Genomic DNA, 43,752 nt, shown 5'->3' with positions numbered 1-43,752 from the left:
AAAAAGAAATACCATTAATAAAATGGAAGAAAAAAACCTCGAAAGTAAGTCCTTCCGAGGCTAATATTAATCAAATTTTATAATCTAATCCTTGTCAACTTTTTTCAGGACTAGACAATATAAACTTGATTATTAAGCTAATTCGGCAATTACTGTTTCTCCTCCTACAGGACGATCATCTAGATTTACTAATATTTTTGCATCTAATGGTAAAAAGATGTCAACACGTGACCCAAATTTAATAAAGCCAAATTCTGAGCCTTGTTCTACTTGCTTTCCTTCTTCTACATACCAGCAAATACGTCTTGCCAAAGCTCCTGCAATCTGACGAAACATTACTTCTGTACCGTTTTCATGACGAACAACAATAGTTGTACGTTCGTTTTCGGTACTCGCTTTTGGATGCCAAGCTACCAAAAATTTTCCAGGATGGTACTTAAAGAAAGAAACAATTCCTGAAAGTGGGTTAAAGTTGATATGTACGTTTACAGGAGACATAAAAATCGAAATCTGACGACGACGACCTTTAAAATATTCTGGTTCTTCTACTTCTTCAATTACCACAACTTTCCCATCTGCTGGTGCGATAATCTTCTTAGGGTTTTTAACGGTCACTCTTTTAGGAACTCTAAAAAACTGCAAGATAATGATTGAGAATAAGATACTGAAAATTACAGTAATCTTACGGATTAAATCATTGTCTGGAAAGAAATGAAAAACAGCTGAATTTAAGGCAACTAAAAAAACAACTGTTACCAAAATGGTACCTGTACCTTCTTTATGAATTGTCATACTTTGCTTTAGGGAAATATGGTTTCTACAAAGGTAAGAATTTTTTTGATTGGTAAAGACCTGTCTTATTAGGAATCAGTGATATTTGTTGTGAGGCGAATGAAGATGAACTTGCTAAATAATATGCACAACCTGTTATTTTCTAAGTTCAAAAAGCAATAAAAGATTACCTATTTTATACTTAAACTTTTTACTAAATAACAAGTTATGCACATTGGAATGATTTAACTACTTAGGGCGAATTGGTAAAGGCTCTGTAACCTTAAGATGTCTAAAAACAATGACATCTATTTTGTGTGGACTATAAATTACTTAATTAGTCACAACATAAACATATTGACTATTAGTCAAATGTTGCAATTTTCAAGAAATCAGCTTGGGAATACAACCCCTGCCTGCGTTTAATAATCAAACTACTTTAAGCACACTAATAACCCTAATGAGAGTTGATTAGATGATTTATAGTAGGAGAATATTCAATATATTTCGACGGCGGTTGTCTTGTAAAGATGGGCGGTAATTAAATAAGACAAATATTATAAATGAGCTCCTAAATAGATTTATGTACTTGTATGAATCTATAGCAAAACTAATCTTTTTTGATTATTAGAAGAAGTTAAGATATGAAAGTTTTACAATCGATGAAAAACCTATCTAAACGCCCATTTTTGCTATTAAAGACTCAACCGTTAATCCTGGCCCAAAAGCACAACTTAAAACTTTACAACCATTATTTTCATCACTTACTAGCTCTAAAACCTTTTTCAACACAAAGATTATTGTCGTAGATGACATATTACCATAATCTCTTAATACCTCGTAAGCATATTGATTATCTGTTGTGCTTATCCCCAACGCTAATTCTACTGACTCTAAAATTGCTCTACCTCCGGGATGAATGGCATAGTATTTTATCTCATCGCGGCGGGTACCGTTGGATTGAAGAAGGTTCTCAACTAATAGATTGATGCCTTTTTTGATTAGCTGTGGAACATAAGATGTCAATGTCATTTCAAACCCAAAATCGGCAATATGCCACGCCATGTCTGATCGCCCTTCGGTAAATAAGTCACAAAAGAAAGATTCTAATTTTAGCACCTTTGAATGAGAAGCATGGGATTCGATGATGACAGCAGCAGCTCCATCCGAAAACAAGGCGTTTGAAAGTAGAAAATCAAGGTCTTTCTTTTTTTGAAAATGCAAGGTACAAAGCTCTACACTAACAAGCAGAACCTTTGCGGTAGGATGTGCCAAGCAAATATCATTTGCTACTTTTAATCCGTTAAAAGCACCATAACAACCCATAAAGTTGATGGCTGTGCGCCGAATATTACCTGATAAATTCAAGGCTTGTACAAGCTCAATGTCTAGTCCTGGAGCATACATACCTGTACAGCTCACCGTAATCAGATGTGTGACTCCATCGAGAGGTAAGCCTTTAACTGCTTCTAGACAAAGAGGCAAAGCAGTTTGTTTGTAGACCTCCATTCGTTGTGCTACAGAAGGAAAAGGCTCTAAATTTTGAGAACGTGGATAAAATTGATAGGCATCAACAGCAAGTCCATAATCTGGCAGAACCGAATGACGATATTGAATTTTAGTGCTTCTATAAAGAGCGATGAGTTTACGTTTTTCACTTTCATCCAATTCTAATGAACGTGCCATAAAATCAGCGATTTCAAGTTGTGTAAAACGATTAGAAGGAACAGCCGTTCCGATTGCTGTGATATAGCTCATAAATTTTTGGTATAATGTGTGAAAGATTAAAGTAGACTCATTTGATACAGTTACTTATATCATTCTATATACGATTATATCAATACAATTGTTCAGATTTGTAAAGAAAAACCTTCTTTCTTTAAATAAACTATGACCTTTTCAATCAATCTACTATGGCCTGTATTTAGTACAATTGTTTGTTGTTTTGGTAAGCCTTTACTCAGTGGTAAAATTTGTTTTGGAGGCAGTAATTGATCATATTTCCCTACAAAAAAAGAAAAATCAGATTTGGACTGTTGAGCAAGGTTTATCAACCTAGGAATATCAAATTGTAATTCTTTAAACCCAATCCAAGCATAATAAATTTGTTTTTGCTTTAAAGGTGTATCAAGCATAAAATTAGCCATGCGTACTGTGCTTTTGGATACAACTCCAAGTTTGTGTAGTATAATTCCTATTTTTAGAAGAGCAGAATGACTTGAAATTACTCGTTTGAATATCCATTTTCCTGCTTTACACCCTGTCGCTAGTTTATACAAAGGATTTATTTTGATACCATCTGGGGCTAATAAAGTTATGTGATTTATTCTGTCAGCAAAAGCCTCAAAAGTAGCTAAGGCAAAACGACCTCCTATACTAAAGCCAATTACATCAAAGTCCTGAATTTTTTCTTTTTCAAAAAATTGAATTAAAATATCTTGCCATAGTTGCTTTGTTATAATAAATGGCTCTTGATGGATATGTGTTCCATGAAAAGGCAAATCAAAAAGAAAGGTTGTGTACCTTTCTGAAAAAGCTTCGGCAAAATTCATGAAACATGAAAAATCCTGCCCGATTCCGTGGAACGCAAGCAGGATTTTAGAGCCATTTCCTATTTTATGATAATTTAGCATCATGAAGAAGGTTTAGGCTATGAGTTAATAAATATAATTCTATGTAACACTTCTATTTAGAACCAAGTTATTTCGCAAAATAATATTTAATAAATTTTAAATGTAAAATACGGATAATTAAAAATTACATTCATAATTCATCACTCACAATTCTGCATTAATACTTAGTGCCCTTTACCCGTATTTTTGACAACTTCTTTATCGAAATCAATATTCTGCTTCCGCAAGACTGCTTGAACACGGATACCAAAGAAGAATAAATATCCAAAACAAGCTACCGCCAACAAATATGACAATTGAATACCAATGCTGTCAGCCAAAATACCCTGAACTACAGGAATCACGGCACCTCCCAAAATCATCATAATCAAGAATGCTGCACCTTGGTTGGTGTATTTACCCAAACCAGCAGTACCTAATGAGAAAATAGATGGCCACAATACTGAGCAAAACAAACCTCCACTAATTAATAAGAATAATGCGATTTTTCCTGTAAAAATTACGCCCAATAAAGAAGTGATGGCACCACAGGCTGTATAAATCAATAAAGTCTTAACAGGCTTTTCTTGACTTGCAAAAAATGCACCAATCATGATGAATATGCACAATCCATAAGGCAATAAATCCTGAACCTCGTTGCCACTCAAGGCATTGACTCCTAATACAACTGCAAATGCAACAAAAGGTACCACAAATTTTAGAATCTGCTTTGTACTTTCTGATAAATTAAAATTACCAATAGAAGCAGTCCAACGACCTACCATCATACTTCCCCAGAAAAGAGAAACGTATTTTGAAATTTGAGATGACTCTAAGTTTTCAGTAACTTTTAGGTATTCACCCAAGTTGCTACCAATTGTTACTTCAACACCTACATATACAAAGATAGCCGACATCCCCAATAATAGTTGTGGGTATTTCAAAGCACCAGTTCCAATTTCTACATCTTCGTCATTGGTAATACGTGGAAGTTTTGATAATTTGAAAAACACGGCAAATAATGCAAATACAACACCCAGAATCAAATAAGGGGCTTTTACAGAGTCAATCGAAGCATTTTTGGCAGCATCAGCCGAAATCGAGCCAAAGATAGCATAGCTTATCAGAGCTGGACCAATTGTTCCTCCCAGGTTATTGACAGCACCTCCCAAGTTGATACGCTGAGCACCCGTTGCAGGGTCGCCCAAGGCAATCATAAAAGGCTGTGTGGCTGTTTGTTGTAGCGAAAAACCAAGACCAACAATAAACAAGGCCGAAAGAAGAATTGGAAATGACTTTAGTTCTGCTGCTGGATAAAAAAGAATAGTACCCACCGCCGAAATAATTAAGCCATAGATAATACCATTTTTATATCCAATTCTGTTGAGTACATCACCTTTGATGATACCCGAAACAACAAAATAAAGGATAGAACCTACAAAATAAGCAGCATAAAAAGCAAAATCGACCAATTGTGCTTGCCATTGTTGTAATTCGAATTTTTCTTTGAATAGTGGGATAAGAATACCGTTTGAAGCAGCTACAAAACTCCAAAAGAACCACACTGTTACCAGCGTGTAGAGCGCAGACTGATTACTTTGCGTTGAGGAATTAGACATAGTTTAGTACTTTTTAAAAAAGAGAATAGACAACTTTAGCTTAAAACTACTACTTTTTCTGGCAAAAATTATCTTTACTTTTTAAAATAACTTAAAAAGTCTAACCTCTACCGTATAATCAGTATTAAAGTGCCGATTGTGTAGATTTATCACAATCGGCAGGAGTAAATAAAAAGCCTTGATGGTCTATTTCTAATATGAATAAACGTAGTGTTAACTTAAAAATATTGTTATAGTACAGCGGAGATAATCGTAAATTGTACCTGTTTTCTTAAGCTACAGTGCTATAGAGTCATACACAACTACTTTTGACCATAGATGTTTGTTATCTTCAATGAATTTTTTGTGGAGTGGATGTACCAAATATTTCTCTTCATCTTCTTTTGAAGCAAACAAAAGTAAAACTGAAAAGGTGTAAGAGGCATCTGTTACGGGCTTATCAAAATCATTAATAGAAGCTTTGCCGATATGCGCTTGCTTGATTTGTTCAATTTTGCCAAGCCCCTTCAAACCAGCAAGTAATTGGTCATGAGCTTTTTTATCCTTGTTATCTTTCAACCAAAAAAATACATGGTGTGAAAAGATTGGAAGGGTTTTCGGTACTGCTGCTTCTGAGCTTGTATGTGTCATAAGGGTAATGGCTGTGCCAGCGGTGGCAGCTTGGAGAGATTTTTCAATAAAACTTCTTCGAGATGTATTTTTCATTATAAATAGAATTTTGTGATTGACAATCAAGATACAAAATGATTTTCAAGAATCTATCTATTTGTATCAGGCATTGATTTTGCCTTAATTTTCAAACAAAAACAGCTTTAAAAAACTTATTGTTACATACTTGAGTTACATACTCAGTGACCAAATTCTCTAAATTAATTTTATTTTAACCAAAAACCACGGTTATTGACTTAATTATACAACCATGAATATTACTATTTTATCGACATCTCCTAGAAAAAACAGTAGTTCTCTTCGTTTTTCAAAATATCTTAAATCGCTCAACCAAGAGGCAGGCTTTGACCAAATCGAAATTATTGACTTTGAGGATTATGATGTTCCTTTTTTTGGACAAGGCTTTATCAACAAAGATAATCTGAGCGCTTTTCAAGAAAAACTGATTAGTGCTTGGACAAAAGCTGATCTAGTTTTTATTGTAATGCCCGAATACAACTGGTTTCCAGATGCAGAACTTATCAATTTATTGAACCAGTTGGGAGGAAAAGATTTTGCGCATCTTTTTGGAGAAAAAACTTTTGCCTTAGCTGGTGTGTCAAGTGGTCGTGGGGGTAAACTTCCTGCCATTGAGATGACTGTTATGTTGGGTAAACTTATTAATTTCCTGAATCAATACTCTGTGATATCTGCGCGTATTTACGAATCTCACGAAACTCATGTCAATCTCGATGAAAATGGAGAACTAGTATCTGAGAATATGATTTATGAAAATTCGGTAAAAGCTTTTGTTGATTATTCGATTAAAATTGCTCAACGTTGGACCAAAGGTAAAGTATAATTTAAGCCAAACATGAGTCATCCCGAATGTTGGGGAAAGTGCTCAAATGCTGGGGGTTTATTTACTGTTTATCAAAAAAGGCGTTCGAAAAAATCATTTCGAACGCCTTTTTAATACTATATTTCAACATGACACCTCTTTAGAAAGCATTGCGTCTCTGCTAAATGTAGATTAAGAATAGTCACTAAATTAGGGATGACTCATGTTTTATGTAACAATTATGTTTTGAAACCTTTCGCTATGAGACGCCCCCTGAGATAAAGTTTTGTAAATGATTAATCGTATTTTTTTGGTCTTCAATAATAAAGCGAACCAAATCTCCCATAGACACTAAGCCAACCACATGTTTATCGGCAATTACTGGCAAATAACGAATATGTTTATCCGACATGATTTCCATACACCGTTCAATACTATCTTCAAATTTTACAGAGGCAGGATTTGACTGCATGATTTCTGCTACTATTGTGTCATGTGAGTTTTTACCCATAATGGCCACTTTACGAGCATAGTCTCGTTCTGTAAGCAACCCTTTATATTCGCCATCTTGATATACGATGAGCGCTCCTATATTTTTGGAAATCATAATTTCTAGAGCCTCAAAAACTGGTTTATGAGCCTCAATGGTGTTGACAGTATTTCCTTTGTGTAAGATAAGATGGGATACTTTTTTCATAATTGTCGGTTTTAAGAATTTGATTACTAATAAATTAACTATCTTCTTTCTTAAAACCAAATTATTCTTTCAAAAATCCATCTTTACTTTTTAAAATAATAGAAACTACCTATTTTTATTTACCACCAACAGCGACCTCGATAAGAGAAGTGGGATCAAGATGCTTCTGAGCTGTTGCTAAAATATCTTCAGAAGTAACTTGTTGAATGTGCTGAAAATATTGCTGATAGAAATCAAGCGGTAGTTGCTCTGACATAATAACTTTGTAACGATCTGCAATTTCGAAAGGTGTATTCAACGAACCTGCAAATGCGCCAGACATATAATTACGAACAGTTGTAAGTTCTTCTTCCGAGACAAGCTCAGTACGGAGTATTTGAATTTCTTTCACAATTTCGTCGATGGTCAGTTGTGTAAATTCTTTTTTTACATCAGTACCAACAATAAAATACCCACTTTTTGAGAAAGGTACTACATTTGAGCCAATACCATAGGTTAACCCTTTTTCTTCACGAATATTCTTCATGAGTCTTGAGCCAAAATATCCTCCAAGTATTTCATTTACCACTAACATATTGAAATAATCAGGATGTGAGCGAGTGAATAGCTGTTTGCCCAGACGAACAGAAGACTGTAATGCATTTTCCTTCTCAATCAAAAAAGCGGTAGTATCAATACCATTATCTGTATAGTCATAATTGATATTATGTGTATTGCCTACAGGAATACTTCCAAGAATATTATTTACTAGTTCTATTTCTTGATCTGTAATTTTGCCAGAAAGAAATACTCTAAAAGGTTGGTTTTGCCAGTGTGATTGATAGTATTTTACTAAGTTTTCTCTGGTAATACTCTCAATTACCTCTTGGGTTAAGTTGATGCCATAGGGGTGATTTTCTCCAAAAATACTATTCCGTATTTTTTGGTTTGCCACAAATGACGTTTTCTCCTTATTAACTTGAATGGTTTGTTGTTGGATTTTTTTAATGGTATCTAGTTCTTTTTGCGGAAAGATAGAATCTTGTAAAATTTCTTGAACCATAGGTAGTAATTGTCCCAAATGTTTGCTCAAGCCATAAAGCACAAAACTAGCTCTATCAACACTGTGTGTAAATTCGGTGAATGCTCCATATTGGTCAAAAAACTGGCTTATACTTGCTGAATTATGTGAAGAGGTACCTTCATTGAGCATTTTAGTAGTAAAGAAAGAAGCTCCTTTATTATCTTCAAACCAGTTTCCTGCATTAAAAATTAGCTCTAACTTAATGATAGGTTGTTCGCCTACATTAATAATATGTAGTGGTAAGCCATTGCTCAACGTAACATTTTTTACAGCAGGAATAAATACCTCTTGAATAGTTTGAAACGCAGGAGTGATAGAACGGTCTAAAATATCTATAGTCATATATTGAGAATGCTTTTGAGTGAATAAAGTGAAAGCTGAAATTAGTCATTGAAGAGTATAAAAACAAAAAAGACATTTCCGAAGAAATGCCTTTTCTATTAATGTTGTATCTAAGAATCTTAGTTAGCTGATACCTTTGATGCTGAGTTTAAATTCGCTTGCAAAGAAACTCTAAGAGTGTTAGCTAATGGGCTTCCGCTTCCTGTTGGAATCAAGTAAGAAAAGTCTAAACTGTATTTTTTCTCAAGTTTGATACCAAAACCAACTGTTGCGTATTTACGATTACCTTTCCAACCATTTTCGTAGAAGTAACCTACACGTCCAGCAAACATATCGTTATATAAATATTCTGTACCAAATGAAACGTTAACTTCTTTCAACTCTTCACTAAATCCACCTGGAGCATCTCCAAATGAACCTAAGATACCACCAATGGCAGTAGAAGGTTGAATTAATTTGCCATTAGAATCATAAGTTGGTGTTGGTACCATCAATTTGTTGATATCCAATGTCAACGTAAGTTTATTACTAGCATCGATAGAATTGATTGCTGCAAAACCTGCTTTTAAATTGGTTGGAATGAAGTTAGATTCATTACCACCGTAAGATACACGACCAGAGATATTTTGAATAGCTACCCCCCAGTTATAGTTCCAAGCTTTATCTGTTTTAGAGGTATGGAAGATACCAATATCTGCAGCTACAGAGTTTACGGGTTGAGCAGTAAATGTACCACCTGATGAATTTGTTACTGTTCCGTTAAACAAAGTAGAGTTAATATATTTGATATTAACACCCAAACCTAGTTTATCTGATAACTTACGAGAATAAGACCCAGTCAAAGCATATTCTTTTGAATTGAAGTTACCTAAAATAGAGCCGTTGTTATCTGTTTGTTGGAATACCCCCATGTCAAAATAATGAAGAGATAATCCAATTACGTCGCCACCTTTTAATTTCTTATATCCACTAACATTTAGGAGAGCCATGTCGTTTACCAATTGGCGAAGCCATGGGGTGTATGATAAAGAAACACCAATATCTTTGTTAGAGAAAGGCATTTTACCTGGATTCCAAAAAATTGCATTGGCATCACCATCAGCGTTTGATGTTGCTACACCAGCGTCACCCATACCGGCAGCACGTGCATCTGGAGTTTGAATTAAAGAAGTAATTACCGGTGACGGTGCATTTCTAACTTGAGCTACAACACTTGCAGCAGACATTGTCAATCCAAGCATCAAAGACGCTCTTAGAGCGTTTGTAACTTTTCTAATCATTGTTTTTAAAGTTAAAGTTGTTCGGATGAGGCACGTTCCAAAAGTAGTATATTTTTATGCTAAACAGAAGCTATGCCCTAAAATCCTTTACTTAAATTATTTAACGGATACCAATTTGCCGTTTGCTGAAGCCTGATATGATATTGTTCGTGACTTTACAAAAATACGATAAAAGTAAACATCTCTTACAATCATACCAGAATCTTCTGATAAATCCCAATAAATTTTATCATAAGGACTCGAAATGTCGTATGCTTGTTGAGAAATTTCTTTGACAAGTACTCCTCTAGAATCAAATATTTGGAGAGTAATATCTACATCATCGCCCTCTCTATTGTGCTCAAAACTGAAATATACTTTATCAATGAATGGGTTAGGAAAGGACTTGATATTTTTTAAGGAAGAGATGTTATCCTGAACAACCTTAAATCGCAACGAGTTTTCTGATGAATTATTGTATGTATCCCAAACTTTTATTAATAATTTATGATCTCCTTCAGTAAGCCCCTTAAAATCATAGATAATATTGCCTTGTTGATAGTTATTAAGCGAACTAGAGTAGTACTGATTTAATATGACTTGGGTAGTGTCATCAAGTATTAATAGTATTTGATGACCTAAGCCATCTGTTGCAATATTGATGCCACTTTCATCTTCTAAGTCTATCAATAGACGGGGATTAGGAGTTGTAATATACGTTTCTTTTTCAATTTTTTCATCCAAATACAAATGAATTTTTGGTCCTTCATTGTCAACTTTCAGAATTTTACCCGAACCACCTATAATTGGTCGCTCAAAACCTATTGCATCCATTAAATTCGTGTTGCTTTGAGCATATAAAGAGAGCTTCCCTTCTCCATATTGATAGTTGATATCTTTGGGAACTAACATATTTATTTCAAATCGCCCTTTATTTACTGTTGCAAGGCCTTTAAATAAAATATTATTATAATCAAGATACACAAAAGGGGAATTGTTTGCCCCTAACGTACTTACTTTTTTAGCTTTATCGTACAAAATTACTTGTACATTTCCACTAAACAGCGTATTTACTGTACCCGAATTATCTCGAATTTTACCAATTACACGTATTTGTTCTAATGCTTTCAATGTGTCTGTCAGACCTCTTCCTTCTGCAATCATACTATCTATGCTAATGTTTTGTTGAGGATATAACAATTGCATAGATGGATCTCCTAAAAGACTAAAATTTCGATTCACAACTCCTACAACACTAGCATTTTTTGTATTTCTGACAATATCTCCTAGGCGTTGCGTAGCCTGTGTTTTGTTAGGAAATACATTTTGATAGAATGCTTCATTGATTAAATAATTTGTACTCTGATAAACAGGTCTAGTTGTTGTTAGTAAGGCAATCGCTCCACCTCTTGTACTTAATACAGCTAACTCTGCTCCTGAAACTTGGTTTGGATCATCATATCGACCAAACTGGCAGGTTGCTGTAAGCATCACTGGTAGATTTTTGAGATTGCTTAATTTATCAATATCATTAATCGTTAAAATTTGTTCTTCTGTCCAACCTGTTTCGGCACCATGCCCATTGTAATTTACAATTAGAGAACCATTTTGTAGTGCTTGAAAAAGAGCATCTTTAGCTTGTGGACTTCTTTGTCCTTCTGCTAGGGCTACCAAAGGATAATTATCTAAATAAATCTTTTGACTTTGATAGGAGGGATAAAGTTTCTCTACTAGCTGAGAAAAATCTTCAGCGTCGCCTTGATGTAGGTTCCCATCGCCGTTATCAGCCACAAAAGTGATTTTTAAACGCCAATCTCCTATCTTACTACTATTGTGATAAGAGATAAGTTTGGTAACTATATCATTTGCTTCTGCCTTGGTTTTAACAGGCAGACGACCTACACCTATGTCGAGAGTATGATTACCATTGGCATTTTCGTCCCAATCACCTTCTTCAGCCTCCATAAATCCAAAGTAATCATCAGAGGCATAACTTAAGATAGGGTGCAAAGATTCTTTACTTTGATAAGCAGGTATATAAATATTTTTAACTTCATCACCAACGACTTGACTTCGTCTTTTGAAATCATAAGATGCATCGCCTAGCAAGAGTAGATATTTTAATTTGGTGGGATTTTGGTTGTAAAGAAATTTGACAAAATCACGTATTGCTGTAATGTCTTGCTTGCCTGAAGAAAATTCATTGTAGATACTCTCTTTGCTTGCAACTACAACATCAAGTTTATCATGACTGCGTCGAAAGCTTGCTAAAGCTTCAGCACTATTTTGAATAGATACTCCACAGACAATTACCAAATCTGGTGTTTTGAGTCCATGTAAATTTTGATTGTCTATTTTAGTACTAGAGGCGGGTTGCAGTGCGCTTGATTCTTTAAAGAGAATATATTCTTGCAAATCGCTTTGTGTGCCTGAAATCGTCCAGCCTTCGCTATTTTGAGAAAGTGTTTGGTTGAGAGGAACAGTCGAGTTGGTAATATTCCAAACAGCAAGCGTATTGTCAGTGTCCGCAATTTGCCATTGAAAATCTTTGTACTGTAGTTGTTCAAATGCCCTAAACCGTAAAGATGTCGCATTGTTGAGCTTGATGTTTCTTCTGAGCTGGATGCTCAAAAAATTTAAAAAAGCACCACCTGATGTAAGGTTTTTTCTGTCAAAAGTCAATCCTACATTAATGACATCTGAATTAACTAATCCACTATTGATACTAAAGATATTTTTTACAGCCTTGCCTTTATAGTCGTAAGTACTTGCAGTGATACCATCCATGTTTTGTATGCCCACAGCTTGATTGTTCATCGTAAGATTAAAAGCTGTTGTACCGTATGAGGTATTGAGTACCGACGATGTTAAGGATATTTCTGAGTTACTTGCTATACCTTGACCTACAAAACTAAATACCTGTTGATTATTGGCGATAAATTCTTCTCCATACCACTCCTGTCCTGAACCTGCAAATGGAGCTTGTGCCAAAATATTACGTTTATCTACTTCATGAAATTGATAATCGTCAAAAATGCGAATAGTGTTAGTAGATTTAACATCTGTTGCTGTTTTGATTCGCTGTCCATTACTGCTTGATACCGTCAGAAAGTAATAAGTTGTGTCAGAATAGATATTGATTTGATGAGAGATTTGTTTTTGAGATTTATTAAAAATCAATTGTTGAGGAGATTCTCCATAAAAAAGAATATAGTCGGTATCATCCCACTTACCGTCTTGCTCTCCTCTTACTAAAATAGCATTTTCAATTAAGTCGCTAGGACGAGAGGTACTATTTTTTTGAGGTAACATTTTACCTCCGTTACCGTATAATTTAAGATTCTGTGGAGTGATTTGATTTAAAGACCATCCCGCTTTGCTTAAAATGTCTTTATCAATTTTATATATGCCACTTTGTGTAATGCCAATTTTTATCCAATTACCTTCTGACAGTATGCTTTTTTGAGCCATGCTTTCATAGGTATAAATCATAAAAACTATACAGATAAGTGCCTTCAACCAGTTTTTCATCTTTTTTGCTATTAGCCTTCCTTTCTATAACAATTTTACTAGTGCATTCGCTGCTACCACATAACGTTTTCCTGTTGTAGTTTCGGTACACAGAAAGCGAGTTCTTCTAAGTTCACCTTTCACAAAGCTTCTTCCATTTACGACAAAGCCTTTGCCTACCTCTACTTGAGTTAGAGGAATATGTTCATCTAGAAAGATTGGAGCATCAAAAGCTCGTAGTGCATTACTCAATGGAACACATCCTTGTGTGCTTGCAGAAGGGTTTTCTAAATAGGTTATCAATGGTAATAAAATGCTGTCGGGAAAAACTTCTGAAGTAAGAATTGGGAGAAATAGCTTTTTAAATATCTTTTTCCATTCTTTACCATGAGGCTCTCTACGTCTTTTATAGTGCATAAAGGTTACAAGATGGGCGACCTCGTGTATGTATGTAATTGTAAAAGCGTATGGATTGAGATTCTGATTAACTGTTATCTGGTGACCGCTCTCGCTACGGAAAGAATAATCACCTAATTTGGAGTTACGAGGACGAGTTATTTTGAAATTAAATTGGTGTTTTTTCCAAAGTTGGAAACAGTAAGGTACAGCCTCAGTGGGAAAATACTGCTGAAAGGTGGCATAATCGTTTTTCATGACCCTAATATACAGAAAAACAGAAGGACTATAAAAGCAAAAAGCCTCATTTAGAATGAGGCTTTTCTTAATTTCTTTCGAAATCGTTCAGGAATACTAGTGAGCAGCAGGAGCAGCAGCAGTATCAACAGCAGCTGAATCAGCAGCAGCAGTATCAACAGCAGCAGTAGTATCTACAGCTGTAGCAGCTGAATCAACAGCAGTAGTTTCAGCTTTCTTCTCTGAACAAGCAGCCAATGACATCATACCAGCTACTAATGCGAATGCGAACAATTTTTTCATTTCTTTTGTGGTGTTTAAGGTTTGAGTTACAAAGTTAAGTACAACTTATATTCCCTCCAAGTTATTGAGCAATATTTTTAATTAATTTTTAATAATTACTGAAAAATTCTTTATTTATTACCTATTTTTATGTAAAAAATTATATTATTTAATGATAACCTTATAGGTAAAACATTAGAAAATTTTAATTTTTGCCTTTTAATACACTAATTATGATCTGTTTACATCTTGATTTTGTGATATTTTAGAGTCTTTAATTTTTTAACACAAATACAGATATGATTTAGATATAGAGTAAAACTAAAAAGTCTCTACTGATAGATACGCAGTAGAGACTTTTTAATAGTAATTATCGAATGAACGCCTTGAGTCTGTTATAAAAACCAGTACTTCTAAAAGTGAAGGTTTTGTGCATGATGTAGTTAAACACAAAACTGAATCCCATACCTACTACTTGGCATCCGAGTTCGTTTGGATTTATACTTTTTTGTAAAATTGGTAGAGTAAAAGTTCGTTCTCCGAGCATTTGATTTACGAATGAAAGCGAAGCTACAGCAAAAAACCAAGTTACGCCCCATGAGCCAGCGGCTACCATCATAAATTTTACCATTTCACGACGTGTTTGATTTGAGTTTCTTGCATCAAATGCAAACATCTTAGTTAACGTGAATCCTACAAAAAAAGAGATAATATATCCATAAGAAACAGAAGCACCATAAGTTAAGTCAAACTGATTTCTTAAAATACTACCTGACACTAATTGAACTACAGCTCCTGTACCTGCTACGAGAAAGTAAGCAATGAAATCTTTCTTGTTAAGCAGTTTTGATTGTTTTTGTTTTGACACTTTTAGAAAATATTTTTAACAAGATCTGGAGCAATACCCAATAGGATTGTCAAGGCTGTTGTTATAATCAATGTTAGTTTATAAATCGGAGATAATTCAATTTTTTCTAAATCACCTTTCTTCAAATAAGCTGCAATGATTGGCTTGAAGTAATAATAAATACCAACCGTAGACATCAAAATAGCAACTACTGCAATTGTTTTGAATAGACTCGATACATTGCTAAAAGCATCAGCGAAGATAAAAAACTTACCGAAGAAACCAGCCGTAAGTGGAATACCTGCCAATGATAACATTGATACTGTCAATACAAATGCTAAGAATGGGTTATTTGTTGCAAGACCATTCAATGCTGTAAAGCTTTCGTCAGGCTTACCTGATTTTGATTGTGCTTCAGATACTACCATTAGTACTGCAAAGGCAGAAATAGTCGCAATTGAATAGGCTAATGAGTAAAATAAAATAGAAGAGTTGGTTGTTGGTGTTTTTGCCAAAACCGTAATCAATAAGTAACCAGCGTGAGAAATACTTGAGTATGCCAACATACGCTTGAAACTTTGTTGATAAACAGCAGTAATATTACCAATAAACAAAGTCAAACAAGTAATATAAACTAATGGATTTCCCCACAAGCCATATACCGCTGGAAATGAAATTGAAAGTAGACGGTAAGTAGCTGCAACACCAGCCGTCTTTACAACTGTCGACATGAATGCTGTGAAGATACTTGGTGCACCATCGTAAACATCAGGAGTCCAGAAGTGGAAAGGTGCCGCTGAGATTTTGAATAGCAAGCCAACAAAAATCAAAATGATTCCACCGTAAAGAATAGGGCCATAAGGATTCAACATGATGTCTTGTAATTTGGCTTGATTTACCATATTACCGATGCCATTGATATCGAAAGATCCTGTTGCTCCATAAACCAGTGCTATACCAAATAACATGATACCCGTAGCAAACGAACCCATCAAGAAGTATTTCAATGCAGCTTCGTTTGAGCGTAAATTACGTTTGTCAGAACCTGTTAATACATACATTGCTACCGAAAGAATTTCGATACCAACGAATAACATAAACAAACTTTGGAAAGTCACCATCATGATAGCACCTACTACCGAAAATAACAGAATACCGTAGTACTCGGCAGGGTGAGTGTGCTCTTCGTCATTGCCAAAGCCTCGTGAAATTGCAACAACTAATGCCGTTGCTACCAAAATTATAGAAGTAAAATTGATAGAAAGGTTATTAGTTTTGAGCATATTGTGGAACCAATAATACTCGTGATTCCAGTCGGCAAGGTTAAGCCCAAAGGCAATCAGAACGAATAGGAGTGTGGCAGGCAATAAGATTTTACGGTTGTTCAAAAAACCTAAAAACAAATTGGTAATACCAAAGAGTGATAAAGCTATAATTGCGTTCATATCTGCTATATCCTAAGTCTGACAGCAAAACCATCAAACTTGATTAAATTTCTTACTTATTTATGATTGATAACAATTGACTTACCGCAGGCTCAGAAGCTTTTAAGATAATATTAGGTGCAATACCTAATACAATCACCAATACAGCAATCGGCAATAAAGTAGCTCTTTCGGTTAAACCAAGGTCTTCAAAACCTTCAGTCAAAGACGTTGTAGTACCAAACATTGATTTTTGCACTAAGCGCAACATATATACAGCACCAAGGATAATTGTAAGTCCTGCAACTGCACCCATCCAAGCATTGTACTCAAATACCCCTTTCAACAACAAGAATTCACCAACGAATCCATTTGTCAATGGTAGAGCTACTGAGCCTAACATAATGATGATAAAGAATACAGTCAATTGTGGAGTAGTTTGGGTAATACCTCCTAAGCTAGATAATTCTCTAGATTTGGTACGTTGCTGAATAATCTCGACGATAAAAAATAAACCAACGACGTTGATACCATGCGCAAGCATTTGAATCAATGAACCTTGAATACCATCTAAGTTACTAGAGAAAATACCTGCTGCCATTAAACCAACGTGAGCAAATGAAGAATAGGCAATCAAACGCTTCATATCTTTTTGCTGAATAGCGATAATCGAACCATATACGATTCCTACAATAGCTAAAACCACAGCAACTGTTCCCCAAGCTTTAACACCTAGTGGAGCAATTGGCAACAACAAACGAATCAAACCATAAGTACCCATTTTCAACATAATACCTGACAATAACATCGTTCCAGCTGTTGGTGCTTCAACGTATGTGTCTGGTTGCCATGTGTGAAATGGAAATAGAGGCATCTTAATCGCAAAGGCAATAAAGAACGCCCAGAAGATAAAGCCTTGTTGTGAAGCGTCAAGTAACCTTGCAGTTTCGTACAATGCTGTAATTTCAGAACTATGTGTTGGAGTTTTGATATATAAATAAACCAAAGCCAACAACATGAACAATGACCCAAAAATAGTATAGACAAAAAACTTGAAAGTTACTTTGATTCTATTTTCACCACCCCAAATTGCAGCAATAAAGTAAATAGGGATAAGGGTTGCTTCGAAGAAGAAATAAAACAAGAACGCGTCTTTTGCAGTAAATACTCCCACTAAACCTGCTTGCATAAACAAGATGAGTGAATAGAAAATAGATGCTTTTTCGTAATTGTTTTGAAAAGTTGATAGAATAATAAAAGGAACTACCAATGTTGTGAGGCTTACCAAAATAAGGCTTATGCCATCGATACCCACCGAGAATTTGATGCCTGCCGATGCAATCCAGTTATACGATACGCCAAATTGGCTAGTAGCGTCTGGTACAAAAGCAAAAAATGTATAAGCTCCTAAAGCTAGCTCGACTAATGCGGCTACCAAAGCTATAACTTTCGCATTTTCTCCTTTAGTGCTAAGGGTCAACAACCCTGCGATAATGGGAAGAAGTATGAGTGTAAGTGTTAACATTATAAAAACGTTATCTGTTAATCATTCTATTTAGAAAAACTGTTCTTTAGACAGTTGGATACCTTCGGGGAAATATTAACCTAAAATGAAGATTCTTAAACCCCAAATCAACATAACAGCAATCGAAATCACCATGGCGAAGATATAGTAGCCTGTTGTACCATTTTGTACCAAACGAGCTTCGCCAGAAATACCTTTCACCAATTTACCAATTCCTTCAACAATTAAGTCGATTACTAAGAATTCAACAAATGAGTAGAATATATTCGAAAGTGCTGTGATTGGTTTTACAAATACAGTATCATATAGTTCGTCGATGTAGTATTTGTTATAAACCACTTTTTGAAGACCTGTTTCTGTACCATCTGCCTCTGGAACAGCTTTTTTGCTAACATACATAACATAAGCAACAGCTGCTGATACAAGCGCAGCTATTACAGAAACAATCATTAACATTTTTTCAGTAGATTCGTTTGGTGCATGAGCCTCGATATGGCTTTGAGCAAACAAAGGTTCCATAAATGTTGCAAGACTTGCATGTCCGCCAAAGATGTGTGGCAAGTTGAAGAAACCTCCTACTGCCGAGAGTACAGCCAAAATCATTAATGGTGCAGTCATGGCAATCGGTGATTCATGCAAATGATGCTCTTGCTCATGTGTTCCTCTGAATTCTCCAAAGAATGTCAAGAACAATAATCTGAACATATAAAATGAAGTCATCATTGAGCCTGCCAATGCCAATACCCACATCAATTTGTTGTGCTCGTACACATGAGCCAAAATTTCATCTTTAGAGAAGAAACCCGCAAATGGTGGAATACCAGAGATAGCAATAGTAGCAATTAAGAAGGTAATGAAGGTAATAGGTAATTTTTTACGCAAACCACCCATAGAACGAATATCTTGTTCATCAGACATAGCGTGGATTACCGAACCTGCACCCAAGAACAACAATGCCTTGAAGAAGGCGTGAGTCATTACGTGGAAGAAAGATGAACTATAAGCCATTACGCCTAAGCCCATAAACATATATCCTAACTGCGAAACAGTTGAATAAGCCAATACTTTTTTGATGTCATTTTGTAACAAGCCAATTGACGCAGCCAACAATGCTGTAGCTGTACCAACCCATCCAATAACCTCAAGTGTTTCTGGAGAAAGGCTATATAGAACATTAGAACGGATAATCATATAAATACCCGCTGTTACCATTGTTGCCGCGTGAATCAAGGCCGATACAGGAGTAGGCCCAGCCATTGCGTCTGGTAACCAAGTGTATAATGGAATTTGGGCTGATTTACCCATTGCACCTACAAATAACAACAACGTGATGTACATCAACGTTTTGTCACCTGACTCATAACCACCTTCAGCTACTTTGCTGAATACATCAGCATATTCAACTGTGCCAAAGTGTGTAATAATAAGGAATATCCCCAACAAAAAGCCTAAGTCACCAATACGGTTCATAATAAAGGCCTTACGTGCGGCATTACCGTAGTTGGTGTTTTTGTTCCAGAAACCAATCAACAAATAAGAACACAAACCTACGCCTTCCCAACCGATAAACATTACCACGTAGTTTGAACCCAACACTAACAAAAGCATGAAGAACAAGAAAAGGTTTAAGAAAGCAAAAAACTTTCCAAAACCTTCATCGTGGTGCATATAACCAATTGAGTATATGTGAATCAAAGAACCAACTCCTGTGATAATCAACAACATCAACAAGGACAATTGGTCGATTTGAAATGACATCGAAATGTTAAAATCTCCGATAGTTATCCAGTCGAAGATATGAACAACTTCTGGTTGTCCAGAGAAGTTGAGGAACAGACTGAGCGCACAGGCAAACGAAGCCAACGCTGCCGCCGAGCCAATTACACCAACTAATGATTTTGGTACACGACGGAACCCAAGTCCGTTGATTAGAAAACCGATTAGTGGAAAAAGGGGGATAAGTACTGCTAATGACATAATTTTTAGAGCTATAAGCAGTGAGCTATGTTGTAGATAAAACACAACAAGGACTCACACCTGATAATTACCACTTTAATTTATTCAAAATACCTACATCAATTGATTGAATATTGCGATAAATCATCACAATAATAGCTAAGCCTACCGCTACTTCGGCAGCAGCCACAGCCATAATAAAGAATACAAAAACTTGCCCAGTTGGGTCAGATTTGTATGAAGAAAAGGCTGCTAAAAGAAGATTGGCTGCATTTAGCATCAATTCGACTGACATAAAAATGATGATTGCATTTCGGCGTGTTAATACTCCAATAATGCCGATACAAAATAGAGCCGTACTGAACCAAACATAGTTGTTCAGAGGAATTTGTCGGATAACGTCAGGTATTTGTTGCATAAGTCTTTAAGTTTGGTGAGTAGATGAAGCCTATTACTTTCTACTTTTTTATCAAATTAAGAAATAATAGTTTCGTCTAAACATTCAACTTTAAATGGTTAACCTCGAAGTGCGAGGCTCATTTATAGTTCTTACAGTTTTCGGAAAATTCGGGGCAAAAATAAGGAATATGTTTGAAAAGTCGCTAAAATATGAACCAAATACAAGCGGTTTTTCATTATAATTATTTTCCCTATTAACGATTATTAAAAGCTCGTAACTTTATCTCGGTAAGTTTTCGCTTGGTATCTAGTGGAAAATCGCCTTTCATCATCCAATCATAATACGATGGTTCGTCCTTAAGTACTTGTACCACAGGCTTTCCAGCGTGTTTTCCAAAGTTGATGACTTCTACGCCTTCACGATTGAACACAATTCTTTGAGCAAAATCTACTAGTTTGGCAGAAGTCAATTCATGAAGCGCATCCATATCGTTTTTGACTGGGACAAAATCTTCGCCTTTTTCATTTTTGATTACTACACCTTCATATCGTTTAACTTGAGCATTCAAAATCTCCAAAGTTGCGATTGTATCAGCTTCGGCTGAGTGAGCATCAATAAGCTCTTTACTACAATAGAACTTGTAAGCTGCCGAAAGGTTTCGTGGTTCCATCATGTGAAAAATTCTTTGAGCATCAATAAGGCGACGATTTTTGACATCGAATTCTACATCATTGCGTAAAAACTCTTCAACTAACATCGGAACATCAAAGCGATTGGAATTAAAGCCCGCTAGGTCACAACCCTCCAAGAATTGAGCCATAGATTTGGCAATTTGTTTGAACGCTGGCTCATTGGCCACATCGTCATCATAAATACCATGAACCATCGATGACTCCACTGGAATAGGTATTCCTGGATTGACACGACGAGTTTTGACCGTCACCGTTCCATCAACATTGGCTTTGGCAATACTGATTTCGACGATACGGTCTTTGATAACATTCACGCCTGTTGTTTCTAAATCGAAAAAGGCGAGTGGCTTGCGAAGGTTTAATTGATGTGTAAGCATAAGGCTAGCCCTCAGGTGAGATGAGGCTTTGCAAAGTTAGAGAAAATATAGTTGATTCCTGTGTTGGGTTTCACTTCTTATTTCTATTTTTGATAAAACATAACAAAAATGAGTATTTTCAGTTATTCTACTGTATTAATTTTGTACAAGCTTTGTAATGAATAGTTGAATCAATAAAACATAAATGGGCTTTTTAAACAAGCGTAAAGGTACTTGTTTAAAGTTAATAGCTAATATATGATAGCCCTCGGTGCTATCATTTGTTTTAATTTAACTTTTACTCATCACTCATTATTTATCACCCTTAGTATCTAACATAGTAGTTGGATTAAAGTATGACCACAAAACAGTTTATCCAAGCTTTAGAAGAAGAATTCCAGCAACAACAATACGGGCAGTCGCCTGTCGAACTCTATGAACCCATTCGTTATTTGATGTCTTTGGGTGGAAAGCGCTTACGCCCACTCATGACTCTTATGTCAACTGCTTTATTTACAGATGAGTGGCAAAAAGCAATAAAACCTGCAACGGCTGTCGAAGTTTTCCACAATTTTACCTTAATGCACGACGATATTATGGACAAAGCTCCCTTGCGTCGTGGAAAACCAACTGTTCATGCCAAATGGAATGACAATACCGCAATCCTCTCGGGCGATGTAATGTTGGTGCAAGCGTATGAGTTGATGCTTTTTGTAGAAGATAAAAACTTGAAAAAAGCATTGCAACGCTTTAATCGTACTGCTGCCGAAGTTTGTGAAGGGCAACAGTATGATATGAATTTTGAGACTCGAGAAAATGTTACCGAGGAAGAATATATCGAAATGATTCGCCTAAAAACAAGTGTTTTATTAGGATTTGCACTCGAATTGGGCGGTATCATTGGTGGTGCAAGCGACAAAACTTGTCAAACATTATATGATTTGGGTATAAATATTGGTTTAGGTTTTCAGTTGAAAGACGATGTATTGGACGTTTATGGTGATCCTATAAAATTTGGTAAGCAGGTGGGAGGCGATATTATTTCTAATAAAAAAACCTATATGCTTATCGAAGCTTTGAGTTTGGCAACTGGCGAAACTAAAACTCAGCTAGAATATTGGTTATCACTAAAAACTTTTGATTCAGCCGAAAAAGTAAACGCTGTGCGTAGGATCTATGACCAATTAGGAATTCGTCAGTTGGCTGAAACTAAAATAAATGAGTACTTTGAAAAAGCTTTTGATTTATTAGATAGCTTGAAAGTTGAAGCAGAGCGAAAAGCTGAGTTGAGAGCCTTCGCTAATATTTTGATTGATAGAGAAGTTTAGGTTAAATTTGTAAAATATGGTGTTTACAATCTAAGTCATTAGCTGTAGACTTTTAACTTAATTGATTGCTAAAGTAAGGTAATTATAATGAACACCTGAGTTTTCATAGAGTCTATACACTCAATATTTAAAAACTTTATGAACAGTCGGCCTTGGTCTGACTGTTTTTATTTTCATTCAATAACAAATGGCAGATTTATCTCTAAATGAAATACTAATTTTAATTACCACCTTGGTTAGTATTTTAGCCTTCCGTAACTATGAGCTTTTGAATAAGCTCTTGATGAACCCTTATCTCATCAATCGTCGACAAGAATATTGGCGTTTTATTACCTCAGGCTTTATACATGCCGACTTTGGACATTTGTTTTTCAATATGTTCACGCTTTATTCATTTGGCAATATGATGGAGTCGGTATATAATCAAATCTCTCCAGTCAATGGTCCTTTGCTCTATTTATTATTGTATATAGGAGGAATCATCGTATCAGACTTGCCTTCTTTTTTCAAGCACAAAAACAACTTTAATTATAATTCCTTAGGTGCATCGGGCGGTGTATCGAGTGTATTGTTTGCTGCAATTTTGTTTGCTCCAACTCAGAGCCTTCATATTTATGGAGTAATTCCAGTGCCAGCTGTACTTTTTGCATTACTTTACACGTGGTATTCGATTTATATGTCACGTCGAAGTATGGATAATATCAATCACGATGCGCATTTATATGGCGCATTGTATGGCGTAATTATTACGATTATTATTTATCCAAAAGTCCTTATGATTTTTACGGAGCAAATTTTGGACTGGCTTCGAGGGTTCTAAGTATTAGTGCTGAATTGTGAATGTAAGATTAAAGCTAAAGCTATCAATATTTTATATTCAAATCTCATTTTACAGATTACTTAAGTTTAATAAAAATATATCAAAGGGTTGAGTGATCTGCTCAAATCCTCCAACTATCTGAGTACAACAAACAGAATAGATTGTTTCATCATTAAGATTTATGCAAAAAAGGAATATTGCCATTTTAGGTTCGACAGGTTCGATTGGCACACAAGCCCTCGAAGTAATTCAGGCGAATCCTACTATTTTTGAAGTAGAAGTATTAACGGCTCAAAGCAACGCCAAGTTGTTGATAGAACAAGCAATTGCTTTTCGCCCCAATTGTGTTGTAATTGGCAACGAGGCACTATATAGCCAAGTTTTTGATGCACTTGATCCACATGGTATTAAAGTGTATGCTGGCGCAAAAGCCCTTGAGTCTGTCGTACAAATGGAGGCTATTGATATAGTGCTGACTTCGATGGTAGGCTACGCAGGATTATTACCGACCATCAAAGCTATTGAAGCAGGCAAACATATTGCTTTGGCCAATAAAGAAACTTTGGTAGTTGCGGGTGAGTTGATTACTGCTTTGGCACAACAAAAAGGCGTTAATATTTATCCTGTCGATTCAGAACATTCTGCTATTTTTCAGTGCTTAGTAGGGGAGTTTCATAATCCTATTGAAAAGATTATTTTGACTGCCTCAGGTGGTCCTTTTAGAGGGAAAAAACGTGAAGAGTTGGCAAACGTAACCAAAGCGCAAGCATTGAAACATCCTAACTGGGTGATGGGAGCCAAGATTACGATTGATTCAGCAAGTTTGATGAATAAAGGCTTGGAAGTAATTGAAGCAAAATGGCTTTTTAATCTCAATGCCTCTCAAATAGATGTGGTGGTACATCCCCAATCTATCATTCACTCGTTGGTGCAGTTTGAGGATGGTTCTATCAAAGCTCAAATGGGTTTACCTGATATGAAATTACCTATTCAGTTTGCATTGGGCTTTCCCAACAGACTAAAATCAGACTTCCCTCGTTTTGACTTCATTAATTATCCAAATCTCACATTTGAGCAACCTGATAAAGAAACATTTCGTAACTTGCAACTAGCATTTGACGCAATGGCTCAAGGTGGAAATATGCCTTGTATCTTGAACGCTGCCAACGAAATTGCCGTGGCTGCTTTTCTGGAAGATAAAATTGGCTTTTTACAAATGTCAGACTTGCTTGAAACTTGTATGGCAAAAGTTCCGTTTATCAAGCATCCAACTTTGGATGACTATATCCAGACTGATGATGCAACCAGAGTATTTGCAAGTGAAAATCTCTAAGAGTTTATCCACAGGAGAAATAGGAATGTAGATAAAAGTATCGAAAACGAACTTTCTCAGCTAAATTATATTTTTTAAAACCTTAATAGAAAACAGTATTGGTCTGACAAGTTCAGACTGGGGCTAAAAGCTAAACAATGGAAGGACTAGTGAAGGTTGGACAACTCATTTTGGGTTTGTCGATTTTAGTAAGTTTACACGAATTTGGGCATTATATCACTGCCAAATGGTTTAAGATGAGAGTAGATAGATTCTACTTATTCTTTGATTTTCTTTTTCCAATACCTACTTTATTGAATTTTGCTTTATTCAAAAAGAAAATAGGTGAGACAGAATACGGTTTAGGCTGGTTTCCACTTGGTGGTTATGTATCAATCGCTGGTATGATTGATGAAACACAAGATGCTTCAAAACTTTCAGCTACTCCTGAACCTTGGGAGTTTCGTGGCAAACCTGCATGGCAACGTCTTATTGTAATGTTAGGGGGGATTATCGTCAATGTGATTTTAGGGGTATTAATCTTCTGGGGCATTAGTTTTAAAGAAGGAAATAACTACATTTCTAAAGCCGAACTAAACAAAGAAGGGTTATATGCTGGAGCACTTGGTAAAGAAGTTGGTTTCCAGTTAGGAGATAAAGTACTAAAAGTAAACGGTGAAGATTTCAATAGTTACACAGATATTGCTGGTGCTATATTAGAAGATAAAACAGTTTATACCGTTGAAAGAAATGGTAAAACAGTAGAGATTGTGATTCCAAGTGACTTCTTAAATAAGCTATCAGACCAAAAAGGAGAGTTTATTCAACCTCTGTATAAATTTAAAATAGGTCGTGTAGCTGAACCCAAAGAAGCCTCTTTCTTAGACAAACTTTTAGGAAAGCCCGCACCAGCCCCTGCACCAGCTTATACAGCAGGTATGAAAAATGGTGACGAAATTGTATCGATTAATGGAACACCCGTGAAATTCTTCCAGACTTTCAAAGAAGAACTTCAAAAGTATAAAAACAAACCAGTAACCTTGGCTATTATGCGTGCTGGTAAAGCCGATACGCTTCGCATGACTACTGCTGAGGATGGTACATTGGGCTTTTTTCCTGAGTATTTGGTTCAAAAATCACACGAAGATTATACATTGGGTCAGGCTTTTGTAGTGGGAGCTAGCAATGCTTTTGATGTAGTGTGGAAAAATATTCAAGGTTTCAAGAAAATTTTTGCAGGTCAGGTTCGTGCTGACAAAGCTTTGAGTGGTCCATTTGAAATTGCTGATATGTACGGCTCGCACTGGGATTGGTTAAACTTCTGGAGTTTGACAGGCTTGCTTTCGATGGCTTTGGCATTTATGAATTTATTACCAATTCCTGCCTTGGATGGTGGTCATGCTTTATTCTTGTTGTTTGAAATTATTACAGGTCGTCCGCCATCAGAAAAATTCATGGAGCGTGCACAACAAGTTGGAACAGTGATTTTACTAGGTTTGATGGTATTCGTTTTAGGAAATGGTCTTTTCAAGAAGCTTTTCTAGAAATACCCAATATATACATTCAACAAACGTATGTTAATAAAATCAAAAAAATATATTCAAAAACCTGTGAGATTCTCTTACAGGTTTTTGCTTTTGGGCGTAATGCTATCGCTTGGATTGATGGCATTTAAGAAACATGCCTTCCATACAAGTATTACCGAAATGCGTTATAACGCCAAGGAAAAAAGCTTTGAAATTAGTCTCCGTGTTTTTAAGGATGATTTAGAAACAGTATTGACCAAAGAAAATCAAGGCAAGAAGATCGTATTAGACAAAACGGAAAAGTTTGACCCACAAATTGATAAATACATACAAAAGCATTTTGTGTGGTTCAATGCCCGCAATCAGCGAGTGGCGTATCACTATTTAGGAAAGGAGCAAGAAGGTGATGCCATGTGGCTATACATCGAAATGCCAGCACAAGAGCCAATCAGTGGTTCAAAACTTCAAAATGATGTATTGATGGACGAGTTTGATGACCAAACTAATGTGGTTAATCTGTTTTATCAGTCCGAAAAGAAATCCTTTATTTTTAATCAAAAGAATAAGGTGTTTGGGATAAGTTTTTAGTTACTATTTCCAATAAATCTTCGTGGATTTTCTCCCAAGATTGAGCCAAATTTATCGTTTCGATTCGGATATGATGCTGTTCTGAAGTATATGATAAGCTTAAAGATTGCTTTACCGTTGGATACAATAAGATACCTTCAGCCTGCTCGTCAGGCTGATTTTTTAGATAGGCAAATAACTGGTAGAGGTTCTCGGTATGTATTTTTTCTGAACTAAAATAGGTATTTAAAGTACGGGTATAATACTTGGTATCAATAATCAACTTTTTGCCGTTGTTCAAAATCAAACTAATATCAGTTTGCATTTTGGGCAAATACTGTGGTTCTGTTCCTGTAAGTTTCCATTGAAGTCTTTCCCTAAAAACCTTAGCACTTTTGAGTTCTATTTTATAAAAATTACGTACAAAAGCTTCAAATAAACCTGACATTTTGCGGTCGTCTTGCTCAAAATCTCTGAATAAAATACTCTCCCCCTGTTCACTTACCATGCTTTGAGAGTAAAGCAATTCACAAATATGTAGTAAAAACGGATAGGTCGTATTTCTATGACAATGGGCAAACGCCTGACGGAACAATGCTTCGTGTAGGGATATTTCTTGAATATGATGCAGTCTTCGTAATTCTGATTGTAAACTTTGGTGAATCTTATCTGAAAGGGTTGATACTTTGAGAAGTCGGACAAGGCTGCTTTTTAAAATCTGATTAGCCAAAATATTATCAGAAAATTCATCAAATTCACAGTATGCCATTCCCTTCTCAAATGCTCCAGTTGCCAAAGAAGGAGAGATATGTACTTTGCCTCTTATGCCTTGGATGTATTGATTTTGTTCTGTGTAGTATTTGAAATATCCTTTCTTCCAAAGCGTAGGTAGCTCTCTAACCAAGATACTCGCTAATAATTCATAGATACTTTTTTGCCCTGATACACCAGCTTTTACCAAGTGGCGTTGCTCAAGTTTATCCCAAGCATAACAAAGCAAAAAGTAGATGTTTTCAATTGGAATCATGTTGGAGCTGAGTAAGAAATAGACTTTAAAGTATCTTTACTAGTTTAAGACTTAGTCTTGGACTTATTTTTTTATACAGTTCATAAGCTGAAACAATAGATAGTCAGAGGCTAAGTCTCGAACTAGACAAGCTAACAGCTACCCAAGTAGTTCCTCAACGCAACTTTGTACCTTTTCGGGCTGGTCGTACCAATATTCTTCAAGCAAAGGAGCTATTTCAAGTTGAATAATACGCTTATACCATTTTTTGGCGTTTTCGCCTGCGGGAAAATGTGTAAAATAACTATGTCCGATTTGAAAGCCTTTTAGTAAATGTCTATCCTGACTGATTTCTTGGTTTAGTACGTTGAATTTTTGAGCAATACTTTCGACAAACTCCTTGTCTAACCCTTGTGCGACTAAGCAATTTACCCACCGTTCATTGAAACAAGGTTGTAAGCTAATAAAGGCAAAGCGACGACGAAGTGCATAGTCAATCATGGTCAGCGAGCGGTCGGCAGTATTCATTGTTCCGATGATATGAAGATTATCGGGAACAGAAAAAGGTTCAGCATCTTTGTCACCATAAGTCAATGGAATTTCGTTGGCTCGTCCACGCTTATCGTTTTCAATAAGTAAGAGTAATTCTCCGAAAATACGACTTAGATTGCCACGATTTATTTCATCAATAATAAAGAAATGGTCAATTCCTGCATTGCGTTGAGCCATTTTACAAAACTCATAAAAAACGCCATTTTTGAGCTTAAAACCACCGTCTCCATCGGGTCTTAGTCCTTGGATAAAATCTTCGTAAGAATAAGACTGATGAAACTGTACCATTTTAATTCTCGATTCATCTTTCGTACCTATGAGTGTGTAGGCAAGCTTTTTTGCCAAGAAGGTTTTGCCAACTCCTGGAGGACCTTGTATAATAATATTCTTTTTATACTGGAGCGTTTCAACGATTTCATCAAATTGCTCGGCTTCGATAAATAAGTCAGCTAAAGCGTCATTTCTTTCAAATGGAATAATGATATTTTCGGCAGCGATAGACTCTTTTTGTAAATCAATCATTGCTTGAATGGCCTCAAATTCGTCTTCGGAGATCTGAAACAAACTTCCTTGATTATTCTTCAGAATATCTGAGTCTTTCAGAAAATGAATTTGCTTAAGCTCTGCCCATTCAATTGGAAAAGGGAGTTTTTCCTTTAAACAAAACGCAATAGATTCACCTGCTACAGGATGAACATGTAGAGATTCGGTAATTTCAAGAATAGCTTTGATTTGTTTAATAGGTGTACTTTCATAGCCAATCACCCAATCGCCTTTTTGTACAGCTTGGAAATGTTGATAAATACGGCGTTTGTTTCCGAATTCGTTATGTGAGGTAAAGAGTTGTGATTGGTGATAGCGAAGCTGTTCAATCGAGCCAGTTTTAGGATTAAGATTGAGCCACCAATAGTTTCTATTTTTTTGAAAAGACATGCAGCAAAGATAAACATTCGGACAGCTCAAGACAAGCGTCAGGTAGGAGTGAAGCTACAATAAAAAACCCATCTACGAAGGATAGATGGGTTTTTATATTCATTAACCATTAAGTTCGATTTCTTCTCCGTGGTTGTTATGAAATTTAAAGTCTGTAATACCAAAAGAGCTATCTTGGATAATATTGACCCAAGTTTTGTATTTGAAATACCATTTCATTCGAAGAGAAGGGAAACCTTTGGTAAAGTATGCATGCAAGAAAGGGTGCAATACGATAGTTGGCTTTTTCTCATTTTGTTTGATAATGATATGCTCAAGATGATGCTCGATTACATCTGAAACAACAATACTCGCTGTAATTTTACCTGTACCGCCACAAGTAGGACAGTTTTCAGACGTTACAACGTTCATCTCTGGGCGCACTCTTTGGCGAGTAATTTGCATTAAGCCAAATTTGGTAAGCGGCAAGATAGTGTATTTTGAGCGATCAGATTTCATTTCCTCCTTCATGATATCATGAATCAGCTTTTTGTGTTCAGCTTTCTTCATATCAATAAAGTCGATAACGATAATGCCACCCATATCGCGAAGACGTAACTGACGAGCAATTTCTTTGGCTGCTTCGATATTTACGCTTACTGCGGTTGCTTCTTGGTCTTCTTCGCTATTTGATTTGTTACCAGAGTTGACGTCGATTACGTGCAAAGCTTCGGTATGTTCGATAATCAAATAACCACCAGCAGGAAGACTTACTGAGCGACCAAAAAGCATTTTTAATTGCTTTTCGATACCATATTGTTCAAATACTTTGGATTTACCCTGGTGTAATTTTACAATACGTTCTTTTTCTGGTGCGATGTGCTGTACATAAGCACGAGCTTCTTGGAATAACTCTGGTGTGTCAACAATAACGCTATCGAAGTTTTCATTCAACAAATCGCGGAGCATAGAGGTTGCACGGCTCATTTCGCCGATGACCTTGTCGCGCGGTTTTGCTGATCTGAGGGCTTTCATGCCAGCGTCCCATTTGGCTAAAGACTCCTTCAAATCTTTATCCAATTCCTCTACATCTTTGCCTTCAGCTACAGTTCGAACGATTACGCCAAAATTGGCAGGCTTGATAGACGACATCAATTTGTGTAATCTTTGGCGTTCGGATTTGGCAGTAATTTTTTTCGAAATGTTTACACCATTCGAAAATGGTACCAAAACTGTGTAGCGACCAGCGATAGAAATATCGCAAGATAAGCGGGGGCCTTTGGTCGAAATAGGTTCTTTTACGACTTGAACAAGGATAGGAGAATTTTTACCTAAAACCTTATCAATTTTGTCGTGTTTGTCTATTTCGGGTTCAAGCTTAAAGTTGTCTAATCTTCCAGAATTGTGTCTTCCAGCGATAACATCTTTGGTGAATTTATTCAGGGAATTGACATTTGGGCCTAAGTCATGGTAATGCAAAAACGCATCTTTTTCATAACCAATATCAATGAAGGCTGCATTCAATCCCGTAACCATTTTCTTGACTGTACCGAGATAAATATCTCCTACAGAAAAGTGTGGTTCGGACTCCTCTAAGTGATACTCCACAATCCTTTTGTCTTGCAAAAGAGCAATGCGGTCACCTTTGGGAGTCGAATTGATGATTAATTCGTTGCTCACAGGTGATTGAAGGATTAGAAGTGAATAGTATATAAGAAAACGAATATATATTGTCGCTGTGAGCGGTTGGTGAATAGAAAATCAAAGCCATCAAACTACATATAGAAAGGTTCGTGCCGAATAGTAAAAAGCAAGTTGTAAGAAATTGATTAAAGCAACTGAATTTTACAATTGGGAAGTCATTCCATCGGAATGAAATAATGTAATAGTGAGTCTATAGTATTTTATTGGTTTTTTGATTTTTAATGTTGCTGACTTATTGCGTGGCTGTGTATTATGACCAATCTATAATACAACGGAATCCATGCTGTCATGAGCAGATAAATTATTGCCAAGAAATAAAGTAAGAAGGCAATGAATTTGGGTTTTACCTAGCAATCTCACAAAAACGACAAAAACAGGCTCTTTTCTACGAGAGAAAATAGCCTGTTTTCTAGTAATTAGCAACTAAGGATTAGCACCAATTCGTACTAATCCTTAGTTACAGATTACTTCTTCTTATGTCTATTCTTTCTAAGACGCTTCTTTCTTTTGTGAGTTGCAATTTTGTGTCTTTTTCTTTTCTTTCCGCAAGGCATGACTTTAAAAGGTTTTAAATGTTACGAAATCTGTTTTAGTTGTTTGTCACAGAAGATTCCTATCCAAGCACAATTTAGTGATAAAGTAGGAACTTACCGAGAACTTATTTTAATTTTGATAAAATTTCATTGGCAGCTGCCTTCTCCTGAGGGTCTTTGCTATTGGCTAAAACTTTCTCTAGAATTGTGCGAGCTTCATCAGTACGGTCGAGTTCTGCCAAACAGTATCCCAAGTTCAATGCTGCTTTAGAATTAGCAGGGTTGATTTTTAGGATTTGTTTAAAACGCTCAACGGCCTTCCCAAACTGATTCGACCGAATTGATAGAATCCCCAAATTGAACAATGCTGGTTCAAATTCAGGCTCTTTTGCAATTACCTCACGAAGCATCAAGATTCCTTGCATAGGAGTTGATGTTGAAACGTAAGTCATTGCCATGTTCGTTTTTGCTAGAAGATTATTAGGATTTTTGGTTAAAATCTCTTGATATAATGTTCTGGCTTTTTCTCCCATATTCTTGGTCTTAGCATCTTCGAGTGCGTAGGTAAAGGCTTCATAATATAAATCTGCTGCCTTCATCAAATTGTGCTCGCTGTTATCAAGTTTTACGACTTCTTCTGCATAATATGCAGCGCTGTCGTATCTTGTAAATGCTGTAAACTTCGAAATAAGAGCATTTGCTGCTTCGATTTTATCTTGCTTGCTTGAACTTCCTAAATATTTCGCTCGTAAACTTTCAACTACCTTGCTCTGTTCGGGGCTAAGGGCTGTGCCATGGCTTTCATTAGCTTCACCTTCGGTGTGCTGATGGGTGTCTTCCGACTCAACGGCTTTATCACGATTGGCTGAGCCAGTCTGTGCTGATTGCTCTAAGGTCTTTTTCTCGTCACTTACCACAACCTTCGGAAGGCTATATAAAGCTCCAACCGTACCCAGTGCAACCACTATTATGAAGATAAAAGACTTTTGCATGTCGTTTACAGATATGTTATCTGTTATGGGTTATCTGCTATGAGTTCATAACCGATAACCTATAACTGACAACTTATTGCGAAAAATTACTTAGCGTTAGTTTTAACTTGCTCGATAAAGATTTTAGCAGGTTTGAAGCTTGGAATAAAGTGCTCGTCAATCACAATAGAAGTGTTTTTCGAGATGTTACGAGCAACCTTCTTAGCTCTTTTCTTGTTCACAAAACTACCGAATCCACGAACGTAGATAGGTTCACCTCCAGCCAAGTTATCTTTAACTACAGTGAAGAATGACTCTAGTGTGCTAGATACATCTGCCTTGTCAATGCCCGTCTTGTCTGCGATTTCTGCGATTACGTCTGCTTTTGTCACTTTTTTAAAAAATTTAGGAGTTAATAAAATATGATAAACAATGGTTGTCGATTGCCATAAGTTTCCAAAAAATTCAGTTGAATTAGCATCGATTAAGATCGATTTCAGTGAATTTTGCTAACTCTCACAGCCTCAAATTATAAGCCCCTGATTATTAAGGGTCACAAAGGTACGACTTTGGTTTCAAATATGAAAGAATCAATAAATAAATGTCTGAACTTTTTTTTCGTAAATGCTTAATTTTTAGCTATTTGAATTCTAATTCTAAAATTAATCTAATGCAGACTTCTTTCTTTTCTCCTATTATTCCTTGGTTTTTGTTGTACTTCTTTCACGAATCATGGATTATTTATAGATTGTTTTATTATAAAACTCTTCGTTTATTTTTATTTAATCTACTAACCTTTTGGACTAGATAAGTTTCTTAAAAGATTATCACTTTTATAAACCTATTCAGTACTTTATAGGTTAAATCAAAACAAGATTTTTTAGTTTTGATTTCTGTTTTGTCGCAAAAATCTAAATCAAACATCTTTTTTAAGCTAAATCCGAAAGTCTACTTTCTTTTTTCATGACTGAATTTTCACAATTCCCTTTTTCTCAAAAACTTGTACAGTGGTACGAAATCCATAAAAGAGATTTGCCTTGGCGTAATACCACTAATCCTTATTATATATGGTTATCAGAAATAATTTTGCAACAAACAAGAGTTGTTCAAGGAATGCCCTACTATTACAAATTCGTAGAGGCTTTTCCGACAGTATTTGATTTGGCAGTCGCCGATGAGGCTGAGGTTTTGCGTTTGTGGCAAGGGTTAGGCTATTATTCTCGTGCTCGTAATTTGCATACAACTGCCAAAATAGTGGTTGACGAATACAAGGGTGTTTTTCCTGATTCTTATCAAGAGCTTCTCAAGCTAAAGGGTGTTGGCTCATATACTGCTGCTGCTATTGCCTCTTTTTCTTATAATGAGCCAGTAGCTGTGTTGGATGGAAATGTGTATAGAGTACTCTCAAGAGTATTTGGGATTGAGACGGACATTGCCTCAAATGAAGCGAAAAAAGTATATTCTGAATATGCACAAATGCTTTTACCCCTCCAAAATGCCGATACTCATAATCAAGCTATCATGGAATTTGGTGCTATTCAGTGTACGCCAGGTACTCCAACTGATTGCATGTTTTGTATTTTTGCTAATGAATGTGTCGCCCATGCACAAGGTCGTCAGGCTGTGTTACCTATAAAAAGTAAAAAGGTCAAAGTAAAAGAGCGATTCTTTCATTATTTCTTAATAGAACAAAATGATAAGTTTGTAATGCGTAAGCGTGTAGGTCGTGATGTTTGGGAAGGTATGTATGATTTTTATTTGATAGAATCTTCACAAGGGTGCTCACTAGAGGTGTTATTAGAACATGATGAGTGGTTGAATAACACTCTCTTGAATGGAATTGTGATGAGTGAGTCTGGAACTTTTACCCATGTCCTGACACATCAAAAGATTCAAACAAAATTCTGGTACATACAAGTTAATCCTGACTTTTCTCTAAATTTGCCAGAAAATCATGCGTTTTATAACCTATCTGAGGTAGACGATTTACCCAAATCTACTTTGGTGAATAATTATTTGACTCAAGAATCTAAAATTTTAACATAGTATTCATACGAATAGATAGTTGGAGATTGGTAGGAATTTTATTAAATTCACTCATGTTTATGTTTGAATTCTCACACCGAACTTAATTTATACCACTTCGATTTTATTTACAACTATCTTAAAAAAAAATAACCCAAATGGCTGGCGTAAACAAAGTTATCTTATTAGGCAATTTAGGCTCTGACCCAGAAGTAAGAGTATTGCCTAGTGGCTCAAAAGTGGCAAATTTTAATATTGCTACCTCCGAATCCTACACAAATCGTGACGGACAACGTGTAGAACAAACAGAATGGCATCGTATCGAATTGTGGGATGGGTTGGCCAACATCGCAGAACAATATCTTCGTAAAGGTAACTCTGTGTATGTAGAGGGGCGTATTCGTACAGAAGAATATGTAGACAAGGATGGTATCACACGTCGTGGTATCCGTATCCGTGGTACATCTATGACATTAGTAGGTGGTGGTAACCGCGACAATGCAGCTAGTAACGAAGGTGCTCCTATGGCATCGACTCCTGCACCCGCTCGTCCTAATCCTGCACCAGTAACACCTCCACCTCCAGCATTTGATGCAGGTGGTGATAGTGATGACTTGCCATTCTAACGAAAGGCTTATCATTTGTTAGACTAGCCATATTTTACCCGTTTTGTGGCTAGTCTAACTTTTGTTTAACTAAACAAACCAAACCTTGGAAACTCGATTATCTGACGATTATCACCCGATTAGGGTGCTTTTGGCCCAAGTTGAAAGCACCTCATCTTACAGCGTATATGGTATTGATGCGCTTATCTTGATTGCCCTGTTGGGTATTTCTGCACTGCTGGCTGGCTCTGAAGTAGCCTTTTTCTCCCTATCTGCTGATGAACGTGTTGCCTGTCGTGAGAGCGATAGCGGAAGTGAGCGTACTGTTGCCAAGTTGCTCGACAAACCTCAACAACTATTAGCAACACTTCTGATTGCTATCAATCTTGTTAACATCACTTTTGTTACCATCTCTACTTATCTTACTGAACAAATTTTAGGCGAAGAGGAAAAAGAGGGGTTAGTTGCTACCTTGATTTTATTAGTGGGGGTAACTTTCATGATTACTTTTTTTGGCGAATTGATACCAAAGGTGTGGGCACAACAAAATAATTTGAAATTTGCCAAACTCACTGCTCCACTTATCGAGGTTGCCAGCATTGTATTCAAGCCGTTGTCTTCTTTACTTTTAGGAATAAGTCATATTATTGAGAAACGTGTAGAGCGAAAAGGATATACTATTACAGCAGATGAGCTAAACCATGCACTTGAAATTACTACTGGACAGGGGACTTCAGCACAAGAAAAAGATATTTTAAAAGGAATTGTCAATTTTGGAAGTACTTCTGCGAAGAGTGCAATGCGTCCCCGTCGTGATGTAACAGCTTTTGATGTTGAATGGGACTTTCATGAGTTGATGGATAAAATAAATAAATCAGGATATTCTCGTGTACCTGTTTATAAAGAAACTATCGACAAAATAGAAGGTGTACTTTATATTAAAGACTTATTGCCACATATTGAAAAAGATGAATATTTTAATTGGCAAGAGTTGATACATCAAGCATTCTTTATCCCAGAAAGTAAAAAGATTGATGACTTGCTCTATGATTTTCAGGAAAAGCGTGTACACATGGCTATTGTAGTAAATGAGTATGGAGAAACTGAAGGTATTATAACGATGGAAGATATCATCGAGGAAATTGTAGGTGATATCAATGATGAATACGATGAAGAGGATTTAGGGTATAAGCGCTTAGAGGATGGTTCGTTTGAGTTTGAAGGCAAAGTTACACTAAACGACGTGTGTCGTGCGTTAGGAATAGATAATGACTATTTTGATAAAGTAAAAGGTGAAAGTGAGTCATTAGCAGGTTTATTAATCGAATTATTTGCTCGATTACCTCATGCGGGCGAAGAAATCGATTATGATAAATTTAGATTTAGGATTGCATCTGTCGATACACGCCGTATCAAAAGAGTAAAAATGACAATCAAGAATGAGGAAACTGACGAAACCAATCGAGAACTTACCTAACAAGTGACATCATTATTCAATGAAATATTACCCATTTTTAACTTTATTAATAGGACTTATTGCTTGTAATAACGACTGTCCAACTCCAATAATTGACGACTTTGAGAAAGGTGTAGGTAGCTTAATAGAAAATAAAAATCTAGATGAAGCTTCTGGATTAGCTTCTAGCTATACCAACGCTGGTATGATATGGTCACATAATGATAGTGGTGATACAAATCGTATTTTCTTAATGGATAGCTTGGGAAAAGGGACAAAGGAGTTTTACTTGGAAGGAGCTGTAAATAGAGACTGGGAAGATATGTCTATTTCGAAGTTTTCGGATGGTAACTATATTTATGTTGGTGATATTGGCGATAATCTAGCTGTGTATCCAAGCTGTACAATCTATCGTGTAAAAGAGCCTAATATAGCTAGCCAAGTAGTACAAGCAAGTAATAGTATTACCTTAAAGGATGTTCAAAAAATTACTTATGTATATCCTGATGGTGCACGTGATGCTGAATGTATGTTTATCGATCATGATACCAAAGATATTTATATTCTCTCAAAAAGAGACTTGAAGCAACGATTGTACAGATTACCATACCCGCAATCTTATACCCAAACCATCACAGCGGAGTTTGTAGAAGAAGTTACCTTTTCTACAGCACTCAATACGATGTTTTATATTACAGCTGGAGATATTTCGCCTGATAATAAAGAAATCCTTATCAGAAACTATGGGCAGATATATCATTGGCGAAGAGCCGACGGTGAATCAATTGCACAAGCTTTGCTACGACCAGCCAAATTGCTCGATTACACTTACTCAGCAAGCGAGGAGCCACAAGGTGAAGGAATAACTTTCTCAAGAACTGGAACAGATTATTATACTATCGGAGAAGCGACAGATTATAAACTTCCTGTAAAGCTTTTTAGATATGCTAGAAAAAAATAGGCAAGCTTAGCTTGCCTATTTTTTATTTAAAACGAAATTTTATCTCCTTGCTTAATACCATTTCGCTGACAAAATCCTGCATTGACTTCCAACACATACTGAGCTGGCTTGTAAGAAGGAATTGCTTCTTCTGAGAAAGGTGGGCGATTTGGTTGTATAGTGATGACTTCCTTATTAGAATTGATAAACAAAAGGTCTAAAGGAATGTAGGTATTTTTCATCCAAAAGCTTCTTTCTTGACTATCTGGAAAAACAAACAACATTCCACATGTATCTGGCATACTTTTACGATACATCAAGCCTTGGGTGGTTTCGGCATCGTTATCAGCAATTTCGATACTAATTTTCTTCTGAATTTTCGGAAATGTTAAATCTCCTTCTTTTTTAAAGGTAGGTTCGTTTGAAACAACACCAGATGGAGCAGGTGTCGAAATAGAGCTTACAGTTCCAGCTTCGCTATCTTCTGAACGAAAAACAGCAATCAGCTTTGGAACCATACTTCCAAACAATAACAAACCTACAAATAATAGAACTACAACTTTTTTCATTTTCAAGAGTATTTTTAATGAATGAAGAAACCTCAATAATGAGATTTTATGATAAAATTCTCAATTTTGCGAAACTGAGTAAAAGCGTTTTTTCACCAACACCTCCTTCAAACTCAATGGTTGCTTTACGGTCATTTCCGTTCACATCCATTTTTTTGACCTTACCATAACCAAATTTCAAATGCTCCACTCGATCACCTTCTTGTAAGTTTTTGGTATCACTTGGCGCAAAATCTGGAGAAGGCACATACGTTGCTGGTGCCGAATTCACTACAGGCTTTTTCTGAATCAAATTAGAGGTCGTTGTGGATATGCCAGTTTTGTTGCTGAGAGGCAAATTATTAGATACAACACCAGATTGATTATCGACTCTTCTGACAAATCCTTGTGGAATGCGTTGAGTTTCTTCGACAGCACGACGAATATTTCTGGCAAACTGTAAATATTTCGGGTCTATTTCATCCAAAAATCTACTTGGCTCACAAGGCTTCAATCGTCCGTATTGGTATCTACTTTCGGCATAAGACATCACAAGTTTTTTCTCAGCACGAGTAATAGCCACGTAAAATAAACGACGTTCTTCTTCCAAATCCGCACGACTTTGAAGCATCATTTGACTAGGGAAAAGGTCTTCTTCCATCCCTGCCACATACACATGGTTAAACTCCAAACCTTTGGCACCGTGAATCGTCATCATGGTTACACGGTCGTTGTCGCCATCAGGGTCATCCTCATCAGCGGTCGTTAACAAAGATACGGTCTGAAGAAAACTTGCTAGAGAGTGATCTTCAGTATCTGGGTTATCTACAAATTGTTTGATAGAGTTCAATAATTCCTGAACGTTTTCATAACGAGAAAGTCCCTCAACGGTTTTATCCTCATGAAGTTCCTTTAACAAACCCGAAGCTTTAGCTACATGACTGGCAATTTCGTAAGCATCTTTGTTGGGTACTTGAGTCATGAGAATAAACGACTTTATCAAATCTGCAAACCCTTCGATCGTCTCAGCAAAGCGTCCAGCTTGATATTGACGGATATTACTCACGATTTCCCAAACAGGTTTTTGTTGTTCGGCTGCTGTAATTTCAATACGTGCGATAGTAGTATCCCCAATTCCTCTTTTGGGTAAATTAATAATACGCTTAAATGCCTCAATATCTCGCTGATTTATCACAAAACGTAAATAAGATAGAAGGTCTTTGATTTCACGTCTTTGATAAAAAGATAAGCCCCCAACAATACGATACTTGATATTTAGCCTACGAAGAGCTTCTTCAAAGGCACGTGATTGGGCATTGGTACGATACAAAATGGCAAAATCTGTATTGCGCAAACCCAAAGCCATTTTGGCTTCGAAAATATTAGTCGCAATCAAACGCCCTTCTTCATTGTCTGAAGCCGCCTTGATTAGTTCGATAAGCGAACCTTCTTCGTTTTCGGTAAAAATATTTTTCTTTAACTGATTTTTATTTTTAGCGATAACCGAATTTGCTGCTTGTACAATACTATTAGTTGAGCGATAATTTTGCTCCAACTTAATGGTTACGAGATTCGGGTAGTCTTTTTCTAAATTAAGAATATTGTCAATATTAGCTCCACGGAACGCATAAATAGACTGTGCATCGTCGCCCACTACCGCCAGATTGTTGTGCATGGCAGCGAGTTTCTTAATAATCAAATATTGTGAAACGTTGGTATCCTGAAACTCATCGACCATGATGTATTGAAACTTCCTCTGATATTTGTCTAATACGACAGGATGGTCTCTAAACAATATATTAGTATTGAAAAGCAAGTCATCAAAGTCCATTGCATTTGCTTGAAAACAACGCAACGTGTATAATTTATAAAGTCTGCCTATTTCAGGAAGCTTTGCTGCTGCATCATCTGCCTGAATAATGGGATTGTTGAGATATTCATCTGGGCCAATCAAACGGTTTTTAGCCCCCGAGATTCTGTTGAAAACCACATTGGGTTTATAAACCTTATCGTCGAGTCCTCTTTCTTTGATGATACTTTTTAGTAAAGATTTAGAATCGTCAGTATCATAAATAGAAAAGTCGGGAGTGTAGCCCAAGTGTTTGCCTTCAAAACGTAATATTTTGGCAAATACTGAGTGAAATGTACCCATCCAAATATTTTTGGCATCATTACCTACTGCTTTTTCTACCCTTGCTCGCATTTCACCTGCCGCTTTATTGGTAAAGGTCAATAGCAAAATCTGAAAAGGATCTACGCCTTTATCTAATAAATAAGCTGTTCGAAAGGTAAGAACTCTCGTTTTGCCAGAGCCTGCTCCTGCAATAATCATGAGAGGACCTGTGATATGTTGTACTGCCGCCTGTTGCGGTTCGTTAAGACCTGCTAAATAATCCATATTTCAAAAACTCAATACTATTACAAGACACAAGCCATCAACCTTTATTAGTGAAAAGATTGATGGCTTGTAAGTCAAACCATTCGCCAAAATTACGAAGAAAAACTATGGTAATCAGCTTATATCGAATATCCTTTACTAAGTTTGAATAACACCTACTTTAAATTCTTTATCGATAGGGGCATGATTAGCGGCTGCAATACCTTCCGAGATGACTCTTCGTGTATGAAGTGGATCGATGATTTCATCTACCCAAAGTCGTGCAGCTGCATAATAAGGTGTTGTTTGTGTGTTATATCTTTCGATAATTTCTTTGAGTAATAGCTCTTCTTCTTCCTTCGAAACCTCTTTGCCCTGCGACTGCATCGATGCAATTTGCGTTTGTAATAAGGTCTTGGCGGCTTGTTCACCACCCATTACAGCGATTTTAGCGCTTGGCCAGGCATAAATAAAACGAGGGTCATAAGCCTTTCCACACATCGCATAATTACCCGCTCCATAAGAATTACCAATGACAATCGTAATCTTAGGAACAACCGAATTAGCTACAGCATTTACCATTTTAGCACCATCCTTAATAATACCCGAATGCTCCGAGCGACTTCCAACCATAAATCCCGTAACATCTTGTAAGAATACCAACGGAATTTTCTTCTGATTACAATTCATAATGAATCGAGCAGCTTTGTCGGCTCCATCATTATATATAACACCTCCAATCTGAACTTCGCCTTTGCCACTTTTAGTAATCAAGCGCTGATTAGCCACAATGCCCACAGCCCAGCCATCAATACGAGCATATCCACAAAGAATAGTTTTTCCGTAATCTTTCTTAAACTCATCAAACTCCGAATTATCAACTAAGCGCTCAATAATATCTATCATATTATAAGGCTTGGTTCTGAGTTCGGGTAAAATATCATAAATCTCTTCCTGATTTTTGATAGGCAAACTAGGGGTTGTTCTATTAAAACCAGCTTTGGTATCCTCTCCAAGTTTTCCAATAATTCTTTTTACCTGATCCAAGCACTCTTGTTCGGTTGAAAATTTATAATCAGCATTTCCAGAAAGTTCAGTATGTGTCACAGCGCCACCCAATGTTTCGGCGTCAATGTTTTCTCCAATGGCCGCCTTCACCAAATAGGGCCCCGCCAAAAAAATAGAACTTTGCCCTTCAACCATCAACGTTTCGTCTGACATAATAGGAAGATAAGCTCCTCCAGCAACACAACTTCCCAACACAGCTGAGATTTGAGTAATGCCCATCGCACTCATAATTGAGTTATTGTAAAAAACTCGACCAAAATGTTCTTTGTCAGGAAAAATCTCATCTTGCATTGGCAGAAAAACTCCTGCACTATCTACCAAATAAATAATAGGAAGCCTATTTTGTAAAGCTATTTCCTGCAAACGAAGATTCTTTTTTCCAGTAATGGGAAAATACGCTCCAGCTTTAACAGTTTGGTCGTTGGCAACAATCATACATTGTTTGCCCGAAACATAGCCAATACCTCCAACAGTACCTCCAGCAGGGCATCCACCATACTCTTTGTACATTTCAAAACCTACAAAAGCACCCAATTCTAAAAATTCTGTATCAGGGTCGATTAAGTAGGCAATGCGTTCTCGTGCAGTGAGTTTTCCTCTATCGTGTTGTTTGGCAATATTTTTGAGCCCACCTCCTAGTTTTATCGTCTCTAGGTAATTTGTCATTTGCTCCACCAATTGCTGGTTAGAGGATTGATTCATAGTTGACATGAGTTTTAGATAATAAATTGTTGATGAATGTGTTTATATAGAATAGCACTACACTCTGTAGTGTATATAACCTTGTCAAGTTATATAAATTATGCAAATATTAATAAATTGGATAATTTGACCAAATAGGCTACATTAGCAAATACTTAAATTTTCTAAATAGGGAACAATCCTAATAAATTGTCTTATCATAAACTAACTATATACATATTTATATAATGACCAGAATTCTGCTCGTCGAAGATGATGAAAGCCTAGGGTTTGTAGTAAAAGATAATCTTGAACAAGAAGGATATCAAATCGATTTACAAGTAGATGGTAAAGCGGGACAAAGAGCTTTCCAACAAAATGAATATGATTTGTGTATTTTTGATGTAATGCTTCCAGAAATGGATGGGTTTACGCTGGCCGAAACCATTAGAAAAGCAGGAAGTGAAATTCCTATTATATTCCTAACGGCAAAATCTCTGAAAGAAGATCGTATCAAAGGCCTTAAATTAGGAGCGGATGATTATTTGACAAAACCTTTCAGTATAGAGGAACTTGTTTTACGGATTGAAGCTATTCTAAAGAGAACAGGCAAAAAAACTACAGTCCCAAATGGTGTGCTTCAAATAGGACGTTATATACACGATAGTAAAAACCTTAAATTGACTATCGATGATTTTCAACAAGAACTTACCCATCGAGAATCAGATTTATTAGCCTTTTTGATTCAACATAAAAACGAAACACTCTCTCGTGATAAAATTTTAATCACTATTTGGGGAGATGATGACTATTTTAAAGGAAGAAGTCTCGATGTTTTTATCACTCGCTTACGGAAATACCTCAATAAAGACACTAATATCAAGCTCAGTAATGTACATGGAGTAGGTTTTCGTTTAGAAGTAAGCTAAAGTTTAAAATAATATTTATAAATATTCGAAGTATTAATTGTATTTGTGAGCTTGTAGATATGACATCAATTGAATAATATCAATTTGATGTCATTTTTTTTGACTGTTATGCATTCTGATGTTCAACGACTTATAAAAAACTTTTAAAAATAGTGTCAAAAAGATTTGGAAGGTTGGGAATAAAGTGGGAATTTTGCACTCCCAAACGACGGGAACGGAGTTGTAGCGAAGAAAAGAAGTTGAGAGTTGCGAAAATAAATTTCAAAAAATATTTTCAAAAACATTTGGAATTTAAAAATAAAGCTACTAATTTTGCACTCCCAAACAACGGGAAGCGGTTAAATCGAAAGAGGTTTAGCGACAATTTTTGAGATAAGTTACTGACGATAAGTTGGTTACTTGTTTTGGAGAAAAG

36 protein-coding genes are annotated in these 43,752 nt (G+C 36.2%); 11 read left to right on the top strand and 25 right to left on the bottom strand.

Annotated elements, in window-relative coordinates:
• Positions 1 to 132: 132 nt before the first annotated feature.
• The 5 genes from QM491_RS24440 to QM491_RS24420 form a co-directional block, all read right to left on the bottom strand.
• On the bottom strand, positions 133 to 792 hold the full coding sequence (locus QM491_RS24440) for a phosphatidylserine decarboxylase family protein (RefSeq protein ID WP_283330182.1): 660 nt from the start codon (positions 790 to 792) through the stop codon (positions 133 to 135).
• A gap of 654 nt (positions 793 to 1,446) precedes the next feature.
• Complete coding sequence (locus QM491_RS24435) at positions 1,447 to 2,529, bottom strand: type III polyketide synthase (RefSeq protein WP_283330181.1); 1,083 nt, start codon at positions 2,527 to 2,529, stop codon at positions 1,447 to 1,449.
• 92 nt (positions 2,530 to 2,621) lie between these two features.
• Entirely contained in the window at positions 2,622 to 3,407 is a 786-nt protein-coding gene (locus QM491_RS24430; protein ID WP_283330180.1) for an alpha/beta hydrolase, read from the bottom strand.
• A 161-nt stretch (positions 3,408 to 3,568) separates the two neighbouring features.
• A complete protein-coding gene (locus QM491_RS24425) occupies positions 3,569 to 5,002 on the bottom strand; it encodes an MFS transporter (RefSeq protein WP_283330179.1) in 1,434 nt (477 codons plus the stop codon).
• A gap of 276 nt (positions 5,003 to 5,278) precedes the next feature.
• Positions 5,279 to 5,707, bottom strand: coding sequence for a Dabb family protein (locus tag QM491_RS24420; RefSeq protein WP_283330178.1), 429 nt, complete (start codon positions 5,705 to 5,707; stop codon positions 5,279 to 5,281).
• Between the two features lie 214 nt (positions 5,708 to 5,921).
• On the opposite strand from QM491_RS24420, the gene QM491_RS24415 reads away from it, so the two are divergent.
• A complete protein-coding gene (locus tag QM491_RS24415) occupies positions 5,922 to 6,512 on the top strand; it encodes an NADPH-dependent FMN reductase (RefSeq protein ID WP_283330177.1) in 591 nt (196 codons plus the stop codon).
• Positions 6,513 to 6,750: 238 nt separating this feature from the next.
• Here QM491_RS24415 and QM491_RS24410 read toward each other — a convergent pair whose 3' ends face one another.
• From QM491_RS24410 to QM491_RS24355, 12 genes are all read right to left on the bottom strand, one after another.
• Complete coding sequence (locus tag QM491_RS24410) at positions 6,751 to 7,188, bottom strand: CBS domain-containing protein (RefSeq protein ID WP_283330176.1); 438 nt, start codon at positions 7,186 to 7,188, stop codon at positions 6,751 to 6,753.
• 115 nt (positions 7,189 to 7,303) lie between these two features.
• Positions 7,304 to 8,593, bottom strand: a complete 1,290-nt coding sequence (locus QM491_RS24405) for a M16 family metallopeptidase (RefSeq protein WP_283330175.1) — start codon at positions 8,591 to 8,593, stop codon at positions 7,304 to 7,306.
• Between the two features lie 119 nt (positions 8,594 to 8,712).
• On the bottom strand, positions 8,713 to 9,873 hold the full coding sequence (porV, locus tag QM491_RS24400; RefSeq protein WP_283330173.1) for a type IX secretion system outer membrane channel protein PorV: 1,161 nt from the start codon (positions 9,871 to 9,873) through the stop codon (positions 8,713 to 8,715).
• A 96-nt stretch (positions 9,874 to 9,969) separates the two neighbouring features.
• A complete protein-coding gene (gene porU, locus QM491_RS24395) occupies positions 9,970 to 13,383 on the bottom strand; it encodes a type IX secretion system sortase PorU (RefSeq protein WP_283330171.1) in 3,414 nt (1,137 codons plus the stop codon).
• 24 nt (positions 13,384 to 13,407) lie between these two features.
• Entirely contained in the window at positions 13,408 to 14,016 is a 609-nt protein-coding gene (locus tag QM491_RS24390; protein WP_283330170.1) for a SprT-like domain-containing protein, read from the bottom strand.
• Positions 14,017 to 14,112: 96 nt separating this feature from the next.
• On the bottom strand, positions 14,113 to 14,298 hold the full coding sequence (locus QM491_RS24385) for a hypothetical protein (RefSeq protein WP_166552293.1): 186 nt from the start codon (positions 14,296 to 14,298) through the stop codon (positions 14,113 to 14,115).
• Between the two features lie 349 nt (positions 14,299 to 14,647).
• The gene (locus QM491_RS24380; protein ID WP_283330169.1) at positions 14,648 to 15,145 is read right to left on the bottom strand and encodes a GtrA family protein; all 498 of its coding nucleotides are present in this window, start codon (positions 15,143 to 15,145) and stop codon (positions 14,648 to 14,650) included.
• Between the two features lie 2 nt (positions 15,146 to 15,147).
• Positions 15,148 to 16,569: an NADH-quinone oxidoreductase subunit N gene (locus tag QM491_RS24375; protein WP_283330168.1), complete on the bottom strand. Its 1,422-nt coding sequence runs from the start codon at positions 16,567 to 16,569 to the stop codon at positions 15,148 to 15,150.
• Between the two features lie 52 nt (positions 16,570 to 16,621).
• On the bottom strand, positions 16,622 to 18,073 hold the full coding sequence (locus tag QM491_RS24370; protein ID WP_283330167.1) for a complex I subunit 4 family protein: 1,452 nt from the start codon (positions 18,071 to 18,073) through the stop codon (positions 16,622 to 16,624).
• 75 nt (positions 18,074 to 18,148) lie between these two features.
• Positions 18,149 to 20,050 (bottom strand): NADH-quinone oxidoreductase subunit L, encoded by a 1,902-nt coding sequence (nuoL, locus tag QM491_RS24365; protein ID WP_283330165.1) that lies wholly within the window; start codon positions 20,048 to 20,050, stop codon positions 18,149 to 18,151.
• Positions 20,051 to 20,117: 67 nt separating this feature from the next.
• Complete coding sequence (gene nuoK, locus QM491_RS24360) at positions 20,118 to 20,447, bottom strand: NADH-quinone oxidoreductase subunit NuoK (RefSeq protein ID WP_283330164.1); 330 nt, start codon at positions 20,445 to 20,447, stop codon at positions 20,118 to 20,120.
• Positions 20,448 to 20,682: 235 nt separating this feature from the next.
• Complete coding sequence (locus tag QM491_RS24355; RefSeq protein ID WP_283330163.1) at positions 20,683 to 21,498, bottom strand: 3'-5' exonuclease; 816 nt, start codon at positions 21,496 to 21,498, stop codon at positions 20,683 to 20,685.
• 335 nt (positions 21,499 to 21,833) lie between these two features.
• Here QM491_RS24355 and QM491_RS24350 point away from each other — a divergent pair, with 335 nt between their 5' ends.
• The 5 genes from QM491_RS24350 (at position 21,834) to QM491_RS24330 (ending at position 27,051) form a co-directional block, all read left to right on the top strand.
• Positions 21,834 to 22,805 (top strand): polyprenyl synthetase family protein, encoded by a 972-nt coding sequence (locus QM491_RS24350; RefSeq protein WP_283330162.1) that lies wholly within the window; start codon positions 21,834 to 21,836, stop codon positions 22,803 to 22,805.
• Positions 22,806 to 22,992: 187 nt separating this feature from the next.
• Positions 22,993 to 23,625 carry a rhomboid family intramembrane serine protease gene (locus tag QM491_RS24345; RefSeq protein ID WP_283330161.1) on the top strand — a complete coding sequence of 211 codons (633 nt, stop codon included), beginning with the start codon at positions 22,993 to 22,995 and terminating at the stop codon, positions 23,623 to 23,625.
• A 181-nt stretch (positions 23,626 to 23,806) separates the two neighbouring features.
• Positions 23,807 to 24,958, top strand: a complete 1,152-nt coding sequence (locus tag QM491_RS24340; protein WP_283330160.1) for a 1-deoxy-D-xylulose-5-phosphate reductoisomerase — start codon at positions 23,807 to 23,809, stop codon at positions 24,956 to 24,958.
• Positions 24,959 to 25,095: 137 nt separating this feature from the next.
• Positions 25,096 to 26,481 (top strand): RIP metalloprotease RseP, encoded by a 1,386-nt coding sequence (gene rseP, locus QM491_RS24335; protein WP_283330159.1) that lies wholly within the window; start codon positions 25,096 to 25,098, stop codon positions 26,479 to 26,481.
• Between the two features lie 30 nt (positions 26,482 to 26,511).
• The gene (locus QM491_RS24330) at positions 26,512 to 27,051 is read left to right on the top strand and encodes a DUF6702 family protein (protein ID WP_283330158.1); all 540 of its coding nucleotides are present in this window, start codon (positions 26,512 to 26,514) and stop codon (positions 27,049 to 27,051) included.
• On the opposite strand, the gene QM491_RS24325 is transcribed toward QM491_RS24330, so the two are convergent.
• The 5 genes from QM491_RS24325 to QM491_RS24305 all read right to left on the bottom strand — a co-directional run bounded on the left by QM491_RS24325 (position 27,014) and on the right by QM491_RS24305 (position 33,100).
• On the bottom strand, positions 27,014 to 28,057 hold the full coding sequence (locus QM491_RS24325) for a 5-methylcytosine restriction system specificity protein McrC (protein WP_283330157.1): 1,044 nt from the start codon (positions 28,055 to 28,057) through the stop codon (positions 27,014 to 27,016). The two genes, QM491_RS24330 and QM491_RS24325, sit on opposite strands and share 38 nt — an antisense overlap.
• A gap of 138 nt (positions 28,058 to 28,195) precedes the next feature.
• The gene (locus QM491_RS24320) at positions 28,196 to 29,521 is read right to left on the bottom strand and encodes an AAA family ATPase (protein ID WP_283330156.1); all 1,326 of its coding nucleotides are present in this window, start codon (positions 29,519 to 29,521) and stop codon (positions 28,196 to 28,198) included.
• Between the two features lie 102 nt (positions 29,522 to 29,623).
• Entirely contained in the window at positions 29,624 to 31,180 is a 1,557-nt protein-coding gene (locus QM491_RS24315; protein ID WP_095160137.1) for an Rne/Rng family ribonuclease, read from the bottom strand.
• Between the two features lie 682 nt (positions 31,181 to 31,862).
• Positions 31,863 to 32,729 (bottom strand): tetratricopeptide repeat protein, encoded by an 867-nt coding sequence (locus QM491_RS24310; protein WP_283330155.1) that lies wholly within the window; start codon positions 32,727 to 32,729, stop codon positions 31,863 to 31,865.
• An 86-nt stretch (positions 32,730 to 32,815) separates the two neighbouring features.
• Complete coding sequence (locus tag QM491_RS24305; protein ID WP_095160139.1) at positions 32,816 to 33,100, bottom strand: HU family DNA-binding protein; 285 nt, start codon at positions 33,098 to 33,100, stop codon at positions 32,816 to 32,818.
• A gap of 571 nt (positions 33,101 to 33,671) precedes the next feature.
• Between QM491_RS24305 and mutY the strand changes: the two genes are divergently transcribed.
• The 4 genes from mutY to QM491_RS24285 all read left to right on the top strand — a co-directional run bounded on the left by mutY (position 33,672) and on the right by QM491_RS24285 (position 37,755).
• Entirely contained in the window at positions 33,672 to 34,754 is a 1,083-nt protein-coding gene (gene mutY / locus QM491_RS24300) for an A/G-specific adenine glycosylase (protein WP_283330154.1), read from the top strand.
• A 137-nt stretch (positions 34,755 to 34,891) separates the two neighbouring features.
• Entirely contained in the window at positions 34,892 to 35,359 is a 468-nt protein-coding gene (locus QM491_RS24295) for a single-stranded DNA-binding protein (protein WP_283330153.1), read from the top strand.
• An 85-nt stretch (positions 35,360 to 35,444) separates the two neighbouring features.
• Positions 35,445 to 36,815 (top strand): gliding motility-associated protein GldE, encoded by a 1,371-nt coding sequence (gene gldE, locus QM491_RS24290; RefSeq protein WP_283330152.1) that lies wholly within the window; start codon positions 35,445 to 35,447, stop codon positions 36,813 to 36,815.
• A 19-nt stretch (positions 36,816 to 36,834) separates the two neighbouring features.
• Positions 36,835 to 37,755 (top strand): PE-PGRS family protein, encoded by a 921-nt coding sequence (locus tag QM491_RS24285; protein ID WP_283330151.1) that lies wholly within the window; start codon positions 36,835 to 36,837, stop codon positions 37,753 to 37,755.
• 26 nt (positions 37,756 to 37,781) lie between these two features.
• On the opposite strand, the gene QM491_RS24280 is transcribed toward QM491_RS24285, so the two are convergent.
• The 3 genes from QM491_RS24280 to QM491_RS24270 all read right to left on the bottom strand — a co-directional run bounded on the left by QM491_RS24280 (position 37,782) and on the right by QM491_RS24270 (position 42,429).
• Complete coding sequence (locus QM491_RS24280) at positions 37,782 to 38,303, bottom strand: DUF192 domain-containing protein (protein WP_283330150.1); 522 nt, start codon at positions 38,301 to 38,303, stop codon at positions 37,782 to 37,784.
• Between the two features lie 46 nt (positions 38,304 to 38,349).
• On the bottom strand, positions 38,350 to 40,680 hold the full coding sequence (locus tag QM491_RS24275; RefSeq protein ID WP_283330149.1) for an ATP-dependent helicase: 2,331 nt from the start codon (positions 40,678 to 40,680) through the stop codon (positions 38,350 to 38,352).
• 138 nt (positions 40,681 to 40,818) lie between these two features.
• Positions 40,819 to 42,429 (bottom strand): acyl-CoA carboxylase subunit beta, encoded by a 1,611-nt coding sequence (locus QM491_RS24270; RefSeq protein WP_283330148.1) that lies wholly within the window; start codon positions 42,427 to 42,429, stop codon positions 40,819 to 40,821.
• A gap of 227 nt (positions 42,430 to 42,656) precedes the next feature.
• Here QM491_RS24270 and QM491_RS24265 point away from each other — a divergent pair, with 227 nt between their 5' ends.
• Positions 42,657 to 43,337: a response regulator transcription factor gene (locus QM491_RS24265; protein WP_283330147.1), complete on the top strand. Its 681-nt coding sequence runs from the start codon at positions 42,657 to 42,659 to the stop codon at positions 43,335 to 43,337.
• Positions 43,338 to 43,752 lie beyond the last annotated feature (415 nt).

It is taken from the genome of Flectobacillus longus, from assembly GCF_030056705.1.
Classification (GTDB): domain Bacteria; phylum Bacteroidota; class Bacteroidia; order Cytophagales; family Spirosomataceae; genus Flectobacillus; species Flectobacillus longus.
This window is presented reverse-complemented; position numbering and strand designations above follow the sequence as displayed.

Bases quoted from the DNA above. Each gene is read 5' to 3' on its own strand.
- QM491_RS24440 (WP_283330182.1), bottom strand. From the start codon at position 792: ATGACAATTCATAAAGAAGGTACAGGTACCATTTTGGTAACAGTTGTT.
- QM491_RS24435 (WP_283330181.1), bottom strand. From the start codon at position 2,529: ATGAGCTATATCACAGCAATCGGAACGGCTGTTCCTTCTAATCGTTTT.
- QM491_RS24430 (WP_283330180.1), bottom strand. From the start codon at position 3,407: ATGATGCTAAATTATCATAAAATAGGAAATGGCTCTAAAATCCTGCTT.
- QM491_RS24425 (WP_283330179.1), bottom strand. From the start codon at position 5,002: ATGTCTAATTCCTCAACGCAAAGTAATCAGTCTGCGCTCTACACGCTG.
- QM491_RS24420 (WP_283330178.1), bottom strand. From the start codon at position 5,707: ATGAAAAATACATCTCGAAGAAGTTTTATTGAAAAATCTCTCCAAGCT.
- QM491_RS24415 (WP_283330177.1), top strand. From the start codon at position 5,922: ATGAATATTACTATTTTATCGACATCTCCTAGAAAAAACAGTAGTTCT.
- QM491_RS24410 (WP_283330176.1), bottom strand. From the start codon at position 7,188: ATGAAAAAAGTATCCCATCTTATCTTACACAAAGGAAATACTGTCAAC.
- QM491_RS24405 (WP_283330175.1), bottom strand. From the start codon at position 8,593: ATGACTATAGATATTTTAGACCGTTCTATCACTCCTGCGTTTCAAACT.
- porV (WP_283330173.1), bottom strand. From the start codon at position 9,873: ATGATTAGAAAAGTTACAAACGCTCTAAGAGCGTCTTTGATGCTTGGA.
- porU (WP_283330171.1), bottom strand. From the start codon at position 13,383: ATGAAAAACTGGTTGAAGGCACTTATCTGTATAGTTTTTATGATTTAT.
- QM491_RS24390 (WP_283330170.1), bottom strand. From the start codon at position 14,016: ATGAAAAACGATTATGCCACCTTTCAGCAGTATTTTCCCACTGAGGCT.
- QM491_RS24385 (WP_166552293.1), bottom strand. From the start codon at position 14,298: ATGAAAAAATTGTTCGCATTCGCATTAGTAGCTGGTATGATGTCATTG.
- QM491_RS24375 (WP_283330168.1), bottom strand. From the start codon at position 16,569: ATGAACGCAATTATAGCTTTATCACTCTTTGGTATTACCAATTTGTTT.
- QM491_RS24370 (WP_283330167.1), bottom strand. From the start codon at position 18,073: ATGTTAACACTTACACTCATACTTCTTCCCATTATCGCAGGGTTGTTG.
- nuoL (WP_283330165.1), bottom strand. From the start codon at position 20,050: ATGTCATTAGCAGTACTTATCCCCCTTTTTCCACTAATCGGTTTTCTA.
- nuoK (WP_283330164.1), bottom strand. From the start codon at position 20,447: ATGCAACAAATACCTGACGTTATCCGACAAATTCCTCTGAACAACTAT.
- QM491_RS24355 (WP_283330163.1), bottom strand. From the start codon at position 21,498: ATGCTTACACATCAATTAAACCTTCGCAAGCCACTCGCCTTTTTCGAT.
- QM491_RS24350 (WP_283330162.1), top strand. From the start codon at position 21,834: ATGACCACAAAACAGTTTATCCAAGCTTTAGAAGAAGAATTCCAGCAA.
- QM491_RS24345 (WP_283330161.1), top strand. From the start codon at position 22,993: ATGGCAGATTTATCTCTAAATGAAATACTAATTTTAATTACCACCTTG.
- QM491_RS24340 (WP_283330160.1), top strand. From the start codon at position 23,807: ATGCAAAAAAGGAATATTGCCATTTTAGGTTCGACAGGTTCGATTGGC.
- rseP (WP_283330159.1), top strand. From the start codon at position 25,096: ATGGAAGGACTAGTGAAGGTTGGACAACTCATTTTGGGTTTGTCGATT.
- QM491_RS24330 (WP_283330158.1), top strand. From the start codon at position 26,512: ATGTTAATAAAATCAAAAAAATATATTCAAAAACCTGTGAGATTCTCT.
- QM491_RS24325 (WP_283330157.1), bottom strand. From the start codon at position 28,057: ATGATTCCAATTGAAAACATCTACTTTTTGCTTTGTTATGCTTGGGAT.
- QM491_RS24320 (WP_283330156.1), bottom strand. From the start codon at position 29,521: ATGTCTTTTCAAAAAAATAGAAACTATTGGTGGCTCAATCTTAATCCT.
- QM491_RS24310 (WP_283330155.1), bottom strand. From the start codon at position 32,729: ATGCAAAAGTCTTTTATCTTCATAATAGTGGTTGCACTGGGTACGGTT.
- mutY (WP_283330154.1), top strand. From the start codon at position 33,672: ATGACTGAATTTTCACAATTCCCTTTTTCTCAAAAACTTGTACAGTGG.
- QM491_RS24295 (WP_283330153.1), top strand. From the start codon at position 34,892: ATGGCTGGCGTAAACAAAGTTATCTTATTAGGCAATTTAGGCTCTGAC.
- QM491_RS24285 (WP_283330151.1), top strand. From the start codon at position 36,835: ATGAAATATTACCCATTTTTAACTTTATTAATAGGACTTATTGCTTGT.
- QM491_RS24280 (WP_283330150.1), bottom strand. From the start codon at position 38,303: ATGAAAAAAGTTGTAGTTCTATTATTTGTAGGTTTGTTATTGTTTGGA.
- QM491_RS24275 (WP_283330149.1), bottom strand. From the start codon at position 40,680: ATGGATTATTTAGCAGGTCTTAACGAACCGCAACAGGCGGCAGTACAA.
- QM491_RS24270 (WP_283330148.1), bottom strand. From the start codon at position 42,429: ATGAATCAATCCTCTAACCAGCAATTGGTGGAGCAAATGACAAATTAC.
- QM491_RS24265 (WP_283330147.1), top strand. From the start codon at position 42,657: ATGACCAGAATTCTGCTCGTCGAAGATGATGAAAGCCTAGGGTTTGTA.